At 71.2% G+C, this 51,099-nt stretch carries 52 protein-coding genes (1 of these 52 cut by a window edge); 17 read left to right on the forward strand and 35 right to left on the reverse strand.

All coding sequences use genetic code 11. From position 1 onward, the window contains the following. The 7 genes from ABD126_RS33905 to ABD126_RS33935 form a co-directional block, all read right to left on the reverse strand. Positions 1–687: the 5' portion of a TIGR03084 family metal-binding protein gene (locus ABD126_RS33905; RefSeq protein WP_343938799.1), read on the reverse strand. The gene continues 90 nt to the left of window position 1, outside the view; only the first 687 of its 777 coding nucleotides appear in the window; its start codon is at positions 685–687; the stop codon falls past the left edge of the window. After that, positions 687–1,289: a TetR/AcrR family transcriptional regulator gene (locus ABD126_RS33910; protein WP_343938801.1), complete on the reverse strand. Its 603-nt coding sequence runs from the start codon at positions 1,287–1,289 to the stop codon at positions 687–689. Before ABD126_RS33910 ends, ABD126_RS33905 begins: the two co-directional genes overlap by 1 nt. Positions 1,290–1,421: 132 nt before the next feature. Continuing rightward, positions 1,422–1,823, reverse strand: a complete 402-nt coding sequence (locus ABD126_RS33915; RefSeq protein WP_343938803.1) for a nuclear transport factor 2 family protein — start codon at positions 1,821–1,823, stop codon at positions 1,422–1,424. 45 nt (positions 1,824–1,868) lie between these two features. Further along, positions 1,869–3,323: an adenosylhomocysteinase gene (gene ahcY / locus ABD126_RS33920; protein WP_343938805.1), complete on the reverse strand. Its 1,455-nt coding sequence runs from the start codon at positions 3,321–3,323 to the stop codon at positions 1,869–1,871. Between the two features lie 289 nt (positions 3,324–3,612). Then, positions 3,613–4,281, reverse strand: coding sequence for a TetR family transcriptional regulator (locus tag ABD126_RS33925; RefSeq protein ID WP_343938807.1), 669 nt, complete (start codon positions 4,279–4,281; stop codon positions 3,613–3,615). Beyond that, positions 4,259–4,633 carry a thiol-disulfide oxidoreductase DCC family protein gene (locus ABD126_RS33930; protein ID WP_343938809.1) on the reverse strand — a complete coding sequence of 125 codons (375 nt, stop codon included), beginning with the start codon at positions 4,631–4,633 and terminating at the stop codon, positions 4,259–4,261. The genes ABD126_RS33925 and ABD126_RS33930 overlap by 23 nt, the downstream gene beginning before the upstream one ends. Next, positions 4,630–5,028, reverse strand: coding sequence for a hypothetical protein (locus tag ABD126_RS33935; RefSeq protein ID WP_343938812.1), 399 nt, complete (start codon positions 5,026–5,028; stop codon positions 4,630–4,632). The genes ABD126_RS33930 and ABD126_RS33935 overlap by 4 nt, the downstream gene beginning before the upstream one ends. 132 nt (positions 5,029–5,160) lie before the next feature. Between ABD126_RS33935 and ABD126_RS33940 the strand changes: the two genes are divergently transcribed. Further along, complete coding sequence (locus ABD126_RS33940; protein ID WP_343938814.1) at positions 5,161–5,916, forward strand: SGNH/GDSL hydrolase family protein; 756 nt, start codon at positions 5,161–5,163, stop codon at positions 5,914–5,916. A gap of 16 nt (positions 5,917–5,932) precedes the next feature. Here ABD126_RS33940 and ABD126_RS33945 read toward each other — a convergent pair whose 3' ends face one another. Both ABD126_RS33945 and ABD126_RS33950 read right to left on the reverse strand, forming a co-directional pair. Further along, positions 5,933–6,706 carry a hypothetical protein gene (locus ABD126_RS33945; protein ID WP_343938816.1) on the reverse strand — a complete coding sequence of 258 codons (774 nt, stop codon included), beginning with the start codon at positions 6,704–6,706 and terminating at the stop codon, positions 5,933–5,935. Positions 6,707–6,878: 172 nt separating this feature from the next. Then, entirely contained in the window at positions 6,879–8,786 is a 1,908-nt protein-coding gene (locus tag ABD126_RS33950; RefSeq protein WP_343938818.1) for an intein-containing Rv2578c family radical SAM protein, read from the reverse strand. Positions 8,787–8,832: 46 nt separating this feature from the next. Between ABD126_RS33950 and pnuC the strand changes: the two genes are divergently transcribed. Both pnuC and ABD126_RS33960 read left to right on the forward strand, forming a co-directional pair. Beyond that, positions 8,833–9,471: a nicotinamide riboside transporter PnuC gene (gene pnuC, locus ABD126_RS33955; RefSeq protein WP_343938820.1), complete on the forward strand. Its 639-nt coding sequence runs from the start codon at positions 8,833–8,835 to the stop codon at positions 9,469–9,471. Then, positions 9,468–10,538 (forward strand): AAA family ATPase, encoded by a 1,071-nt coding sequence (locus tag ABD126_RS33960; protein WP_343938822.1) that lies wholly within the window; start codon positions 9,468–9,470, stop codon positions 10,536–10,538. The genes pnuC and ABD126_RS33960 overlap by 4 nt, the downstream gene beginning before the upstream one ends. Here the strand turns inward: ABD126_RS33960 and ABD126_RS33965 are convergent. Next, entirely contained in the window at positions 10,535–11,161 is a 627-nt protein-coding gene (locus tag ABD126_RS33965; protein WP_343938899.1) for a nitroreductase family protein, read from the reverse strand. The genes ABD126_RS33960 and ABD126_RS33965 overlap by 4 nt on opposite strands. Before the next feature lie 312 nt (positions 11,162–11,473). On the opposite strand from ABD126_RS33965, the gene ABD126_RS33970 reads away from it, so the two are divergent. Then, positions 11,474–12,109 carry a hypothetical protein gene (locus ABD126_RS33970; protein ID WP_343938824.1) on the forward strand — a complete coding sequence of 212 codons (636 nt, stop codon included), beginning with the start codon at positions 11,474–11,476 and terminating at the stop codon, positions 12,107–12,109. 474 nt (positions 12,110–12,583) lie between these two features. Then, on the forward strand, positions 12,584–13,933 hold the full coding sequence (locus ABD126_RS33975; RefSeq protein WP_343938827.1) for a YibE/F family protein: 1,350 nt from the start codon (positions 12,584–12,586) through the stop codon (positions 13,931–13,933). A gap of 2 nt (positions 13,934–13,935) precedes the next feature. Here the strand turns inward: ABD126_RS33975 and ABD126_RS33980 are convergent, their stop codons facing one another. The 3 genes from ABD126_RS33980 to ABD126_RS33990 form a co-directional block, all read right to left on the reverse strand. Next, the gene (locus ABD126_RS33980) at positions 13,936–14,601 is read right to left on the reverse strand and encodes a Vgb family protein (RefSeq protein WP_425542927.1); all 666 of its coding nucleotides are present in this window, start codon (positions 14,599–14,601) and stop codon (positions 13,936–13,938) included. Beyond that, positions 14,516–15,070, reverse strand: a complete 555-nt coding sequence (locus ABD126_RS33985) for an NHL repeat-containing protein (protein WP_343938831.1) — start codon at positions 15,068–15,070, stop codon at positions 14,516–14,518. The genes ABD126_RS33980 and ABD126_RS33985 overlap by 86 nt, the downstream gene beginning before the upstream one ends. Before the next feature lie 118 nt (positions 15,071–15,188). Beyond that, positions 15,189–15,551, reverse strand: a complete 363-nt coding sequence (locus tag ABD126_RS33990; protein WP_343938833.1) for a DUF1304 domain-containing protein — start codon at positions 15,549–15,551, stop codon at positions 15,189–15,191. Positions 15,552–15,568: 17 nt separating this feature from the next. Here ABD126_RS33990 and ABD126_RS33995 point away from each other — a divergent pair, with 17 nt between their 5' ends. Then, positions 15,569–15,976, forward strand: coding sequence for a hypothetical protein (locus ABD126_RS33995; RefSeq protein WP_343938834.1), 408 nt, complete (start codon positions 15,569–15,571; stop codon positions 15,974–15,976). Between the two features lie 8 nt (positions 15,977–15,984). Beyond that, positions 15,985–16,848, forward strand: coding sequence for a spermidine synthase (locus tag ABD126_RS34000; RefSeq protein WP_343938835.1), 864 nt, complete (start codon positions 15,985–15,987; stop codon positions 16,846–16,848). Positions 16,849–16,856: 8 nt separating this feature from the next. On the opposite strand, the gene ABD126_RS34005 is transcribed toward ABD126_RS34000, so the two are convergent. Genes ABD126_RS34005 through ABD126_RS34015 form a run of 3 tightly spaced genes read right to left on the reverse strand, consistent with a single transcriptional unit; the run spans position 16,857 to position 19,449 of the window. Beyond that, a complete protein-coding gene (locus ABD126_RS34005) occupies positions 16,857–17,486 on the reverse strand; it encodes a hypothetical protein (protein WP_343938836.1) in 630 nt (209 codons plus the stop codon). Next, positions 17,483–18,745, reverse strand: coding sequence for a histidine--tRNA ligase (hisS, locus tag ABD126_RS34010; protein WP_343938838.1), 1,263 nt, complete (start codon positions 18,743–18,745; stop codon positions 17,483–17,485). The genes ABD126_RS34005 and hisS overlap by 4 nt, the downstream gene beginning before the upstream one ends. A 5-nt stretch (positions 18,746–18,750) precedes the next feature. Beyond that, a complete protein-coding gene (locus ABD126_RS34015; protein WP_343938839.1) occupies positions 18,751–19,449 on the reverse strand; it encodes an MBL fold metallo-hydrolase in 699 nt (232 codons plus the stop codon). Between the two features lie 154 nt (positions 19,450–19,603). Between ABD126_RS34015 and ABD126_RS34020 the strand changes: the two genes are divergently transcribed. Continuing rightward, positions 19,604–20,464 carry a peptidylprolyl isomerase gene (locus tag ABD126_RS34020; protein WP_343938841.1) on the forward strand — a complete coding sequence of 287 codons (861 nt, stop codon included), beginning with the start codon at positions 19,604–19,606 and terminating at the stop codon, positions 20,462–20,464. A gap of 893 nt (positions 20,465–21,357) precedes the next feature. Here ABD126_RS34020 and ABD126_RS34025 read toward each other — a convergent pair. From ABD126_RS34025 to ruvC, 8 genes are all read right to left on the reverse strand, one after another. Continuing rightward, a complete protein-coding gene (locus ABD126_RS34025; protein ID WP_121220321.1) occupies positions 21,358–23,658 on the reverse strand; it encodes a RelA/SpoT family protein in 2,301 nt (766 codons plus the stop codon). Between the two features lie 134 nt (positions 23,659–23,792). Continuing rightward, positions 23,793–24,311 (reverse strand): adenine phosphoribosyltransferase, encoded by a 519-nt coding sequence (locus ABD126_RS34030; protein WP_343938844.1) that lies wholly within the window; start codon positions 24,309–24,311, stop codon positions 23,793–23,795. Beyond that, entirely contained in the window at positions 24,308–25,480 is a 1,173-nt protein-coding gene (gene secF / locus ABD126_RS34035) for a protein translocase subunit SecF (protein ID WP_343938846.1), read from the reverse strand. Before secF ends, ABD126_RS34030 begins: the two co-directional genes overlap by 4 nt. A 6-nt stretch (positions 25,481–25,486) precedes the next feature. After that, positions 25,487–27,298: a protein translocase subunit SecD gene (gene secD, locus ABD126_RS34040; RefSeq protein ID WP_343938848.1), complete on the reverse strand. Its 1,812-nt coding sequence runs from the start codon at positions 27,296–27,298 to the stop codon at positions 25,487–25,489. A 328-nt stretch (positions 27,299–27,626) separates the two neighbouring features. Continuing rightward, the gene (yajC, locus tag ABD126_RS34045; RefSeq protein ID WP_425542928.1) at positions 27,627–27,968 is read right to left on the reverse strand and encodes a preprotein translocase subunit YajC; all 342 of its coding nucleotides are present in this window, start codon (positions 27,966–27,968) and stop codon (positions 27,627–27,629) included. Positions 27,969–28,086: 118 nt separating this feature from the next. Next, positions 28,087–29,148 carry a Holliday junction branch migration DNA helicase RuvB gene (gene ruvB / locus ABD126_RS34050; RefSeq protein ID WP_343938850.1) on the reverse strand — a complete coding sequence of 354 codons (1,062 nt, stop codon included), beginning with the start codon at positions 29,146–29,148 and terminating at the stop codon, positions 28,087–28,089. Continuing rightward, positions 29,145–29,735 carry a Holliday junction branch migration protein RuvA gene (gene ruvA, locus ABD126_RS34055; RefSeq protein WP_343938852.1) on the reverse strand — a complete coding sequence of 197 codons (591 nt, stop codon included), beginning with the start codon at positions 29,733–29,735 and terminating at the stop codon, positions 29,145–29,147. The genes ruvB and ruvA overlap by 4 nt, the downstream gene beginning before the upstream one ends. After that, the gene (gene ruvC, locus ABD126_RS34060) at positions 29,732–30,313 is read right to left on the reverse strand and encodes a crossover junction endodeoxyribonuclease RuvC (protein WP_343938854.1); all 582 of its coding nucleotides are present in this window, start codon (positions 30,311–30,313) and stop codon (positions 29,732–29,734) included. Before ruvC ends, ruvA begins: the two co-directional genes overlap by 4 nt. Before the next feature lie 183 nt (positions 30,314–30,496). Between ruvC and ABD126_RS34065 the strand changes: the two genes are divergently transcribed. From ABD126_RS34065 to ABD126_RS34080, 4 genes are read left to right on the forward strand one after another with little or no spacing between them, the layout of a single operon-like run. After that, positions 30,497–32,020 (forward strand): diguanylate cyclase domain-containing protein, encoded by a 1,524-nt coding sequence (locus ABD126_RS34065; protein WP_343938856.1) that lies wholly within the window; start codon positions 30,497–30,499, stop codon positions 32,018–32,020. Continuing rightward, positions 32,017–32,463, forward strand: a complete 447-nt coding sequence (locus ABD126_RS34070) for a cupin domain-containing protein (RefSeq protein ID WP_343938858.1) — start codon at positions 32,017–32,019, stop codon at positions 32,461–32,463. Before ABD126_RS34065 ends, ABD126_RS34070 begins: the two co-directional genes overlap by 4 nt. A gap of 42 nt (positions 32,464–32,505) precedes the next feature. Further along, positions 32,506–33,441, forward strand: coding sequence for an LLM class F420-dependent oxidoreductase (locus tag ABD126_RS34075; RefSeq protein WP_343938860.1), 936 nt, complete (start codon positions 32,506–32,508; stop codon positions 33,439–33,441). Further along, positions 33,438–34,406, forward strand: coding sequence for an RNA polymerase subunit sigma-70 (locus ABD126_RS34080; RefSeq protein ID WP_343938862.1), 969 nt, complete (start codon positions 33,438–33,440; stop codon positions 34,404–34,406). Before ABD126_RS34075 ends, ABD126_RS34080 begins: the two co-directional genes overlap by 4 nt. Here ABD126_RS34080 and fgd read toward each other — a convergent pair. After that, the gene (fgd, locus tag ABD126_RS34085) at positions 34,357–35,361 is read right to left on the reverse strand and encodes a glucose-6-phosphate dehydrogenase (coenzyme-F420) (protein WP_343938864.1); all 1,005 of its coding nucleotides are present in this window, start codon (positions 35,359–35,361) and stop codon (positions 34,357–34,359) included. The genes ABD126_RS34080 and fgd overlap by 50 nt on opposite strands. Positions 35,362–35,556: 195 nt before the next feature. Then, positions 35,557–36,054, reverse strand: coding sequence for a DinB family protein (locus ABD126_RS34090; protein ID WP_343938866.1), 498 nt, complete (start codon positions 36,052–36,054; stop codon positions 35,557–35,559). A gap of 143 nt (positions 36,055–36,197) precedes the next feature. Between ABD126_RS34090 and ABD126_RS34095 the strand changes: the two genes are divergently transcribed. Genes ABD126_RS34095 through ABD126_RS34110 form a run of 4 tightly spaced genes read left to right on the forward strand, consistent with a single transcriptional unit; the run spans position 36,198 to position 39,978 of the window. After that, complete coding sequence (locus tag ABD126_RS34095) at positions 36,198–37,247, forward strand: ATP-dependent DNA ligase (RefSeq protein ID WP_343938868.1); 1,050 nt, start codon at positions 36,198–36,200, stop codon at positions 37,245–37,247. Further along, positions 37,244–38,212 carry a non-homologous end-joining DNA ligase gene (ligD, locus tag ABD126_RS34100; RefSeq protein WP_343938870.1) on the forward strand — a complete coding sequence of 323 codons (969 nt, stop codon included), beginning with the start codon at positions 37,244–37,246 and terminating at the stop codon, positions 38,210–38,212. Before ABD126_RS34095 ends, ligD begins: the two co-directional genes overlap by 4 nt. Positions 38,213–38,261: 49 nt before the next feature. After that, positions 38,262–39,002, forward strand: coding sequence for an NAD(P)H-binding protein (locus ABD126_RS34105; protein WP_343938872.1), 741 nt, complete (start codon positions 38,262–38,264; stop codon positions 39,000–39,002). A 22-nt stretch (positions 39,003–39,024) separates the two neighbouring features. Then, the gene (locus tag ABD126_RS34110; protein ID WP_343938874.1) at positions 39,025–39,978 is read left to right on the forward strand and encodes a helix-turn-helix transcriptional regulator; all 954 of its coding nucleotides are present in this window, start codon (positions 39,025–39,027) and stop codon (positions 39,976–39,978) included. On the opposite strand, the gene ABD126_RS34115 is transcribed toward ABD126_RS34110, so the two are convergent. From ABD126_RS34115 to ABD126_RS34155, 9 genes are all read right to left on the reverse strand, one after another. Beyond that, positions 39,975–40,205, reverse strand: coding sequence for a hypothetical protein (locus ABD126_RS34115; protein WP_343938876.1), 231 nt, complete (start codon positions 40,203–40,205; stop codon positions 39,975–39,977). The two genes, ABD126_RS34110 and ABD126_RS34115, sit on opposite strands and share 4 nt — an antisense overlap. A gap of 155 nt (positions 40,206–40,360) precedes the next feature. Beyond that, positions 40,361–40,978: a uracil-DNA glycosylase gene (locus ABD126_RS34120; RefSeq protein ID WP_343938878.1), complete on the reverse strand. Its 618-nt coding sequence runs from the start codon at positions 40,976–40,978 to the stop codon at positions 40,361–40,363. Positions 40,979–41,729: 751 nt separating this feature from the next. After that, positions 41,730–42,476 carry a DUF427 domain-containing protein gene (locus tag ABD126_RS34125; RefSeq protein ID WP_343938880.1) on the reverse strand — a complete coding sequence of 249 codons (747 nt, stop codon included), beginning with the start codon at positions 42,474–42,476 and terminating at the stop codon, positions 41,730–41,732. Between the two features lie 63 nt (positions 42,477–42,539). After that, entirely contained in the window at positions 42,540–43,937 is a 1,398-nt protein-coding gene (locus tag ABD126_RS34130; protein ID WP_343938882.1) for a GH1 family beta-glucosidase, read from the reverse strand. A gap of 15 nt (positions 43,938–43,952) precedes the next feature. Next, the gene (locus ABD126_RS34135) at positions 43,953–44,954 is read right to left on the reverse strand and encodes an ABC transporter ATP-binding protein (RefSeq protein WP_343938884.1); all 1,002 of its coding nucleotides are present in this window, start codon (positions 44,952–44,954) and stop codon (positions 43,953–43,955) included. After that, on the reverse strand, positions 44,951–45,910 hold the full coding sequence (locus ABD126_RS34140) for an ABC transporter permease (RefSeq protein WP_343938887.1): 960 nt from the start codon (positions 45,908–45,910) through the stop codon (positions 44,951–44,953). Before ABD126_RS34140 ends, ABD126_RS34135 begins: the two co-directional genes overlap by 4 nt. After that, entirely contained in the window at positions 45,910–46,890 is a 981-nt protein-coding gene (locus ABD126_RS34145) for an ABC transporter permease (protein WP_343938889.1), read from the reverse strand. The genes ABD126_RS34140 and ABD126_RS34145 overlap by 1 nt, the downstream gene beginning before the upstream one ends. Then, positions 46,887–47,918, reverse strand: a complete 1,032-nt coding sequence (locus ABD126_RS34150; RefSeq protein WP_343938891.1) for an ABC transporter ATP-binding protein — start codon at positions 47,916–47,918, stop codon at positions 46,887–46,889. Before ABD126_RS34150 ends, ABD126_RS34145 begins: the two co-directional genes overlap by 4 nt. Then, positions 47,915–49,573, reverse strand: coding sequence for an ABC transporter substrate-binding protein (locus ABD126_RS34155; protein WP_343938893.1), 1,659 nt, complete (start codon positions 49,571–49,573; stop codon positions 47,915–47,917). The genes ABD126_RS34150 and ABD126_RS34155 overlap by 4 nt, the downstream gene beginning before the upstream one ends. Before the next feature lie 191 nt (positions 49,574–49,764). Between ABD126_RS34155 and ABD126_RS34160 the strand changes: the two genes are divergently transcribed. Next, the gene (locus ABD126_RS34160; protein ID WP_343938895.1) at positions 49,765–50,985 is read left to right on the forward strand and encodes an ROK family transcriptional regulator; all 1,221 of its coding nucleotides are present in this window, start codon (positions 49,765–49,767) and stop codon (positions 50,983–50,985) included. Positions 50,986–51,099 lie beyond the last annotated feature (114 nt).

A 51,099-nucleotide genomic window follows, 5' to 3' on the forward strand; every position in this document is an offset into this window, starting at 1 on the left:
CCAGGCGGTCGCCACCTCGCCCGCCGCCCGCACGTCGAGGTCGTCGCGGTGCCGCCGCCGGGTCGCCAGCAGGCAGAAGTCCAGCGCCGGCCCCGTGATCCGGTCCGGCGCGTCCTCCGGCCCCCACGTCCACCGCTCGCCGCCCGGCCCGACCAGCTCGACCCGCACCGGCGCGGTGGGCACCGGCAGGCCGTTGACCAGGAACGCGTAGCCCATCGCCCGCACCGCGATGTGCGCCACGTGCTTGAGCCGATGGGTCGGCTCACGCGTCACGCCCAGCGCGTCGGCCACGTCCTGGCCGTGCGCCCACGTCTCCATCAGCCGCGCGGTCGCCATCGACGCCGGGCTCATCGGCGGGCCGAACCACGGCACCTTCACCCCGGCCGGCACCGCCAGCAACGCCCGTTCCAGCTCCGCCCGGCCTGCCCGCCACTGCGCCAGGGTCACCGGCTCCTCAGCGCCCCGGTCCACCAGGTCCGGGGTGGCGGTCCGCAGCGCCTCCGCGAACGCCTCGGGGTCGGTCGCCGCCAGCGTCGCGATGCGGTCGGTCCAGCGCAGGTGGCTGATCTGGTGCGCGATCGTCCAGCCCGGCGCGGGCGTGGGGATCGTCCAGTCGTCCAACGATCCGACAAGGTCGTCCAGGACCTGGCTCTCGGCCCGCAGGTCGTTCAGCACAGCAGTGATCATCAGAGCGCGTCCTCCAGCATCGTCGCCCAGTGCCGGACGATCCGCGCGCGCCGCTTCCGGTCGTCGGTGAGCTGGTTGGCCAAGGCCAAGCCGCGCACCAGGTCCAGGGTGATCTGCACGGCTTCGCGGACGCCCGGCTTCGCCTCGTCGGCACCCAGCAGCTCCACGGCCAGACGGTGGGTCTCCCGCCCCAGCCGGACCTCCAGCGGGACCACGACCGTCTTCAACTCGGGGTCGGTGCGCGCCGCGACCCACAGCTCCAGCGCCGCGGTGAACAGGTCGCTTGCGTAGAAGTCGGCGATCAGCTCCACGACCGCGCGGATGCGCTCCCCCGCCGCGACGCCGTCCAGCCCGGCGGCGCGCTCCTTCAACACCTGCACGCTCTCCGCGCCGAGGTGCTCCACCGCGGCGGCCACCAGCTCGCCGCGGGTCCTGAAGTGGTGCAGCTGCGCGCCCCGGGACACGCCCGCGCGCTCCGCCACCACCGTCGTCGTCGTGCCCGACCAGCCCAGCTCCACCAGGCACTCGACGGTCGCCGCCATCAGCTTGCGCCGGGTCTCGCGGCTGCGGTCGGCCTGCCGCTGCCTGGTCTCGGTACCCATGCAGCGCAGTGTTCCGCGCCACTAACAAACAGTCAAGACTGATTGTTAGTGGCGCGGAAGCGAGGCCGCCTCGGCCTGTCGCCTTTCAGGCGGCCTCGCCCGCGACGCCAGGGGCGGCGCGCTCCAACACCGTCACCAACCGCCCTGGGCCATCGTTTGGAACAGCCACTTCCCGTCGGTCTTCACCAGCAGGTCGCCGTACCGCACGACCTGCGAGTGCCCACCCACGGTGATCGTCGCGTCCGTGATCACGAAGACCAGGTTGGCGTTGATGAACACCGGGGTGCGCACGGACTCCATCCGCACGTCCCCCTCCCCCAGGCCGGCGGCCATGTCGCGCAGGAACCGCGCGCGGTCCCACTGCTCCGCCGACCCGTCGGTGACCGCGTTGACCGGGAACAACGACATGTCGGCCATCGCCTCGACGTCCTTGGCCACGGCCAACGCGTCCCACCGCTCGAACCAGTCGAGGACGCCCTTCACGTCCTCGTCCGACGCCACGAACCCAGCACCACTACCCGCGACAACGCTCATGCCGTACACAGTACGGTACGATGTACGGCAACCGCATGACTACTTTCAGTAGCGGTAGTGGTCGGGCTTGTACGGGCCCTCGACGTCCACGCCGACGTACTCCGCCTGCTTCTTGGTCAGCTCGGTCAGGTGCACGTCCAGCGCGTCCAGGTGCAGCCGCGCGACCTTCTCGTCCAGCAGCTTCGGCAGCCGGTAGACCGCCCGCCCGTAGTGGCCCGGCTTGGTGAACAGCTCCACCTGCGCCAGCACCTGGTTGGTGAACGAGTTGGACATGACGAAGCTCGGGTGCCCGGTCGCATTGCCCAGGTTCATCAGCCGGCCCTCGGACAGCACCAGGATCGAGTGCCCGTCCGGGAACACCCACTCGTGCACCTGCGGCTTGATCTCGATCCGGCGGATGCCCGGCACCTTCGCCAACCCGGCCATGTCGATCTCGTGGTCGAAGTGGCCCACGTTGCCGACGATCGCGTTGTGCTTCATCCGGGCCATGTGCTCGACGCCGATCACGTCGACGTTGCCGGTCGTGGTGATGAAGATGTCGCCGCGCTCCACCACCTCGTCCAGCCGCCGCACCTCCAGCCCGTCCATCGACGCCTGCAACGCGCAGATCGGGTCGATCTCGGTCACCACGACCCGCGCGCCCTGGCCGCGCAGCGAGTCCGCCGCGCCCTTGCCGACGTCGCCGTACCCGCACACGACGGCGAGCTTGCCGCCCAGCATCACGTCGGTGGCCCGGTTCAGGCCGTCGGCCAGCGAGTGCCGGATGCCGTAGCGGTTGTCGAACTTCGACTTGGTCACCGAGTCGTTCACGTTGAACCCGGGGAACAGCAGCTCACCGGCCTCGGCCAGCTTGTAGAGCCGGTTCACGCCGTTGGTGGTCTCCTCCGACACGCCCCGGATGCCCGCCGCGATCCGGGTGAACCGCTTCGGGTCCTCGGCGAGGCCGGCCGCCAGCGTCGCGAGGATGATCCGATACTCCTCGCCGTCCTCCTCGGTCGCGCTGGGCACCGCGCCGGCGGCCTCGAACTCGACCCCCTTGTGCACCAACAGGGTCGCGTCGCCGCCGTCGTCCACCATGAGGTTCGGACCCTCCGGGAACCCGAAGATCTTCTCCGAGCACCACCAGTACTCCTCCAGCGTCTCGCCCTTCCAGGCGAACACCGGCGTGCCCTTCGGCTCGTCGACCGTGCCGTCCGGGCCGACGACGACCGCCGCGGCGGCCTCGTCCTGGGTGGAGAAGATGTTGCACGACGCCCAGCGCACCTCCGCGCCCAGCGCGACCAGGGTCTCGATCAGCACGGCGGTCTGCACGGTCATGTGCAGGGAGCCCGCGATGCGCGCCCCGCGCAGCGGCTGGGCCGCCGCGTACTCCCGGCGCAACGCCATCAGGCCGGGCATCTCGTGCTCGGCGAGCCGGATCTGGTGCCGGCCCGCCTCGGCCAGGGTGAGGTCCGCCACCGCGAACTCGATGCCGCCGACCGTCCTCAGCTTGTCGCTCATGTGTCCCTCAGTCCAATGTGGAGGGTCTGTCCGGGCACGCCGAACCCCACCCACGAGCGGGCGCGGGCGGTGGAGTGTGACGGGACGAGCCGTCAGTTCGGGAGCTTGCCCAAAACAGAACCTCCTGTGGTCAGGAGGCGCCCTTGGGTCGGGTGATCGCGGACCGAGCGTGGCGGACCGTCCCGGTCCGTCGCAGCGCCTCTCGGCCGCGACTCCAGGATGGCGAGAACCGCCCGGATCGTCAACCCGCTCGATCGTCGGTCCAGGCGATCACCAACCCGGGCGATGGTCAGCCCAGGCGGCTCAACCCGATGTCGCGGAACAGTTGCACGGCCTCGCGGGTCAGCGACCGCAGACCGGGCACGCGGGACATCGTGAGCAGCTTGCCGATCAGGGGCGCGCTGCGCTTGATCAACGTCCGCGTGTTGCGCTGCCCCTCGGACTTGTCGTGCACCCAGTACAGCACCACGCCCATCTGGAACAGCCACAGCAGTTCGGGCAGGTCCTCGCGCAGCTGCGGGTCCACCTTCACCCCGTCCAGCAGCCGGCGGTGGATCGCGATCGCGGCCTCGCGGGCGTTGCCGGACTCGGTGGAGAACGGGCTGAGCGGGCTGTTCGGGTCGATCGCGTTCTTGAAGAACTGCACCGCGAACTCGTGGTAGGGCGCGGACACGTCCAGCCACGCCAGCAGCAACGCCGTCAGCCGGGAGGTGAAGTCGGCGTCGGCGTCGAACACGGCCGCACAGGCCCGCCGGTGAGCCTCCGCCATCTGGTCGTAGAACCCCTGGACCAGGTGTTCCTTGGACGGGAAGTAGTAGTAGGCGTTGCCGACCGACACCCCCGCTTCCTTCGCGATGGCCCGCATCGTGGTGCGGTCGTAGCCCAGCTCGCGGAACAACCGCAGCGCCGTCTCCACGATGAGGGCCCGCGTCTGCTCACCCTTGGCAGGTTTCTCCACAGTCCTCGTCCTTGGTCAGCGCCCGCAGCCGGTCGGCCAGTTCCGTCGCCGCGCGCAGGAACACCCGGTGCCCGGACCGGCTCACCCGGCCGGCCAACGGCCGCCACGCGCGCAACGCCCACAGGCATACCAGCCACGCCCGCTCCCCGCGGTACACCTCCCCCCGATCGCCGATGACCGTGATCACGTTCAGCGTGTCGGCGTGGTCGAGGGCGGGGAACCGCCGCCGCGCCGGCTCGGAGCCCGCCGGGACGAACTCCAGCCGCACTAGCTGCTCCTGCCGGGCGAGCCAGCCCTTGGCCCGGCGGCAGAAAGCGCAGTTCGCGTCGTAGAGGACGGTCAAGGTGGTCATGCGACGCTCGTGTAGGCGTCCGGGCCGACCGGCGGCAGGTCCCGGGCCTGGTGCAGGCTCCGGCGGCGCATGCGGCTCAGGACGAAGACGTTCCCCAGGTGCAGGACGCCCAGCACGATGAGCACGGTGCCGACCTTGACCGACAGCGTCTCGAACACCTGCCGGGTCTCCCCGACCGCGTCGGCGGTGCGCAGGTACCAGGCGACGAACCCGAAGTTGACCAGGTAGAAGCCGACCACCAGCAGGTGGTTGACGGTCCGGGCCAGCTCCTGGTCACCGCCGAAGACGTCGACCAGGAAGACCTTGCCGTTGCGGCTGAGGGTGTGCCCGACCCAGACGGTCAGACCGATGCTGATCAGCAGGTACAGGACGTAGGTGACGACCAGGGCGTCCACGCTTCCCCCTTTTGAACGCGTTCAACTCGTGTGCGGGCCGAGCCTACGCCTGGTTTTTGAACATGTTCAAGAGCGAGTTCGGCAGTATGCAACTCGTTGCACAGCAACTGGGCGCATATTACGGTTCCGGGCGTGACGTACTCCCGTTTCGTCGCCCTGGGCGACAGCCAGACCGAGGGCCTCGGCGACGGCGACGACGTGACCGGCCTGCGCGGCTGGGCGGACCGGTTGGCCGAACGGCTGGCCGTGCTGAACCCCGACCTGACCTACGCGAACCTGGCCGTGCGCGGGAAGCTCGCCGCCGACGTGCGGCGGGAGCAGTTGGCGCCGGCGGTGGCGCTGCGGCCGGACCTGGCGAGCGTCGTGGCGGGGATGAACGACATGCTGCGCCCGAAGTTCTCCGCCGCCACCGTGGTGGGCGACCTGGAGGCGATGTTCGCGGCGCTGACCGGGGTGGGCGCGCACGTGGTCACGGTGACCTTCCCGGACGTCGGCGCGGTGACCCCGCTGGCCCGACCGCTGCGGCCCCGCGTGCTGGCGCTCAACGCCGCGATCCGCGCGGCGGCGGCCCGGCACGGCGTGACGGTGGTGGACACCCACCCGTACCCGGCGGTGTGCGACGGCCGACTGTGGAGCGCGGACCGCCTGCACGCCAACGCCCGGGGCCACGCCCTGATCGCCGACGCCGTGGCGCACGCCCTGGGGCTGCCGGACGCCGACGACGGCTGGCGACGGCCGTTCCCGGACCCGGCGGCCGGGACGACCGTGCTCACCGAGGCGCGCTGGCTGGCCGGTTTCCTGGCCCCGTGGCTGCTGCGCCGCCTGCGCGGCCGGTCCTCCGGCGACGGCCGGACCGCGAAGCGCCCGGACCCCCTCCCCTGGGCCTAGGCGCTCCGCTCGCGACTCAGCGCTGGAAGCGGCGCCGCCTGGCCAGGGCGACACCCGTCCCGCCGAGCAGGACCAGCAGGGTGCCGATCGGCACCAGCCAGGCCGTGCGGGAACCGGTGGACGCCAGCGGTTTCTGCCGGTCCACGGCCAGTGGAGCGGTGGTCGTCGCGGTGGTCTGGGCCGGCGTGGTGGTCGTCGTGGTGGTCTGGGCCGGCGCGGTGGTCGTCGTGGTCGAGGCCGGGGCCGTGGTCGTGGTCGTGGTGGTCGTCGTGGTGGTCGCCGTCGTGCCGGACGTGGTGGTGCCGGTCGTGGTCGTCGTGCTGTCGGTGGTCGTGGTGGTGGTCGTCGTGCTGTCGGTGGTCGTGGTGGTGGTCGTGGTCGTGGTCACGGACTTCGTGCCGCAGGCGTACCAGTGGCTGATCCCGGCCGGCTTGCCCGAACTGGCCAGCGGGGCGTGCAGGTCCAGCCACGGCAGGTCGCCCAGACCGGTGTAGACGTTGTAGGCGTTGGAGCCCTTCACCACCACGCCGGTCAGCGTGTAGCCATCCGGGATGGCCGTGACGTCGAGGTACGTGCCGTCGTCGTTCGATGTGACGCTGATGATCTCGCCGGGCAGCTTGGCGTCCGGGCACGTCGTGGCGTTGCCGGGGTAGGCCGTGGCGCGGGGGTCGCCGGAGACCGGGGGCGGGTCGCCCGCGGGCGGGGTCGCGCCGGCGGTGCCGAACCACACCACACCGGCGGCGAACAGGCAGGCCGCCAACTGGAAGGCCCGGGTGATGGTCGTGCGCACGTCGTCCTCCAAGGTCGGCTCCGGCCCGCCGCGCACGGGGCGCGCGGCGGGCTGCCGGTGGGGACGGCGGCCGAAGAATGCGGACCCTGCAGCTTGGCCACAATTCCGCCTGGTCAGCGACGCGCGGTCCGGAAGAACCACCCGAACCGGTGACGACTTCCCATCGATCGAGTCAGAGGAGGGTGAGCTGCTCCTGGTCGACGCCGCGCGGGGACCCGACGGTGCCGGGCAGGCTGCCTTCCGGCCACACGCCGTCGTCGTCGCCGGGCACGCCCACCGCGTCGCGACCGCCCTTCACGTCCAGGCCGTGCCGGCGCAGCAGGGGCTGGATGCGGTCGGCCAGCCACTTCCGGTACCGGGCGTCCACATAGGACCCGCGCGCGTAGAGCCGCCGGTAGGTGTCGGCCAGGTCCGGGCGCTGCGCCACCAGCCACCGCGCGAACCACTCGCGCGCGCCGGGACGCAGGTGCAGCGGCAGCACGGTCACGCCGCTCGCGCCCGCCGCGGCGATCTCCGCCAGCAGGCCGTCCAACTGCTCCTCGGAGTCGGTGAGTCCGGGCAGCACGGGGGCCACGAACACCCCGCACGGCAACCCCGCCTCCCGCACCCTGCGCACCAGCTCCAGCCGCGCCTGCGGGGTGGGCGTGCCCGGTTCGAGGCCGGCCTGTAGGTCGCGGTCCAGCAGGGCGATCGACACGCCGAGACCCACCGGCACGTCGGCGGCCACGTCGGCCAGCAGCGGGATGTCCCGGGACAGCACGGTGCCCTTGGTCAGGACCGAGAACGGCGTCCCCGAGCGCGCGAGCGCCTTGATGATCCCCGGCATCAAGGCGTACCGGCCCTCGGCCCGCTGGTACGGGTCGGTGTTGGTGCCCATCGCCACGTGCTCCCGCCGCCACCGCTTGGACCGCAGCTGCGCGGTCAGCACCTCCACCGCGTTGACCTTGACCACGACCTGCGAGTCGAAGTCGTGCCCGGCGTCCAGGTCGAGGTAGGTGTGGGTGTTGCGGGCGAAGCAGTTGTGGCTGACCAGGCCGTTGGCCACGAAGTCCCCGGTGCCGGTGCTGATGTCGTACAGCGTGCGGCTCACGCCCAGCGCCTCCACCGACACCACGCCCAGCCGCGCGGACGCCGGCACCGCCATGCCCTCCACGGCGTTGCCGCGCGCCACCGCCGGGCCGACCAGGTGCAGGAACCGCAGCCGTTCGGCCAACCCGCCGGTGATGCGCACCCCGCGCACCTCCACCGCGTGCGCGACCTTCAGGCGCATCAACGCCAACACGGCCGCCTCGAACACCGCACTGTCCGAAGAGGACAGCACCAGTTCGCCGCCGGTCGCCGTGCCGCGCGCGTCGAACAGCCCGGCCAGGAACCCCTTGGACCACTCGTCGTCCGGCGTGGTCGGCCACTCCACGAACTCGCTCTCGCGGGGGATCCGCCCGCCGGCGTACTCCTGCGCCCGCGCCAGCACGTCCGGGTCGGCGGGCAGGCCGCCGCGCACCACGCCCCACAAGTAGCCGTGCCGGTACTCCCCGGTGCGCGCGGGCGGCGTGGCGAACCGTCCGGTGCCGACCAGCCGGGTGCCCTTGGTCAGGAACGGCCGCTCCTCGAAGTCCGCGCACCGACCCGGGGTGACGTGCTTCCAGCCCTCCTCGGACAGGAACCGGTGGTCGCCGCTGGAGACCACCCGGGTGCCGTCCTCCAGGGTGACGCGGTAGGCCGGTTTCACCGTGGTCCAGTGCGCCTGGACACGGGTTGTGACGAAACGGCCCTCGCGCGTGCCGAACACCTCCTCCCCCAGCGACAGCTCGGCGATGGGCTTGGTGCGGCCGTCGGCGAGCAGGACGGGGGTGTCGCCGGCCAGGCAGTAGGTGCAGCCGTGCGTGCAGCCGCGGTACGGGTTGACCGTCCAGGAGAACGGGAGCCGCCCGCCGGGCACCTTGTTCAGCACGGACTTGGCGCGCACCTCGTGGAACACGACGTCGGCGAAGTCGGGAGTTCGTACGCTGCGAACCAGTCCCGGCAACCCCGGCAGAGCCTGCTGCCGGTCCGCCCCGTCCTTCTGACCGTCCCATCGCATGCCCACATTCGAACACGTGTTCGAACAAGCGTCAAACGGAGTACTGGTGTCGCTACTGGACGTCATCCTGGTGCCCTTCAACACCCCCGCGGTCACCGTCGGCGGGGTCTCGACCAGTTGGGGGGAGGTGGCGGGTTTCGTCACGGGCGCGCTGTGCGTGTGGCTCGTCGCCCGCCAGAACCCGCTGAACTGGCCCATCGGCATCCTCAACAACCTGGCCTTCCTCGTGCTGTTCGCGACCGGTGGCCTGTACGCGGACTCGGGGTTGCAGGTCGTCTACATCGCACTGGCGCTGTACGGCTGGTGGGCGTGGCTGCGCGGCGGCACGGAGCACACACCGCTGCCGGTCAGCCGCACCACCGCCGCGCAGTGGTGGTGGCTGCTGGCCGCCGGTGTGGCGGGGACGCTGCTGATCGCCTGGGTCCTGATGACGTTCACCACCTCGACGGTGCCGTGGGCGGACTCGGTCACGACGGTGCTGTCCCTGCTCGCCACCTGGGGCCAGACCCGCAAGAAGGTCGAGTGCTGGTGGCTGTGGATCGCCGCCGACGTGATCTACGTTCCGTTGTACGCCTACAAGGACCTCTGGCTCACGGCGATCCTGTACGTGGGTTTCATGGCGTTGTGCGTGCTGGGGTTGCGCAACTGGTCACGTGCGCTGCGCGCGGACGCGGTCGCGGCATGAGTGAGTTCGACCACGCCCTGGTCCTCGGCAAGTTCTACCCGCCCCACCGCGGTCACCACCACCTCATCCGGACGGCCGCCGCGCGCAGCGCCCGGGTGACCGTGGCGGTGCTGGCGTCGAGCGTCGAGTCGATCCCCGTGGAGTCGCGGGTGGCGTGGCTGCGGGCCGAGCACGCCGACACGCCGGGGGTCGTGGTGCTCGGCGACCTCGACGACCACCCCATGGACTTCCACAGCGACACCGTGTGGGAACTGCACATGGGCGTGGCGCGGGCCGTGCTGGCGCGGCGGGCGATCATGGACGGCTCGCCCGCGTCGGCGGTGGTGGACGCGGTGTTCACCAGCGAGGCGTACGGCGACGAGATGGCCAAGCGGCTGGGCGCGCGGCACGTGTCGGTGGACCCCGACCGGGTGGCGTTCCCGGTGTCCGGGACGGCCGTGCGGGCGTCGGTGGCCGACCACTGGGACCTGTTGGCCCCGGCGGTGCGGGCGGGGTTGTGCGCGCGGGTCGTCGTGGTGGGGGCGGAGAGCACCGGCACGACGACGTTGTCCCGTGCGCTGGCCTCGGCGTTGGACGCGGCGTGGATCCCCGAGTACGGGCGCGAGCACACCGAGCACAAGCTGGCCGCCGCACGGGCTTTCTCGGCTGTGGCGACGCTCGACAGTCTCGTGTGGACGGTCGGCGACTTCCACGACGTGGCGCGGCGGCAGCGGGAGATGGCCGACGCGGCGGCCGTGTCGCGCCCGGTCCTGGTGTGCGACAACGACTCCTGGGCGGCGTCGGTGTGGGGTCACCGGTACCTCGGGCACCCGGTCGAGGTCGATGCGCGCCGCCCCGCCGTGTACGTCCTGACCGACCACGAGGGCGTGCCGTTCGAGCAGGACGGGTGGCGGGACGGCGAGCACCTCCGGGCGTGGATGACCGGGCTGTTCGAGCAGCGGTTGGCGGCGCGGGGCGTGCCGTGGGTGAAGGTGACCGGGTCGCCGGAGGCGCGGTTGCGCCGGGCGCTGGCGGCGTGCGCCCCCGTGCTCGCCGACCACTTCACCTTCGCCGACCCGTTGGGCTAGACGGTGACCAGGACCTGGTCCAGCGACTTGCGGACCAGGTTCGGCACCACGCAGTCGTCCGCCGGGTAGCCGACCGGGATCACCGCGAACGCCTTCTCGTTGCGCGGCCGGTTCAGGACCTCGCCGAGGAACTTCATCGGTGACGGCGTGTGGGTGAGCGCGGCGAGGCCGGCCAGGTGCAGGGCGGTGAGCAGCATGCCGACCGCGATGCCCACCGACTCGTCCACGTAGTAGTGCTTGCGGCTCTCGCCGTTCTCGTCCAGGTAGTAGCGCTGCTGGAAGACGACGATCAGCTCGGGGGCGTCGGTCAGGTGCGGCTTGACGTCGTCGGTGCCCAGGGGGCGCAGGGCGTCGAGCCACTCGTCGCCCAGCCGGCCGGAGTAGGAGATGCGCTCCTCGTTCTCGGCGGCCTCGCGGATCGCCTTGCGCACCTCGGGGTCCACGACGCGCACGAACGTCCAGGGCTGCTGGTGCGCGCCGCTGGGCGCGGTGGAGGCGACGGCGATCGCGTCGAGCACCACCTGCGTGGGCACGGGGTCGGTGGAGAACATGCGCACGGTGCGGCGCTCGTCCATGCGTCGGCGCAGGTCGGCGGCGGTCGCAAGGGACTGCTCGACCGGCATCCGCGCGGGCCGGTAGGGGACGGGCTCGAACGGCCGGCCGTGGATGGGTGTCCAGTTCGTCACGGGCTCGACTGTGGCACCGGCGTGGGACGGGTTGAAGGGGTTGGCCCGAAATTCGGTGCGAAGTGTCCGCTGTGCGGACGGTTGGCCCGTGATCGATCCGTTACGCACGGTTTCGCAACCCGTTGTCGGGGTCACGCATCCCTTCTTCCGTGAGCGGCCGGTGTGGCCGACACAGGGGGAGCAACCGGGAAGTTGACCGTCCTAAGTGGACGGTTATTCGGGTTGCCCGGAAAGCCAGGGGGCAGACAGATGAAGGCGATTCGACCGGTGCTGGTGGCGGCGGTCCTGGGGGCGGGCCTGGTGGCGTGCACGTCCACCCCGCAGCAGGCGGCACCCACCACCACCTCGACCACCACCGCTACCACGACGACCACCTCGACCACTACGGCTTCGCCGACCGCGCCACCTTCGGCCGAACCGACCGTGCCGCCTTCAGCCGCGCCGACCGTCGCGCCCGATCGGGAACCGGCGACGGGCAAGGTGGCGGACCCGACGCCCGTGCTGGACCACGGCGGTTTCGGCGTGATCCGGCTGGGGATGTCGGAAGAGGACCTGCTGGCCACTGGCTTGGTCACGAACGACGGCACCGAGCAGCCGGGGGACTGCGGGTTCTACCGGTTGGCGTCGGACACCGGTGCGGTGTTCGTCCGGCGCGATCGTGGCCTGGGCGTGGTGTCCATCATCGTGAACGGGAACGTGCGGACAACGGAGGGCATCCGGCCCGGGTCCACGACCGAGGAGGCACGCGCCACGTACCCGGGTTTCGTGGACGGCCCACCCTGGGAAAGCGCGGACCTCGGCGGCGGTATCCGGTACGGGTTCGGCGGCCGTCCGATCATCTCTCAGCTGTTGCTCTTCAGGCACATGGAGAATTGCCACAACTGAGTGCCTTTTCGGCCCGTCGCTGCGCGACCGCGATGCGTCGAGGGGCACGCATCGAGGCACACCGGGCTCCGGCATGGGGACAGCGGCATCTGCGGCGAGGGCGGTGCAGCGGCGGTAGCAGGAGCGATGGCTCGGCCGCTGCAGGGCGCGGCAGGAGGCGCGCAGAGGGCGCGGCAGAGGGCGCGGCAGGGGGCCGCGCAGGGGGCCGCCGCGCAGGGGCGCGGCAGGAGGCGCGCGCCGGGGTGGGGCGCGGCGGGGGTGCGGGGGGAGCGCGGCAGCAGCGGCGGCAGCGGCGGCGGCGGCAGTGGCGGGGGCGCATCAGCAGTGGTGGTGGCGGGGGCGCATCAGCAGTGGTGGTGGTGGTGGGGGGCGCATCAGCGGTGGTGGTGGTGAAGCGGGCTGAGGGGTGGCCTCCGGCCCCCGGTTCGATCATCTCACGCGGTACCGACAAGTCCCGTCGGGCAGGATGTGACCGTGCACGCCAAGGACCTCCTCGCAGCTCACGGCCACGGGCACGGCCGTCACGCCGAACCCGCCTCCGCGCCCGTCCGCAGACTGCTGCTGGTCCTGCTGCTGCCGCTGGTCCTCGCGACCGTCGTCGGCGCGTTCCTGCTCTACCCGTTCGGCCGCGACCAACCCACCGGGGCCGAGGTCGGCATCGTCCAGACGCCCGTCAGGGGCGAGGTCACCGCCGTCACCAAGGGCGGGTGCGGGCCCGAAGGGGACCAGCCCGGCGCGAGCGGGTGCGTGCTGGTCGCCGTCAAGATGTCCGACGGGGCCGCCGCCGGGCGCGAGGTGCGGATCCCCGTGCCCGAGCAGCCGTCCTCGCCGACGTTCGCCGTCGGGGACGAGGTGGTGCTGGCCTTCGGCGGCGGGGACCCGACGTCGGACACGTCCTACCAGCTCGCCGACTTCCAGCGGGGCACGCCGATGGTGCTGCTGGCGGTCGTGTTCGCGGCGGCGGTGCTGCTGCTCGGGCGGTGGCAGGGGTTGGCGGCGCTGGGCGCGTTGGCGCTCAGCTTCGTCGTGCTGGTGCTGTTCGTGCTGCCCGCGCTGCTGGCCGGCGAGAACCCGGTGACGGTCGCGGTCGTCGGGGCCGGGCTGATCATGTTCATCGTCCTGTACCTGACCCACGGCGTCTCCGCGAGAACGTCCACCGCCGTGCTCGGCACCCTGGTCAGCCTCGCGCTGATCTGCCTGCTGGGCGTGCTGTTCACGGCGTTCGGCAAGCTCACCGGCCTCGACCAGGACACCGCCAACCTGGTGTCCCTGCTCGGCCACGGCATCGACACGCGCGGCCTGCTGCTCGCGGGCACCATCATCGGCGCGTTGGGCGTGCTGGACGACGTCACCGTCACCCAGACCAGCGCCGTGTGGGAACTGCGCCGCGCCAACCCCGCCCTCGGGTTCCGCGAGCTGTACGCGGCGGGCTCGCGGATCGGCCGCGACCACCTGTCCTCCGTGGTGAACACCCTGGTCATGGCCTACGCCGGCGCGGCCCTGCCGCTGCTGCTCGCGTTCTCGCTGTCCGGGCGGAACCTCGGCGAGATCCTCACCGCCCAGCAGGTCGCGCAGGAGGTCGTGCGGACGCTGGTCGGCAGCATCGGCCTGGTCGCGGCGGTGCCGATCACCACCGCGCTGGCCGCGTTCGTCGCCGGGCGCGAGGACGTCCCGGTGGACGACGCTACCGAGGACGAGCCCGACGAGGAGTGGGAAGAGGAGTTCGAGGAGGAGGAAGACGTGCCGCCTTCGCGGTTCGAGCGGGTCACGGGCGACCTGCGTACCGGGTACGACCCGGCCAAGGGGCCCTGGCGGCGCGTCTGACCTCACGCGGCGGCGATGTCGAGCCTCCCGACCCTGTTCGTGGTCAACAGGCCGAACCACACCGCGCCCGGCTGGTGGACGTTGATGTCGCACGGGTAGGACGCCGACGACGGCGTGGCCCACATGCGGACCTCGCGCGTGGCGGGGTTGAACCGGGCCACCTGGTTGCCCAGGCCGAACGCCGCCGGGAAGCTGACCGAGAAGTAGATGTTGCCGTCACCCGCCTCCGCGATGGGCCCGGCCATCGGCAGCGGGTTGCCGACGCTGCCCACCAACAGGCCACCCGGGACGCTGGTGAGCAGGCCGTTGACGCCCAGCAGCGGGTACTCGGCGATCGCGCCGGTCACCGGGTCGATGCGGGCGATCTTCATGCCCAGCGACTCGCCCACCCAGATCGAGCCGTCCGCCGCCGTGCGCACGCCCACCGGGAACGAGTTCGGCGTCGGCATCGTGTACTGGGTGAACACGTGGGTGTCCACGTGCAGGGTGGCGACCTTGTTCAGCTGTGGCAGGTCGAACACGACGGTCCGGCCCGGACCGGGCTTGATGATCCCGAACAGCGCGCCGACCTGGCCCAGGATCTCACCCGGCACGCGGAACTTGCTCCACGCGCCGGTGACAGGGTCGTAGCGGCCGATCGAGTCGAGGCCGCCGAGGGTGAACCACAGCGCGCCGTCCGCGCCGCGCGAGGTCGTTGGCCAGCCCGAGACCGCTGTGCAGCGGGATGTCCAGCGCCCGCGTGCTGAACGCGTCGGCCCACGGCAGCGGGACCTCGGTCATGCCGCCGTCGTCGGTGTCCACGCGGAGCAGGCTGTTGCCGGTGACCTGCGGCAGCCACAGGTCGCCCGCCAGGTCGAGGTCCATGCCGCCGGGCACCGACAGCGGCATCGGCGTGGAGAAGTTCTCGAAGTGCCCGGTGGCCGGGTCGAACCGGGCGACCTGGCTGCTCAGGTACTGCTCGACCCACAGCTTGCCGTGGTGGTCGAACTCGACCTCGCACACGCCGCCGACCGGGAGCGAGGACGGCACCGGGCCGTACTCCGTGATCGGGGACGCGGCGGCGGCCGACGGCGGCTGCACGAGGCTCGTGGCGAGCAGGGACGCGGTGACGAACAGGCGGCGTAAGGCGGCATCCATGGCTTCAGCTCCCGAGGTCGGGACCGATGCTAGGACGCGCTCAGCCGCCCGTTCGTCACACGATCGAGTGGTTGCCGACGCTCACCCCGGCGCTCCCCCGACGCTCAGCCCCGAGCGCTCAGCTCGCGAGGAAGGCGAACAGCAGGGCGAGCGCCGCGGGCACCGACTGGACGAACAGGATCCGCCGGCTGACCGTCGCCGCCCCGTACACGCCCGCCACGAAGACGCAGAGCAGGAAGAACACGACGAACGCGTACCCGACCTCACCGCCCTTGACCAGGCCGAAGACCAACCCGGCGGCCAGGAACCCGTTGTAGAGGCCCTGGTTGGCGGCGAGCACCTTCGACTCGGCGGCGAACTCGGCCGTCGTCCCGAAGGCGGCCCGGCCGCGCGGGGTGGTCCACAGGAACATCTCCAGGACCAGGATGTAGACGTGGATGGCCGCGACCAGCGCGGTCAGGACGTTCGCGGCGACCTGCACGGCGGTACCGTACCGGCATGCTGCGGACCGTGCTGAACCTGACCACCCGGGTCGCCGGCGGGCTGGTGGCCGGCGTGGCGGCGCTGCCGCGCATCGCCGACGCCCTGGACCGGCTGACCCCGCTGGCGGACGCGTTGCCGCAGGTCGGTGAGCTGCGCGGCACGCTGGAACGGTTGGAGCGGCTCGCGACGTTCCTGGCCGAGGAGCTGCCCGAGGCGCTGCACCAGATGGAGGCCGTGCACGCCCAACTGGTGGAGCTGGCCCCGAAGATCACCGCCCTGGCGGGCACCACCGGGCAGCTCGACGAGTCGATCCGCGTGCTGGCCGCCGCGCTCGGCCCGTTGCAGGGCACGACCGAGCGCCTCGGCAGGCTGGTCGACCGACTGCCCGACCGGCGGCGGCGCAACCAGGCCCTGCCGGGATAATCACCCGCGTGGGACGGACGCGGAAGACCGACCAGACGATCACCCGGGAGGTCGACTCGGGCATCGCCGAACTCGTCCCCGACCACGACGTCCCCGGCGCGTGGACGCTGCGCCTCAACGGCACCCCGCAGTCGCACGTGGACCTGGACGACCCGTGCCACCTGGAGTTCGAGTACATCCGGCGGCTCGGCCACGTCGCCGACCTGCTCGCGCCGACCGCCGAACCGGTCCGCGCGCTGCACCTGGGCGGCGGCGCGCTGACCCTCCCCCGCTACATCGCGGCCACCCGGCCCCGCTCGACCCAGCAGGTCGTGGAGGTCGACGCGGCCCTGGTCGAGCTGGTCCGCGGCCTGTTGCCGCTGGACCGGACGTGGCGGGTGAAGATCCGCACCGGCGACGCGCGCGAGGTGCTGGCCAAGGCCCCGCCCGACACGTTCGACCTGGTGGTGACCGACGTGTTCGCCGGGGCCCGCACGCCCGCGCACCTGACGTCGGTGGAGTTCGTGGAGCTGGCGGAGCGGACGTTGCGCGGCGGGGGCGTGTACGCGGCGAACATCGGCGACGGCGGGAAGCTCGCGTTCGCGCGGGCGCAGGCGGCGACGGTGCGGTCGGTGTTCCGGCACGTGTGCGTGCTGGCCGAGCCGGCGGTGTTCCGGGGCAGGCGCTTCGGCAACTTCGTCATCCTGGGCTCGCACGTGGAGCTGCCGGTGGCCGACCTGGTCCGGCGCACGGCCGGCGACCCGTTCCCGGGGCGGGTGGAGCACGACGAGTCGCTGGTCCGCTTCATCGGCGGAGCGCAGGTGACGACGGACGAGACGGCCACCCAGTCCCCGTCCCCGCCGAAGGGCACGTGGGGCCTGCCCACCGACTGAGCCGTTCGTCAGTCCAGGGTCGAGACGAAGCGGGAGATCGCGTCCGGGTTCAGCTTCTGCGCCAAGCGGCCCGACGGAGCCAGGGAGCCCAGCTGGTAGAGCGGACGGTCCGCTGCCGCCAAGCCGCGGGCCTCCGCTCGCAGCTGCGCGACCAGCAGTTCCGAGAACACCAGGCCCGGGGCGTCGCCGCGACCCGCCAGCACGTCGGCCAGCTTGCGCAGCGCCAGCACGCCCTGCTCGCGCCCACCGGTGCCCGCGTAGATCGCCAGCGCCAGGTTGATCGCCTTGCCGCCGCCCCGCACGAACAACCCCACGGTGCGGCTGCCGCGCATGTCCGTCACCAGCAGGTCCAGCTGGTCCGCCGTGTGCAGGTCCACCGACCGCGCGCCGAACGCCCGCACCGTCAGCACGTGCCCCGACAGCCACACCCGCCGCCGTGCCTCCGACCACGCCAGCAGCAACAGCGGCAGCGCGAACACCGCCGCCGTCACCAGACCGGCCGTGCGACCGGCGAGCAGACCCAGCAGACCGCCGAACGCGGCGGCGACCAGCAGCGCGCCGATCGCCACCGTCCGGGCGCGCTTGCGCACCGCCGCGGGGTCCAGCAGGTCCAGCGGGATCCGCTCGTCGTCGCTCACCGGCCCAACGCCTCCCGCACCGCGATCACCACGTCCACCAGCGGCACCTCGCGCTGGTCGCCCGACGCCAGCTCCTTGAGCTGCACGACGCCCGCCTCGATGTCCCGCTCGCCCAGCACCAGCGCGAACCTGGCACCGGACCGGTCCGCGCCCTTCATGGCGCCCTTGAGACCCTTGCCGCCGTAGGCCAGGTCGAAGCGCACCCCGGCACCGCGCAGCGCCGCGGACAGCGCCACGAGCCGCGACTTCGCCGCGTCGCCCAGCGGCACGCCGTACACGTCGCACCGCGCCACGTCCCCCGGCTGCACGCCCTCAACCTGGCACGCCAGCAGCGACCGGTCCACCCCCAGGCCGAAACCGACCCCGGACAGCGGCTGCCCGCCCAACTGCTCCATCAGCCCGTCGTAGCGGCCACCGCCGCCGATCGCGGACTGCGCGCCCAGCCCGTCGTGCACGAACTCGAAGCACGTCTTGGTGTAGTAGTCCAGGCCGCGCACCATCCGCGGGTTCTCCACGAACTTCACGCCCAGCTCGTTCAGGGCGTCCTTGACCTGCTCGTAGTGCGCGCGGGAGGCGTCGGAGAGGTGGTCGCGCATCAGCGGCGCGTCCTCCACCAGCGCCCGCACCTCGGGCCGTTTGTCGTCCAGCACCCGCAACGGGTTGATCGTGGCGCGCCTGCGGGTCTCCTCGTCCAGCGGCAGCTTCGCCAGGAACGCCTGCAGCAGCTCCCGGTAGGCGGGCCGGTCCGACGAGTCGCCCAGCGAGGTCAGCTCCAGCCGGTAGCCGGTCAGGCCCATCCGCCGGAACGCCTCGTCGGCGATGGCGATGACCTCGGCGTCCAGCGCCGGGTCGTCCACGCCGATCGCCTCGACGCCCACCTGGTGGAACTGCCGGTACCGGCCGGCCTGCGGCTGCTCGGCGCGGAAGAACTGGCCCGCGTAGGCGAGCTTGACCGGCAGCTGGCCCTTGTCCAGGCCGTGCTCGATGACCGCGCGCATCACGCCGGCGGTGCCCTCGGGGCGCAGCGTGATGGACCGGCCGCCGCGGTCGGTGAAGGTGTACATCTCCTTGGTCACGACGTCGGTGGACTCGCCGACGCCGCGCGCGAACAGCGCCGTGTCCTCGAAGACGGGCAGCTCGATGTAGCCGTAGCCCGCCAGGCGGGCGGAGTTCAGCAGGGTGTCGCGGACCGCGGTGAAGGTCGCGGAGACCGGCGGGAAGTAGTCGGGCACGCCCTTGGGGGCGGAGAACGTCGACAAGGGGTTCACAGTCCTCGGTGCGGTGCGGCCGGCGCGTCGTCGCCCAATTCCAGCAGGAACGGGTTGCTCCCGCGCTCACGGCCGATGGTGGTCGTCGGGCCGTGGCCGGGCAGGACCACCGTGTCGTCGTGCAGCGTCAGCACCTTGGTGCGCAGTGACGCCAGCATGGCGCGGTGGTCGCCGCCCGGCAGGTCGGTGCGTCCGATGGAGCCGGCGAAGAGGGTGTCGCCGGACAGCACGAGCCGTCCGCCCTCCTCGGTGCCGGCGCGGAACATCACCGACCCGCCGGTATGGCCCGGGGTGTGGTCGACGGTCAGCCGCAGACCCGCCAGGTCCAGCTCGGCCCCGTCGGACAGCTCGCGCACCTCGCGCGGCTCGCGCATCTCCAGGTTCCCGCCGAAGAACGCGCGCGACTCGGCGCTGATGCCCTTGAGCGGGTCGGACAGCAGGGCCCGGTCGTCGGGGTGCACCCACGCCGGGATGTCGTTGCCGTCGCACACGGGCGCGACGGAGAAGCAGTGGTCGAAGTGGCCGTGCGTGAGCAGGGCGGCGACCGGGGTCAGCCGGTGCTCGCGCAGCGCCTGCGCCAACGGCTCGGCGGCGTCCTGGCCGGGGTCGACCACCACGCACGGCCCGCCGGCCTCCGCGGCCAGCACGAAGCAGTTGGCCTGGAGGGCGCCGGTGGGGAACCCGATCACCAGCACGCGGACACTCCTCGACGGCTATCGACGGCAACAGAACGGCAACGGATCGCTGTGGACCGCGCTACCAGCCTATCCGGCACACACCAGCCATATGCGTGCCCCCTAGACTGCACACCGATCGTCGCCGGTCGACGCGAGAACAGGGAGGTTGCAGGTGCCGACCAACGTGCAGCGCCGCGAGCAGGCCAAGCGGAAGCTGGAACGACAGCTCGCCCGCCGGGCGGAGCGCGCGAAGCGGCGCCGGATCGTCTCGGTGGTGGTGACCGTCATCGCGGTCGTCGCCGTCGCCGGTGGTGTCTACTTCATCTCCACGGCCGACTTCGGCGGCTCGGACGACGCGGCGGCCACCTCGACCACCCCGAAGCCGATCGAGATCCCGACCGAGGTCAAGGCGCTGCCCAAGCGGCCGACCCCGATCGCAGACCCGGCGACCTGCGAGTACCGGCAGTCGAAGGAGCCGTCGTCCAAGGAGGGCACCAAGGCCCCCGAGGCGACGGGCGTCTCCGCCACCGGCACCGCGACGGCCACCATCAAGGCCAACATCGGCGAGCTGAAGCTGACCCTGGACAAGGCGCTCGCGCCGTGCGCGGTGAACAGCTTCGTGAGCCTGGCCAAGCAGGGCTACTTCAACGGCAGCACGTGCCACCGCATCGGCACCGAGGGCCTGCAGATGCTCCAGTGCGGCGACCCGACCGGCACCGGCCGCGGCGGCCCCGGCTACGCGTTCGACAACGAGACCTGGCCCGAACTGACCTACGGCCGCGGCTACCTGGCGATGGCCAACGCGGGCATCGACCAGGAGACGCAGAAGGGCACGAACGGCAGCCAGTTCTTCATCGTCTACGGCGACGCCCAGCTCTCGCCGGACTACACGGTCTTCGGCAGCCTCGACGAGGCAGGCCTGAAGCTGGTCGACGAGGTGGCCCGCGCCGGCCACGACGGCTCCTTCGACCCGTCCCCGGGCGGCGGCAAGCCGAACAAGGAAGTGAAGTTCGAGACCGTCACGGTCGAGTAGCGGACCACACGAAGGGGCCGGCTCACGCACTCGGGAGAGGAGTGCTGGAGCCGGCCCCTTCGTCTTCCCCGCCGGCCGTGAGGTGACCGGCAGTCGCGATGATCGCAGCGCCACCTGACGTTTCGCTGACGCCCCACGCGCCAAGCGCTCTCCGCCCCCCTCCGCGCCCCTCTCCGCGCCCCTCTCCGCGCCCCTCTCCGCGCCCCTCTCCGCGCCCCTCTCCGCGCCCCTCTCCGCGCCCTCTCCGCGCGAAGCGCGACAGCGCCAGCCGGGCTGCCAGCCCACAGGAAGGGCCTCGGTTCGTTCCCCGTACGGCCTGGGCGCAGCCCAACCACAGGTTTCCGGTGCTGTCCACAAAAGTTTTGCGAGGCACGAGCAAAAGTTTTCTGGACAGCACCGGAAACCTGTGGTTGCCTCCGGCAGGCCGTGCGGGGAACGAACCGACGCCCTTCCCCCCGGGGGCCTGCCGCGCGGCGAGCGCTCTCTTGAGAGCGCGAAGCGCGTCTTCTTGAAGAGCGAAGCGCGTCTTCTTCAAAGCGCGAAGCGCGTCGTCTTGAAGATCTTGAAAAGCTTAAAGAGCCTCGCCGGCGGGCAGACCACCAAGGATGACGGAAGAGCAAAAGAAGGGGCTTTTCCGTCATCCCCGTATGGCCTGGCGGAGCCGACCACAGATTCGGTCGGGTGCCGCTAAAAACTTTTGCTCGTCCCTCGCAAAACTTTTCGGCTGCACCCGACCGAATCTGTGGTAGCCCTTCGGGCAGGCCATACGGGGATGACGGAAAAGCCCAAAAGCAGGCGCGCTGCGCGCGCCCCGAAGCAAAGCACGCGCGCCCCGAAGCACCGCGCTACGCGCGCTCAAAAGCACGCGCTGCGCGCGAGGGCGCCGGCACCGGTCAGGACGCCGACGTCACGCGGTACACGTCGTACACGCCCTCCACGCTGCGCACGGCCTTCAGCACGTGACCCAAGTGCTTCGGGTCGCCCATCTCGAAGGAGAAGCGGCTCACGGCCACCCGGTCGCGCGATGTCGTCACCGACGCGGACAGGATGTTCACCTTCTCGTCGGCCAGCACCTTCGTCACGTCCGACAGCAACCGGTGCCGGTCCAACGCCTCGACCTGGATCGCCACCAGGAACACCGACGAGGACGACGGGGCCCACTCGACGTCCAGCAACCGTTCGGGCGTCTTGAGCAGCTCGTCGGCGTTGGTGCAGTCCGTCCGGTGCACCGACACGCCGCCGCCGCGCGTCACGAAGCCCAGGATGTCGTCACCCGGCACGGGCGTGCAGCAGCGGGCCAGCTTGACCCACACGTCGGCCGCGTCCTTGACGATCACGCCCGCGTCGCCGGTCACCCGCCGTCGGGCCACCGTGGACGGGGTGGAGCGCTCGGCCAGCTCGTCCTCGGCGTGCTCCACGCCGCCGAGCTGCGCCACCAGGCGCTGGACGACGTGCCGAGCGGAGGTGTGGCCCTCGCCGACCGCCGCGTACAGCGCCGACACGTCCGGGTAGTGCAGTTCCTTGGACAGCGCGCCCATCGAGTCCGCCGACACCAGGCGCTGGAGCGGCAGGCCGACCCGCCGGACCTCCTTCGCGATGGCGTCCTTGCCGACCTCGATGGCCTCTTCCTTGCGCTCCTTCGCGAACCACTGCTTGATCTTGGCCTTGGCGCGCGGGGACGCGGCGAAGGACAGCCAGTCGCGCGACGGACCCGCGCCCTCCGCCTTGGAGGTGAAGATCTCGACGACCTCGCCGTTTTCGAGCTTGCGCTCCAGGGCGACGAGCCGGCCGTTGACGCGGGCGCCGATGCACCGGTGGCCGACCTCGGTGTGCACGGCGTAGGCGAAGTCGACGGGCGTGGAGCCGGTCGGCAGGGTCACCACGTCGCCCTTGGGCGTGAAGACGAAGATCTCCCGCGCCGCCAGGTCGAAGCGCAGCGACTCCAGGAACTCGCCCGGGTCCGCCGCCTCGCGCTGCCAGTCGAGCAGTTGGCGCATCCACGCCATCTCGTCGACCTCGACGCCCTTGCCGCTGTGCGTGCCCCGGGTCTCCTTGTACCGCCAGTGCGCCGCGATGCCGTACTCGGCGGTGCGGTGCATGTCGTAGGTCCGGATCTGCACTTCCAGCGGTTTGCCGTCCGGGCCGATGACCGTGGTGTGCAGCGACTGGTACACGCCGAACCGGGGCTGGGCGATGTAGTCCTTGAACCGGCCGGGCATGGGCTGCCACAGCGCGTGGACCACGCCCATCGCGGCGTAGCAGTCGCGGACCTCGTCCACCTGGATGCGCACGCCGACCAGGTCGTGGATGTCGTCGAAGTCCCGACCGCGCACGATCATCTTCTGGTGGATCGAGTAGTAGTGCTTGGGCCGGCCCTCGACCTTGGCCGTGATCCGCGCCGACTCCAGCTGCGTGGACAGCTCGTTGATCACGCCGCTGAGGTAGGTGTCGCGCGAGGGCGCGCGGTTGGCGACCAGGCGCACGATCTCGTCGTACTTCTTGGGCTGGAGGATGGCGAACGCCAGGTCCTCCAGCTCCCACTTGACCGTGGCCATGCCCAGGCGGTGCGCGAGCGGGGCGAGCACTTCGAGGGTCTCGCGGGCCTTGCGGGCCTGCTTCTCCGGCGGCAGGAACCGCATGGTGCGCATGTTGTGCAGCCGGTCGGCCAGCTTGATGACCAGGACGCGCGGGTCCTTGGCCATGGCGATGACCATCTTGCGGATGGTCTCCGCCTCGGCCGCCGCGCCCAGCTTGACCTTGTCCAGCTTGGTGACGCCGTCGACCAGCAGGGCGACCTCGTTGCCGAAGTCGTCGCGCAGCTGGTCCAGGGAGTAGTCGGTGTCCTCCACCGTGTCGTGCAGGAGGGCGGCGACCAGGGTCGTGGTGTCCATGCCCAGCTCGGCGAGGATGGTCGCCACGGCCAGCGGGTGGGTGATGTAGGGGTCGCCGGACTTGCGCCGCTGCGGCCGGTGCTTCTCCTCGGCCACGTCGTAGGCGTGCTGGAGCAGGGCGAGGTCCGCCTTGGGGTGCAGGTCGCGGTGCACGGCCGCGAGCGGCTCCAGCACCTGCTTGACCGGCGCGGCCCGCTGCGCGGTGATGCGCCGGGCGAGGCGCGCCCGAACGCGCCTGGTGGCCGACGGAGGCCGTGCGGGCACGGGCTGCGTCGTCTGGGCGGGCTCGATGTCCTGGCTCAACCACGCTCCTCGGGTCTAGGAACCGAGGATAACTCCGCAGCCGACCACACTCCGGCGCCGACCCGATGAGCGGCGAACTTCACACGACGAACAGCACCCGCCGCTTAGCCCCGACCGGTCGCCCGAACCCGGGTTCAGAGGGCCAGCAGGGCGTTGACGGAACGGCCGGCCAGGCGTTCACGCCCGCCCAGACCGGGGATCTCCAGCACCACCGACACGCCGGTCACGACGCCACCGGCGCGCTCGACCAGCGCGCAGGCAGCCGCCGCGGTGCCGCCGGTGGCCAGCACGTCATCGACCACCACGACCTGTTGACCAGGCGAAACGGACCCCGTAGGCAACTCCAGGGTCGCCGTCCCGTACTCCAGGTCGTAGGAGATCCGGTGCGCCACCGCCGGCAGCTTGCCCGGCTTGCGCAGGGGCACGACCCCGTACCGCCACCCGTACCCCAGCGCCGCGCCCAGCAGGAAGCCGCGCGACTCGATGGCCGCCACCACCTCCGTGTCCGGGTGGATCTTGTCCTGCAGGGCGTCGACCACCGCCCGCAGCGCGTCGGGGTCGGCCAGGACGGGCGTGAGGTCCCGGAAGACGACCCCCGGTTGGGGGAAGTCCGGGACCTCACGCAGCAGCCCTAGGGCTTTGTCCAGCTTCAACGGTGCTTCTTGCCGGTCGGGCGACGGCGCGTGTCGCCCGCCTTCGCCGTGCGGGACGGGGCGCCGGCGGCGGCGGCCAGGGCCTTCTCGTGCCGCAGCTCGGCCTTCAGGGTCTCGTCGTCGGTCGACTCGACCACGTCGCCGCCGGCCACGACCTCGCCGGAGGCCTTGCGGGCCAGGTTGTCCCGACGCGCCCGGACGCGGGCCGCCTGCGCCTTGTACTTCGGGTCGCGCATCTTCAGGTCGACCGCGACCGGGGTGGCGATGTAGATCGACGACAGCGCGCCGATCGCCATACCGGTCAGCTGCACCAGCGCCAGGTCCTTGAGCGTGCCGACGCCGAGCAGGCCCACGCCGATCGCCAGCAGGCCCAGCACGGGCAGCAGCGCGATGAGCGAGGTGTTGATCGACCGCATCAGGGTCTGGTTGACCGCCAGGTTGGCCGCCTCGCCGTACGTGCGCCGCGTCAGGCCGAGCAGGCCGCGGGTGTTCTCCTTGACCTTGTCGAACACGACGACCGTGTCGTAGAGCGAGAAGCCCAGGATGGTGAGCAGACCGATCACGGTCGCGGGCGAGACCTCGAAGCCGACCAGCGAGTACACGCCGGCCGTGATCAGCACGTCGTGCACCACCGCGACCAGCGCGGCCACGGCCATCTGCCACTCGAAGTACAGCGCCAGGAAGATCGCCACGGCCAGGAAGAACACGCCGAGCGCGATCAGCGCCTTGGTGGTGATCTCACCGCCCCACGACCCCGACACGGCGCTGTCGCTGATGGCCTCGACCCCGCCGTTGGGCTTGAGGTCGTTGTTCAGGCCCTCCTTCAGCGCGGCGACCTTGGCCGCGTCCAGCGGCTCGGACCGGATCTGGATGGTCGCCGACCCACCCGTGCCGACGGTCTGCACCGCGGCGGGCTCGTTGCCGACGGCCTTGGTGAAGCTCTCCTTGGCCGCCTCGACGCTGATCGTGCCGGACGCGCTCTGCGCCGGCAGCTGGACGCGGGTGCCGCCGGTGAAGTCGATCCCGGCGTTGAAGCCGCGGAAGATGATCGACGCCAGGCACACCAGCAGGACCACGCCGAACAGGATGTACCAGCGCTTGCGCTTGCCGACGATGTCGAAGGCGCCGTTGCCGACGTACAGGCGCTGGAAGACGTTCCCCTTGGACATGAGGGCTCAGACCTCCTTCGCGGCGGTCTTGCCCGCCGGAACGGCGGTCCGCGAGCCGGCGCCAGCCGCAGCCGCACCGCCCAGGCCGGACAGCTTCGGGTTGGACAGGGACTTCGACTTGGAGACCATCGCGACCAGCGGGTGCGTGACCAGGAAGACCACGACCAGGTCGAGCACGGTCGACATGCCGAGGGTGAACGCGAAGCCCTTCACCTGGCCCACGGCGATCACGTACAGGATGGCCGAGGCGAGGAAGCTGACCGCGTCCGCCGACAGGATCGTACGACGGGACCGGACCCAGGCGCGCGGGGTCGCCGACCGGAACGACCGGCCCTCGCGCATCTCGTCCTTCAAGCGTTCGAAGAACACCACGAACGAGTCCGCGGTGATACCGATCGCCACGATGAAACCGGCGATGCCGGCCAGGTCGAGGGTGAACCCGATCCAGCGGCCCAGCAGCACCAGCACCGCGTAGACCACCACGCCGGACAGCGCCAGCGACAGGATCGTCAGCACGCCCAGCAGGCGGTAGTAGAACAGGCAGTACACGAACACCAGCGCCAGGCCGATGCCGCCGGCGATCAGACCGGCCTTGAGCGAGGCCAGGCCCAGCGTCGCGGACACCGTCTCGGCCTCGGAGGCCTCGAACGACAGCGGCAGCGAGCCGTACTTGAGCACGTTGGCCAGGCCCTCGGCGTCCTTCTGGCTGAACTGGCCGGAGATCTGGGTGTTGCCGCCCAGGATGGGCTCGTTGATGTTCGGCGCGGACACGACCTGGGTGTCCAGGACGACCGCGACCTGCTGGGACACGTTCGCCGAGGTGAACTTGCCCCACTTGTCGCCGCCCTCGCCCTTGAAGGTGAGGTCCACGACGAAGCCCGCGCCCTGCGGGTCGGTGCCGGAGATCGCGTTGGCGACGTCCTCACCGGTCAGCCGCGAGTACAGGCTGAAGTCGTCGTCCTTGACCTGCGCGTCCTTGGCCGGGAAGACCGGCGCGAGGACGTACTTGAACTCGTTCTTCTGGTCGCAGGTCAGCAGCGGCAGCGCCGGGTCGTCGTTGCCGAGCAGCGGGTCCTTCTTCGGGCAGGTGAAGGCCGCGAGCGCCTGGGACACCGTCTGCGCGTCCAGCGTGGTCAGCGCGGGGTCCTGGCGGCAGGTCCGGGACTCCTTGATGGCGTCCTCGGGCTTCTCGGAGTACTCGCCGTTGAACACCTTGCGGCAGTCCACCTGCGGCTCGGTCGGAGCCGACGGGGTGGTCGTCGCGGGCGGCGTCGCCGTGTCGGTCGGCTGCTGCTCGAACGCGGGCGCCGGGCGGCCCTGGGCGGTCGTGGTCGGCGCGGCGGACGCGGTCTCCGAGCCCGACGGCGGGGCCGTCGTGGTCGGCGCGGCCGAGCCCGAGGTGCTCGGGGTGCTCGTCGGCGCGGGCTCGGGCGCGTTGGGCTGCGGCGAGCCGACGACCTTGCGGAAGTTCAGCTTCGCGGTCTGGCCCAGGCGCTTGGCGCCCTCGCTGTCCGTGCCGGGGACCGTGATCACCAGGTTGGTGCCGTCGCGGACCACCTCCGCGCCGGACACACCGAGACCGTTCACCCGGGTCTCGATCAACTCCCTGGCCTGGTTCAGGGCCTGGTCGGTCGGCGTTTGGCCGTCGGGGGCGCGCGCGGTCAGCGTTACCCGCGTGCCGCCCTGGAGATCGATGCCGAGCTTGGGGGTCGCTTTCCGGTCCCCGGTGAAGAACACCAAGGAGTACAGCGCGACCACGATGAGGACAAACGCGCCCAGGTACTTCGCGGGGCGGATTTGCCCGGCCGGGGGTGCCACGGTCCGTCCGTCTCCTGCAACTGTCGTTGAGATGTCGACGCCGCCGCGACCGTGGGAACGGACCAGGGCAGCGCTTGTCCACCCGGCACTGCCCTGCCGGGTGATTGCGCAGCGTACCCCGCACCGTGTGAGTTGTCTGTCACCGGTTCCGAACCGGTTCCGCACCGCCGGCCGGCATTCACGACCGGCCATAACGCGCCGACCGGACCAACGGCATGGGCCGGACGGCGTTCACACTTGACCCGGATTCCCCCGGGTGGGCCCGCAATGGTGCGCGACGGCGAAAGGATTGTGCCGCGGGTGCGGCACAACCCCTTTCGCTTTCGCCTTACTTCTTGCTGTCCTGCTGGGCCGGCTCGGCGTCCGCGGCGGGCGCGTCCTCGACGTCGTCGACGACCGCGTCGGTCTCGTCCACGTCGGTGGTGGGGTTGACCTTCTCGCGGATCGCGGGCCGCAGCCACGTGGTGACCACGCCGTCGGCGATTTCGAGGTCGATCGTCTCGTCGTCGCTCGCGTCGGCGACCGTGGCGTAGAGACCCGAGGTCGTCATCACCCGGTCACCGGGTACGAGGGACTTGAGGAGCGCCTGCTGCTCGGCCGCCGCCTTCTTCTGCTTGCGCGCGCTGAGGAACAGCGGCACGGCCAGCAGCACGAGCAGCAGCGGGAACATCAAGGAAGACAGGTTGCCCATCATTCTCCGTTCAACCGGGCGCGGCGGGACTGGTCTGCCCGGAACGTCCGGATTTCCTGGGGTGCCGTCGCCGATTGTGCCAGGTGAGCGAACCCGCTCAGTCGCCGGCGTCGTCGAACAGGGTCCGGGCGGCGTCGCCGGGGGCCTTCGCCGGTGGCTGGAGGCCCAGGTGCAGCCAGGCGGCGGCGGTCGCGACCCGGCCGCGCGGCGTGCGGGCCAGCATGCCCGCGCGCACCAGGTAGGGCTCGCACACCTCCTCGACGGTCGTGGGCTCCTCCCCCACCGCGACGGCCAGCGTGGACACGCCCACCGGCCCGCCGCCGAACGAGCGCACCAGCGCGCCCAGCACGGCCCGGTCCAGCCGGTCCAGGCCCAGTTCGTCCACGTCGTAGACGGCCAGCGCGTCCCGGGCGACCTCGCGGGTCACCGCGCCGTCCGCGCGCACCTCGGCGAAGTCGCGGACCCGGCGCAGCAGCCGGTTGGCGATGCGGGGCGTGCCGCGGGAGCGGCCCGCGATCTCCTGGCCGCCGTCCTCGCGCAGGTCCACCCCGAGGATCTTGGCCGACCGGCGGATGATCAGCTCCAGCTCGTCGGCGCTGTAGAACTCCATGTGCCCGGTGAAGCCGAACCGGTCGCGCAGCGGGCCGGTCAGCGCGCCGGACCGGGTGGTGGCCCCGACCAGCGTGAACGGGGCGATGTCCAGCGGGATGCTGGTCGCGCCCGGCCCCTTGCCGACCACGACGTCCACCCGGAAGTCCTCCATCGCGAGGTAGAGCATCTCCTCGGCGGGGCGGGCCATCCGGTGGATCTCGTCGATGAACAGCACGTCGCCCTCGACCAGGTTGGACAGCATCGCGGCGAGGTCGCCGGCGCGTTCCAGGGCCGGGCCGGAGGTGATCCGCAGGGACGCGCCCAGCTCGGCCGCGATGATCATGGCGAGGGAGGTCTTGCCCAGGCCGGGCGGCCCGGACAGCAGGACGTGGTCCGGCGGCGCGCCGCGCCGCATGGCCCCGCGCAGGACCAGTTCGAGCTGCTCGCGCACCTTGGGCTGGCCGACGAACTCGTGCAGGTCGCGCGGGCGCAGGGTGGACTCGACGTCCCGCTCGGTCGGGTCGGGCAACGGGTCGAGCATGTCGTCGCCGTTCTCGAAGGACGTCATCGCTTGCGACCCAGCAGCGCCAGCGCCTTGCGGAGGACCTCGGAGGTACCCTGGGCGGAGTCGTCGGCCAGCACGGTGTCCACGGCCTGCTCGGCCTGCTTGGCCGGGAAACCGAGGCCGAGGAGGGCTTCGGCGACCTGTGCGCGCACTTGGCCTGCGTTGGACGTGGTGGGCGTCGTGGACGGCAGCTGGCCGACCTTGTCGCGCAGCTCGATGCACAGCCGCTCCGCGCCCTTGCGGCCGATGCCGGGGACCTGAGTGAGCACGGTGATGTTGCCCTCGGCGAGCGCGGCGCGCAGCTTGTCCGGCTCCAGCACGGCCAGCGTGGCCAGCGCGAGCCGCGGCCCGATGCCGGACACGGTCTGCAGCAGGCCGAACAGCTCGCGCGCCTCGGCGTCGGCGAACCCGAACAGGGTCAGCGAGTCCTCGCGCACGACCAGGGCGGTGGCCAGGGTCGTCTCCTCGCCGCGGCGCAGCGTCGCCAGCGTGGCGGGCGTGGCCTGCACGGCGAACCCGACGCCCCCCACCTCGACGACCGCGTGATCGAGTCCGATGGACAGCACCTGTCCACGAAGCGACGAAATCACTGGGTCTTCCCTCCGGTCGTGCGGGCGGCGGCCTGGGCAAGTCTCGCGCGGTGCGTCCGGGCGAGTTCAGCCGCCCTGGCTTGGGCCTCCTCCAGGCGCGACCGCATGGGGGCGCGCCACAGGTGGCAGATGGCCAGCGCGAGCGCGTCGGCGGCGTCGGCGGGCTTGGGCGCGGTCTTAAGGCCGAGCAGTTTCGTCACCATCGCGGTGACCTGCTTCTTGTCCGCGCGACCGGACCCGGTGACGGCGGCCTTGACCTCGCTGGGCGTGTGGAAGGTGACCGGCAGGTTCCGGCGCGCGGCGGCCAGCGCCACCACCCCGCCGGCCTGGGCGGTGCCCATCGCGGTGCGGACGTTGTACTGGCTGAAGACCCGTTCGACGGCGACGACGTCGGGTTCGTACCGGTCGAGCCACCGCTCGACCGAGTCGGACAGCTCCAGCAGCCGGATGGCCAGGTCGGCGTCCACGGGCGTGCGGACGACGTCCACGGCGACCGGCCGCACCGTGCGCCCCGGACCACCGTCGACCACCCCGAAACCACACCGGGTCAGGCCGGGATCGACACCGAACACCCGCACGCTGGTCCTCTCGAAAGCGCCGCCACGAACACCAGTTCGAACCGTACCGGGTGGGGCTCGCGCATCCCCTGTTCGACACGCGTTCGGTCACACCGGGACACCCCGCTGTCCACGGAGCGTTACGGTGTCACTACAGTGGCTCGGTCACCTGATCGACTCCAGTCGCGGCATAGGCGGGGTGCCATGACCCTGAGACGGTTCGGCCTCATCACCGCTGCCGTCTGCCTGCTCGTGGTCATCGTGGTCTCCCTGGTGATCTCCGGAGCCCTGGACCGCTCGACCTCGGTCGCCGTCGACAAGTTCGCGCAACTCACGGGCGCGGTAGCCGCGATGGTCTGCTACTGGCGGGCCGGTCTGCGCAGGCAGGGGACGGCGCGGCGGTGGCGGTTGTGGATGGCCGCGGCCATGGCGAGCCTCTCGGTCGGCCTGTGCGCGTGGATCTGGGGGCAGGTGTTCCTGGGCGTCTCACTGCCCTCGACCACCGTGGCCCCGCTCGGGTTCATCCTCGTCCCGGTCCTCGTCCTGTTCGCCGTGCTGGTGCTCGGCCACGGCGGCTCCGGGTCGCTGCCCAACCACCGCAGCAAGGTCGTCATCGTGCTGGACGGCCTGATCGTCGTCGGCTCGCTGTTCGTCCTCACCTGGGTGTCGCTGCTGGAGTCGATGGTCCGGGCGTGGGCCACCTCCGGCCCCGGGTTCGCGACCGTCGTGGCGCACCCGGCCGCGTACCTGGTGATGCTGGTCGTGCTGCTGGTGTCCTCCTGGTCGCACCGGTCGGTGCGGCAGCTGCCGATGCTGTTCGTGGCGATCGCCGGGCTGGCGCAGTCGTCGTCGGGGTGGGTGTTCGCGTTCCTGGTGAGCAAGGGCGCGACCGCGATCCCCACGGCCGCGGACATCGGGTTCATGGTGTGCCCGGCGATGTTCTTCCTGTCCTCGATCGCGCCGAGCAGCCCGCGCCGCGAGCGGTCCGGGACCGGGCGGCTGCGGGCGGGCGAGATGCTGCACATCCTCGTGCCGTACCTGCCGATGCTGGTCACCGGCCTGTTCATCGTGGTCGGGACGGCCACCGGCGTGCGGCTCAACCCGTTCGAGATCTACGTGGGCCTCGGGGTGGTGCTGCTGGTGATCGCGCGGCAGCTGTTCACCCTGATCGACAACGTCAAGCTGCTCGAACAGCTCCGCGACAGCCGCGAGCGCCTGCGCCACCAGGCCTACCACGACCCGTTGACCGGGGTGGCCAACCGCGTCCTGTTCCGCGAACGCCTCAACGCCGCCCTCGACCGGCCGGACCCGCTGGTCGTGCTGTTCATCGACGTGGACGGGTTCAAGGACGTCAACGACAACTACGGCCACGCCGAGGGCGACGAGGTGCTGCGGATCGTCGCCGAACGGCTCCAGCACTGCGTGCGCCCGCAGGACACGGTGGCGCGGCTGGGCGGCGACGAGTTCGGCATCCTGGTCGACGGCTACCCGGCGCGGCCGGAGGAGATCGGCGACCGGGTGCTGGCGGCGATGGCGTCCCCGCACCGCACGGCCGGCGGGGAGCACCTGATCAGGGCCAGCATCGGCATCTCGCACCGGGAGACCCACGACCCGGCGCTCACCGCGGACGACCTGCTGGGCAGCGCGGACGCGGCCATGTACACGGCGAAACGACTGGGCAAGGGCATGGTCGTGGTGCACGGATCGGTGGAGGCGGAGCTGACATGACGCCCGACGAGGCGATCTCCCTGCTGGGCCTGGAGGAGCTGCCGGTGGAGGGCGGGCACTTCGGCCAGTCCTGGCGCTCGGCGGAGGCGTCGGCGATCTACTACCTGCTGCGCGCGCCCGAGTTCTCCGGGTTGCACGTCCTGACCCACCTGGAGATCTACGCCCACCACGCGGGCGCGCCGCTGCGGATGCTGCTGCTGCACCCGGACGGCCGGGTCGAGGAGCCGGTGCTCGGGCCGGACCTGGCGGCGGGCCAGCGGCCCCAGGTGGTCGTGCCCGCCGGGGTGTGGCAGGCCAGCGAGCCCGCGGGCGAGTGGTCGCTGGTGGGGACGGTCGTGGTGCCGCCCTACACCGACGACGTGGTCAGCTTCGCCAAGGCGGACGAGGTGGCCGCGCGGTACCCGTCGCACGCCGACCGGATCCGGCGGTTCTGCCGCTTCTAGGGACACCGACCCCTTTCGGGCGCGGGCGAGGTCTGCACGTCCATGGAGTTCTCCGTTTTCCTGCCCACCGGCTTCGGCCGCGACTTCGCCGGCCACACCGACCCCGTGGCCGCGTTCGACTCGATCACCCGGCTCGCGCGGGCGGCCGACGAGTGCGGCTACGCGGCGCTGTGGGCCGCCGACCACTTCCACACCGTCCCGTCCTCGCAGGACTACCTGTTCGAGTCGTGGACCACGCTCACCGCGCTGGCCCGCGAGACCTCCCGCATCCGGCTGGGCCACCTGGTCACCGGCGGCGGCTACCGCAACCCGGCGTTGCAGGCCAAGATGGCGTCCACGGTGGACGTGCTGTCGCGTGGCCGGTTCACCTTCGGCATCGGCGCGGGCTGGTACGAGCCGGACTACACCGGTTACGGCTACGAGTTCCCGCCGCCCGGCGAGCGGCTGCGGCGGCTGGAGGAGGCCGTTCAGGTGGTCCGTGCGCTGTGGACGGAGGAGGAGGCCACGTTCGAGGGCCGGTTCCACTCGGTGCGCGGCGCGGTGAACCAGCCGAAGGGCGTGCAGCCGCGCATCCCGATGATGATCGCGGGCGGGGGCGAGCGGGTGACGCTGCGGATCGTGGCTCGGCACGCCGACGCCTGCAACGTCATCGAGTCGCCCGAGGGCCTGGAGCACAAGTACGAGGTGCTGCGGAAGCACTGCGCGGACCTGGGCACCGACTACGACCGCATCAAGCGCACCACGACCACCATGTGCGTCATCGCCGACACCGACGAGGAGGCGAAGGCGTCGATCCCGCCGGGCGCGGACTTCGCCTACCCCGGTGACCTGGCGTCCTACGGCCTGATCGGGACACCCGAGACGATCCGCCGGCGGATCGACCGGTACGCGGCGGCGGGGGTGCAGGAGCTGGTGGTCGGGTTCCTCGGCACGGACCCCGGGCCGCTGCGGCGGTTCGCGGCGGAGTTCCTCCGGTGAGGGAGGACTTCCAGCGGGAGGCGGAGCGCCACCGGCGGGAGCTGGTGGCGCACTGCTACCGCATGCTCGGGTCGGTCGACGACGCCGAGGACGTGGTGCAGGAGACGTACCTGCGGGCGTGGCGCGCACTGGACGACTTCGAGGGGCGGTCGTCACTGCGCGTGTGGCTCTACCGGATCGCGACCAACGCCTGCCTGACCGCGTTGACCCACCACAGCCGCCGGGTGCTGCCGTCCGGCCTGGTGGAACCGACCACCGACCCCCACCGCCCGGTGGTGTTCGCCGGGCCGGGGGTCCGCTGGCTGCAACCGCTGCCCGACGCCCTGGTCACCAGCGACGAGGACGACCCGGCCACGGTGGCGGCGATGCGCGACAGCATCCGGCTGGCCCTCATCGCGAGCCTGCAACACCTGCCGCCGCGGCAGCGGGCCGTCCTCCTGCTCCGGGACGTCCTGGCGTTCACCGCCCCGGAGACCGCCGAGGTGCTGGACATGACGGTGGACGCGGTGAAGAGCGCCCTGCGCCGGGCCCGCACGCGCCTGGCGGAGGTCAACCCGGCGACCCGGCCCGAGGAACCCACCGGGGACCGGGCGCGGGAGCTGCTGCGCCGCTACCTGGACGCGTTCGAGCACAGCGACGCGGCGGCGCTGCGAGACCTGCTGCGCGCCGACGCGGCGCTGGAGATGATCCCCGCCACGACGTGGTTTTCCGGCAAGGCGACCTGCGCGCCCTACCTGGCGGCCCACGCCGTGGAGTCGCCCGGCGACTGGGAGATGCGCCCGATCCGCGTCAACGGCGGCCACGGCGCGGTGTCCCACCTGCGCGGGGAACCGTTCGCGGTGGTGGTGCTCACCCTGGCCGAGGACGGGATCGCGCGGATCACGCTGTTCGGCGACCCCGTCCTGGACGCGTCGGTCAGGCGAGCTTGCGCAGCGACGGCAGCACGTCCTCGGAGAACTGGGTGAGGAAGCGCTCCTGGTCGTGGCCGGGGCCGTGGAAGACGAGGTGGTTGAGGCCGGCGTCGACGTAGGGCTTGATCTGCGCGACGGCGTCCTCGGGGTCGGAGGCGACGATCCAGCGCTTGGCCACCTGCTCGATGGGCAGCTCGTCGGCCAAGCGCTCCATCTCCTCCGCGCTGCCCACGCTGTGCTTCTGCTCGGGCGTCAACGACAGCGGGGCCCAGAACCGGGTGTTCGCCAGCGCCCGCTCGGGGTCGCGGTCGTAGGACAGCTTGACCTCGATCATCCGGTCGACGTCGCCGAACTCCCGCCCGGCCGCCTCCGCACCCGCCGCCACCGCGGGCAGCAACTGCTCGGTGTAGAGCTCCATGCCCTTGCCCGAGGTGCAGATGAACCCGTCCCCGGCGCGCCCGGCGTACTTGGCCACGGTCGGCCCACCGGCCGCGATGTAGATGGGCACGGGCTGCTCGGGCCGGTCGTAGATGTTGGCGTTGACGAGCTTGTAGTACTCGCCGTCGAAGTCGACGCTGTCCTGCGTCCACAACTCGCGGATGAGCCGCACGGCCTCCCGCAACCGCGCGAACCGCTCCTTGAACTCGGGCCACTCCCGCCCGGACACGGCGATCTCGTTCAACGCCTCCCCGGACCCGACGCCGAGGAAGACGCGCCCCGGGTAGAGCAGGCCGAGCGTGGCGAACGCCTGCGCGACGACGGCGGGGTTGTACCGGAAGGTGGGCGTCAACACGCTGGTGCCGAGCGTCACCCGAGAGGTCCGCTCACCGACGGCGGACAGCCAGGACAGGGCGAACGGCGCGTGCCCGCCCTCGTGCCGCCAGGGCAGGAAGTGGTCGGACACGGTGACGCTGTCCAACCCGACCTCTTCGGCCCGCACGGCGTACTCGACCAGTTCCCGAGGCCCGAACTGCTCGGCGGACGCCTTGTACCCGACCTTCAACCCCATACCCACTCCGCTCCCCGACGCCGACCACGCGGTCAGCACTCTAACCAGACCAACCCCACCCCCAACTCGATCATTCCGCCACTCGGCGGCCTCCGCCGCGGGAACCGGCCACCCAGGCCGCGGGGGCCGGCCGCCGCGCGGTGCATCGGCACGGGGGCTTGTGTTCGGCTTTGCGGCTGGAAGCGCGTGAAGAGGTCAGCCCATCGTCTTCTGACCGTCCAAAGTCTCCCGGATGATGTCGGCGTGACCCGAGTGCTGCGAAGTCTCGGCGATCAGGTGCAGCAGCACGCGCCGCGCCGTCCACGACTCCTTCGCGAACCACGGCGCCTCCGGCAGCGGGTGGGCGGCGTCCAGGTCCAGCCCCGCCACGATCTCCTCCGTCTTGCGCGCCGTCTCCTCGTACGCCGCCAGCGCCTCGGCCAACGACTCCTCCGGCAGCAACCGGTGGCCGTTCTCCCAGTCCCCGGCCACGCTCTCCATCAGCTCCGCGCCGCCCACCGCGAAGCGCATCCAGCTCTCCTCCACGTCCCGGACGTGCTTGATCAGCCCGCCCAGGGACAGGGCGCTCGCCGTGGGCGTCGCGCGGGCCTGCTCCTCGGTGATGCCCCGGACCGTGAACTTCAGGAAGCCGCGGTGCTTGGCCAGGGTGCTGAGCAGGTCGGTCTTCTCGGCGGAGAGCGTCGTGGTGGTCATGGGCCCGTCCCTCGTCTTCGTCGTCGCGCAGTCCTCGTCGTGTTGCCCTGAACACTAAACCGAATCGCGGTCAACTTCGGTCCTCGATTGACCGTCAAGGACGAAGTCGAGTGGAAATCGGCTTCCCGGCTTACGCTCGCCGCGTGGACCTGCCCGTGATGCCACCGGTGCGCCCGATGCTGGCCAAGGCCGTGCGCGAGGTGCCGCGCGAGCCCGGTCTGGTGTACGAACCCAAGTGGGACGGGTTCCGGTGCGTGGTGTTCCGCGACGGCGACGAGATCGAGCTCGGCTCGCGCAACGACCGGCCGCTGACCCGCTACTTCCCCGAGGTGGTCGAACTCCTGCGCGCCGGCCTGCCCGAGCGGTGCGTGGTGGACGGGGAGATCGTCATCGTCACCCCCGGCGGCCTGGACTTCGGGCTGCTCCAGCTCCGGCTGCACCCGGCGGCCTCCCGCGTGCGCAAGCTCGCCGCCGAGACGCCCGCCGACTTCGTGGCGTTCGACCTGCTCGCCCTGGGCGACCGCGACCTCACCACCACCCCTTTCAAGGAACGCCGCGCCCTGCTTGAGCAGGCCCTCCGACCGGCACAAGGCCTCCACCTCACCCCGGCGACCGACGACCCGGACATCGCCCAGGACTGGTTCACCCGCTTCGAGGGCGCTGGCTTCGACGGCGTGGTCGCCAAGCGCACCGACCTGCCCTACGAGCAGGACAAGCGCGTGATGTGGAAGGTCAAGCACGAACGCACCGCGGACTGCGTGGTCGCGGGCTTCCGCTGGCACAAGGACGGCGAGGGCGTCGGCTCGCTCATGCTCGGCCTCTACGACGGCGGCCGGCTGCACAACGTGGGCGTGGCCAGCAGCTTCACCGCCGCTCGCCGCCGCGAACTCGTGGCCGAGCTGGCCCCCTACCGCGAGAACGCGCTCGACGGCCACCCGTGGGGCGAGTGGGCCGACGCCGACGCCAAGACCCAGGGCGCGCCCAGCCGGTGGGCGCCGACCAAGGACATGGCCTGGCAACCGGTGCGCCCGGAACTGGTCGCCGAGGTCCGGTACGAGCACGTGGAGGGCCGCCGGTTCCGGCACACCGCGCGCCTGGTCCGCTTCCGGCCCGACCGGACCCCGGCGTCGTGCACCTACGAGCAGCTCGACGAAGCGCCGCCCGCCGAACTGGCGGAGGTGTTCGGGCTGTGACCGAGGTCGAGGGCGTCGAGATCACGAGCCCGGACAAGGTGTTCTTCCCCCAGCGGGGCGAGACCAAGCTCGACCTGGCCCGCTACTACGCGTCCGTCGCCGAGCCGCTCATGCGCACCATGCGCGGCCGTCCGCTGCTGATGGAGCGCTACCCCGAGGGCGCCGGCGGGAAGTCGTTCTTCCAGAAGCGGGTGCCGAAGTCCGCGCCGGACTGGCTCCGGACCACCACCGTGTCCACACCGAACGGGACCACCAGCGAAGCCCTGGTCGCGGCCGACATCCGGCACGTCCTGTGGGCGGTGAACCTGGGTTGCCCGGGCTTCCACGTGTGGCCGATCCGCGCCGAGCGCCCCGAGGTGACCGACGAGCTGCGCGTCGACCTCGACCCGTCCCCCGGCGTCGCCTTCCCGCAGCTGCGCGAGGCCGCGCGGCTGACCCGGTCGTTGCTGACCGAACTGGGCATCGAGGCGTTCGTCAAGACGACCGGGTCGCGCGGGCTGCACCTCTACGTCCCGCTGCGCCCCGAGTGGGACGGGTACCAGGTGCGCGCGGCGGCCGTGGCGTTGGCGCGCGAGCTGGAGCGCCGGCACCCCGAGCGGATCACCGCTCAGTGGTGGAAGGAGGAACGCGGGTCCCGCGTGTTCGTCGACTTCAACCAGAACGCTCCCCACAAGACGGTCTTCGGCGCGTGGTGCGTCCGGCCGCGGGTCGGGGCGCAGGTCTCGACGCCGGTCTCCTGGGAAGAACTGGGTTCCGTCGACCCGGACCGGCTCACCATCGCCACCGTCCCGGGCCGGCCGGACCCGTGGGAGGCCATGCCGGAGCGTCCGCAGTCGATCGAGCCGTTGCTGGAGATGTCCCGCCGGGACATGGAGAACGGCCTCATGGACGCGCCCTGGCCGCCGGTGTACCCGAAGATGCCCAACGAGCCGCCCCGGGTCGCGCCCAGCCGCGCGAAGAAGTAGTGCCGGTTCTTCCAATCGCTCCCGGGCGGTGGGCGGCGATCGTGGTGGCATGTTCCTGATCACCGGCGTCACCGGCACCACCGGCAGCCTCGTCCGACAGCTCCTGCTCGACCGCGGTCTGCCCGTGCGCGGCATGACCCGCAACCCGTCCCGGCCCGACGACGTCCACGGCGACTTCACCGACCCCGAGTCCCTCCGGAACGCCCTTCGGGACGTGACGGCGGCCTACCTCGTGACCGCGTCCCCCACCCCTGACCACGACCTCGCGTTCCTGGCGGCGGCGCGGGCGGCCGGGGTGCGGCGGGTCGTGCGGCTGTCGGCGATCGGCACCGGGGAGGTGTTCGACGGGTCCGTGCTGGCGCCCCACCACCTCGCCGCCGACCAGGCGCTGGCGGCGGGCGGTCCGGCGTGGACGGTCCTGCGGCCGGCCATGTTCGCCACCAACGTGCTGCACACGCCGGTGGTCAACCTGACCGGCGACGCCAAGCACGGCGTCATCGACCCCGCCGACATCGCGGCCGTCGCGGTCGAGGCGCTGCTGGGCGGCCACGACGGGCGGACCTACGAGCTGACCGGGCCGGAGGCGTTGAGCGTGCCCGAGCAGGCGGCGATCCTGGGTCGGCGCGAGGTGGTGGACGTGGACCCGGCCGACATCGACCCGGCGTGGCGCAGCGGGGTGCTGTGGGCGCGGGCCGGGCACGGCGCGCGGCTCACCGACGACGTGGCGCGGGTGCTGGGCCGGCCGGCGACCCGGTTCGAGCAGTGGGCACTAGGACACACCCTGGCCTAGTTCGTGCGGCATGCTGGGCGGCATGACCTCCGGCCGCCTGCTCGCCCTGCTGTCCCTGTTGCAGACCCCGCGCGAGTGGCCGGGCAGCGAGTTGGCGCAGCGGCTGGAGGTCAGCCCCCGCACGATCCGCCGGGACGTGGAGCGGCTGCGCGACCTCGGCTACCCGGTTCGGGCGACCATGGGCGCGGAGGGCGGGTACCGGCTGGCGGCGGGCACCGCGATGCCGCCGCTGCTGCTGGACGACGAGGAGGCCGTGGCCATCGCGGTCGGGCTGCGCACGGCGACGCGCCAGCCCGTGACCGGGATCGGCGAGGCGTCGGTGCGGGCGTTGGCGAAGCTGGAGCAGGTGCTGCCGTCCCGGCTGCGGCGGCGGGTGGCGGCGCTGGGCGCGGCGACCGTGCCGGTGGACCTGGCGGGGGACGGGCCCGGCGTCGATCCGGAGCACCTGGCGTCGATCGCCGGCGCCATCGCCAACCGCGAGCGGCTGCGGTTCCACTACCGGGCGGCGGACGGGTCGCAGTCGCGGCGGCACGTCGAGCCCACGGCGCTCGTGCCGTCGGGGCGGCGGTGGTACCTGCTGGCGTTCGACGTCGAGCGGGACGACTGGCGGGTGTTCCGCGTGGACCGGGTGGAGCGGGTGCTGGCGACCGGGGCGCGGGCGGCGGTCCGCGAGCTGCCGGCGGTCGACGCCGCCACCTACATGCGGGAGAGGATGCTGAGCGGGCCGCCGGTCTACCAGGCGGAGGTGACCGTGGACCTGCCCCTGCGGGCGGTGCGCGAGCGGCTCGGCGACACGCCCGAGGAGTTGCGGGAGGTGGGCGAGGGGCGGACGTGGCTCCGCACGCACGCCGACACGTTGGAGTACGTCGCGTTCCGGATCGTGTTGCTGGGGTGCGACTTCGAGGTCCACACGCCGGTGGAGCTGGTGGCGTACCTGCGGGACCTGCGTTCGCGGATCGACCGCGCGGTCGGCTAGGCGGCGGTCGGGAGCGCGGCGTCCAGCGCTGAGCGGCCCGCCGGCGTCAGCCGCGCCGGGCCGCCCGACCGGGGTGCGATCAGGCCGGCGAGGACCAGGCGGGGTCCGAGGAACTGGTCGCAGCAGGCCAGCCCGTCGACCAGGAGGGTGCCGGCGGTGTAGCGGCAGCGGCCGGCCGCGACGGCGCGGAGGACGGCGCGGTCGCGGTGGGTGATGGTGGCGTTCATGGCGGTGACTCCTTCCGGGTCGGCCGGGTGGTCCCTCTACCCGTTCGACGAAGCAGCCTGCCGGGTTTCGACATGCCTGGGGGAATTCTCGGGTGTACCGATTCCGACTCCGTGAACTCCTGCTCGCAGGCTGGTCGAACCGCTTGTGAAAAGCGCTACGCGATCGCCGCCGCCGCTTGCCGGAACGCCTCGACCAGCTGCGGCCACCGCGTGGCCCGGTCCCGGTTGATGGACTGCGGCGACGGGTGCGGCGCGTTGAACACCTTGAGCCCGTACCCCTTGCCGGACAGGTTCCAGCCGGTGCCCGCCGGGGTGCCGAGCACGACCACGGCCTTCAGGCTCTTGAGCATGCGCAGCAGCTCGACCAGGTACGGGATCGCGGCGCGGAGGTCGGCCGGCGTGGGCGCGTGGCCGCTGAGGTACCAGGGGACGACGTTCCAGTTCAGGCATACCTGGCGCGACAGCCCCGCCTCGGCCATCGCGGTGAACCCGTTGACGGCGGTCTGGTCGTCGTTGTCCAACGAGATGAGCCCGGACCCGGACCCGGCCACCGACTTCGGCCCGGGCGATTCGAGCAGCAACAACACCTTGGCGTTGATCCCACCACTGGCCGGGTCGAACAGCGGCACCTCCGCCTTGCGCTCCTCGGCGATCTTCTTGGCGAACTCGGTCAACGGCTTCATGTGCGGCGCGTTGAGCAGCGCCATCTTGCGCACGACGATCCGGGGGTCGCGGTGACCTTTGGGCGAGGCGGGAAACACGTTGGTCGGCACCCGCCGACTGTCCACCGGACCAGAGGGCGACGACCATCCGCCGACCGGGCGGAACCCCCACCACGCACCGCGACTTCCGCACCCATGCGGAAACCCGCCACCCACAGCCCTCCGCCACGCAGGCCCCAGCCCAAGCCAACTTGTCGCGCAAAGCGCGGCCCCGCCGCGCAGCGGCGGTTTCGGTTGGGCTCCCAGCCACAAGGGGCCTCCGTGTTCCCCACCGTATGACCTGCCCGAAGGGCTACCACAGATTTCCCCGGGTGACGCCGAAAGTTTTGCGAGGAACGAGCAAAAGTTTTAGCGGCACCCGGGGAAATCTGTGGTCGGCTCCGCCAGGTCATGCGGTGGGGAACACGCAGGCCCTTCCCCCCACTGGAGGCCTCCCCAGCCGCTTTTGAGCTTTTGATCTTGAGAGCGCGCCAGCGCGTGGCTTGAGAGCGCGGAGCGCGCCTGTTCGAAGAGCTTGAAAAGATGAAAAGAGCCTCGCCGGCGGGCGAGCCACCGAAGATTGACACAACTACCAAAGCGGGGGCTTCTTGCTTGTGCCATCTCCGCATGACCCGGCAAAGCCAACCACATTTTCCCGGGGTTGGTCGAAAAACTTTTGCTCGTTCCTCACAAAACTTTTTGGCCCAACCCCGGGAAAATGTGGTAGCCCTTCGGGCGGGCCATACGGAGATGACACAAGCAAGAAGCCCGGCTTGGGTTGTGTCCCCTCCGGTGGACTGCCCGCTTGCGGCTTCGCCGCAGGCTAACTGAACGGGGTGCGTGGGCGTTCTTCGCGGACGCCGTCGACGTAGATGTCCACCTTCTCGTTGTAGAAGGCGACCAGCCCGGCGACCCGCCGGCTCTCCTCCAGAGGCGTCCGGTAGCCCCAGACGACGTTCTCGTGCACCTCGTCCCCCACCACCACCGACCAGTACTCCGCCGTCCCCTTGTACGGGCAACTGGTACGAAGGTCCGTGGCACGGAGCAGGTCCAACCGCACGTCGGTCATCGGCAGGTAGTACCGCGCCGGCAACCCCGTCTCGAAGAGGATCACCGGACGACGAGACTCGGCAACCGTCACGCCGCCCACCTCCACCCTGATGTGCCGAGAGCTGGGCAGAGCATCAACGCGCGTGTACGGGTCGCGCGGATGAACGTAAACAGGTTCGTCTTCCTCGAACCATTCGTCCATCGCGTCCCACTCAAGGCGCACCAGCGGCCGCAACTCCTCGAAAGGAGAATCCGGGTACCGCAAAGCGGCCCCCTCGGCAACGGCGTTGCCCGCCTTCACGTCGTACACCGCGCCGTCGCCCCGGCTCGGCGAGCGCTTCACCTCACCGGTCTCGACCAGGGCAGCTCGAACATCCTCGACCGGCAGGTAATAAGTCGGGTAGTACGGCTTTTCCCACACCAAGTGCGGCCGGACGGTGTCCACCACCAGTTCCCCCGCCAGGTACGCCCTGACCCGCTTGTGCCCCTGCTCGACCCGCACCCGCCCTCGCTCGCTCATGTCCTCGAAGCTACGCCCGAACGGGACGCCCCCGCCGCCCACCGACGGGGGCGTCCCGCGACGTCACCTCCCGCGCACCCGGCGGATCGTGTCCCGGTACCAAAGAGCGCTGCTCTTGGGCGTCCGCACCTGCGTGTCGTAGTCGACGTGGACCAAGCCGAACCGCTTCGCGTACCCGTAGGACCACTCGAAGTTGTCCATCAGCGACCACGCGAAGTAGCCCCGGACGTCCGCGCCGCGCGAGCGGGCCGCGGCCACCGCCGCGATGTGCGACGCGAGGTACTCGATCCGGTCGTCGTCCTGGACGACCCCTCCGGTCAGGGTGTCGTCGAAGGCCGCCCCGTTCTCCGTGATCACCATCGGGACGCCGGGGTACTCGTCGCTGATCTGCACCAACAGCTTCGTGAACCCCTCGGGCACGATCTCCCAGTCCATCGCCGTCACCGGCCGGCCGAAGCGGACGGTGCGGTCCACCGGGTGGCCGTCGGCGTCGGTGGTCCGGCCCTGCTCGTCCACGCCCGAGAACAGGTGGCTGGAGTAGTAGTTCACGCCCAGCACGTCGATCGGCTGCCTGATGATCTCCAGGTCGCCGTCGTTCACCGGAAGCTTCACGCTGCGCGCCGCCAGGTCCTCCACCACGTCCACCGGGTAGTGGCCGCGCAGCAGCGGGTCGAGGTAGATGCGGCGGGACAGGCCGTCGGCGCGGCGGGCGGCCTCGCGGTCGGCTTCCGAGTCGGTGGCGGGGGACGCGTGGGCCATGTTCAGGGTGATGCCGAACTCCGTGGGGGCCGGGGCCGCCGCGCGCATCCGCTGCGTGGCCAGGCCGTGGCCCAGCAGCAGGTGGTGCACGGCGTGGATGGCCGCCTCGAAGTCCTGGCGGCCCGGGGCCTGCCTGCCCTCGTAGTAGCCGAGCATCGCCGAGCACCAGGGCTCGTTCAACGTGGTCCACGTGCGGACGCGGTCGGACAGGGCGTCGAACACCAGCATCGAGTAGTCGGCGAACCGGTACGCGGTGTCGCGCTCGGGCCAGCCGCCCGCGTCCTCCAGCTCCTGCGGCAGGTCCCAGTGGTAGAGCGTCACCCACGGGTCCACGCCCCTGCCCAGCAGCTCGTCCACCAGGCGGTCGTAGAACGCGAGGCCCGCCGGGTTCGCCGGGCCCTTCCCGCCCGGCTGCACCCGCGGCCACGCCACGGAGAACCGGTAGGTGTCCACGCCGAGCGAGCCGATGAGGGCGACGTCCTCGGGCATCCGGTGGTAGTGGTCGCACGCGACGTCCCCGTTGTCGCCCTCGTGCACCATGCCGGGCGTCCGGCAGTAGGTGTCCCAGATGGACGGTCCGCGACCGTCCTCGTGCACCGCGCCCTCGATCTGGTACGCGGAAGTCGCCACACCCCAGCGGAAGGTGGCGGGCAAGGTGTCGATCGCGGGGTTGCTCCCGACGGTCGGCGCCGTGGTGTCCATGGATCTCCTCTGGAGTCAGAACCCGTTGTCGTGAACGGGATGCAGCAAGCAGGCCACGGTGCGGTCCCGGCGGTCACCGGGCACGCCGAGCACCGGGACCTCCACACCGCAGCGCTCCGTCGCGCGCGGGCAGCGTGGGTGGAACGCGCAGCCGGACGGCATGGCGCGCAGGTCGGGCGGTGAGCCGGGGATGCCGGTCAGCTCGCGCTTCGGCCCGCGCAGCGCGGGGAACGAGTTGAGCAAGCCGTGGCTGTAGGGGTGCAACGGGTCGCGGTACAGCTGGGTGGACGCCGCCTCCTCGACGATCCGCCCGCCGTACATGATCGCGATCCGGTCGGAGAACTCGACCAGCAGCGACAGGTCGTGGGTGATGAACACGACGGAGAACCCGAGCCGTTCGCGCAGCTCCACGAGCTGGCGCAGGATCTGGCGCTGCACCACCACGTCCAACGCGGTGGTCGGCTCGTCCATGATGACGACCTTGGGCTCCAGCGCGAGCGCCATGCCGATCATCACGCGCTGCCGCATGCCGCCGGAGAGCTGGTGCGGGTAGCTGTCGAGCCGGTCGGCGGAGATGCCCACCAGGCCGAGCAGCTCCCGCGCCCGGTCCAGCCGGGACGCGCGGGTGCTGCGCGGGTCGTGCGCCTTGATCACGTCGGTGAGCTGGGTGGCGATCCGGTGCACCGGGTTGAGCGAGTTCATCGCGCCCTGGAACACGATCGCGGTCTCCGCCCAGCGGAACCGGCGCAGCTCGGCGTGGCTCATCCGCAGCACGTCGACCGGGTCGCCGCCGTCGCGGTGGTAGAACACCTCGCCCGAGCGCACCACCCCGGGCGGCGGGAGCAGCCGGGTCAGGCCGTAGGCCAGGGTGGACTTGCCGCTGCCGCTCTCCCCCGCCAGCCCCAGCACCTCGCCGCGGTGCAGGGTGAGGTTCACGTCCCGCAGGGCGCGCACGGCGTCGTCGCCCAGCCCGTAGTCCACGTTGAGGTCGCGGACCTCCAAGACGGCGTCGCTCACTTGGCCTCCTCGCCCAGCACCGGGGTGAACCCGACGCGCATCCGGACCGTGCGCCCGGCCGCGGTCTTCACGCGGGTCTTCCCGCCGCCGCGCAGGCGGGGGCTGACGAACTCGTCGATGCCGAAGTTCACCAGCGACAACGCCGTGCCCAGCAACGCGATCGCGAGGCCGGCGGGCACGAACCACCACCACGCGCCCTGCGCGAGGGCCTGCTGGCTCTGCGCCCAGAACAGCACGGTGCCCCAGTTCCAGCCGCCCGCGTCGGACACGCCGATGAACGCGAGCGTGATCTCCGAGATCACCGCGAAGATCACCGTGCCGACGAACCCGGACGCGATGACCGCGGTCAGGTTGGGCATGATCTCGAACAGGATGATCCGCCACGTGGACTCGCCCGTCGCCCGCGCCGCCTCGACGTAGTCCCTGCGCCGCAACGACAACGTCTGCGCCCGCAGCACCCGAGCGCCCCAGGCCCACGACGTGAAGCCGATGACCAGGGCGATGGTGATGTTGCCGGTGTCGGGCAGCGTGGACGTGATGATGATGATCAACGGCAGCGCCGGGATCACCAGGAACACGTTGGACAACGCGGAAAGCCCTTCCGCTCCCGCGCCGCTCAAATACCCCGAGGTCACGCCGACGAGCACCGCCAGCACGGTGGCCACGACCCCGGCGACCAGCCCGACGAGCATGACGCTGCGCGTGCCGACCAGGACCTGGCTGAAGATGTCCTGCCCGAGGTGCGTGGTGCCGAACCAGTGCTTGCCCGACGGCGGTCGCAGCAGGTCGGAGCTGCGCTCGGACGGGTCGAACGGCGCGATCCACGGCCCGATGACGGCCATCAGCACGAAGAACCCCATGAGCACCAGGCCCGTGGTGGCCTTGGGGTTGGCGACGAACCGCAGCTTGCGCCGCTTCACCGGCGCGCTCACCACCGTGGTGGGTACGACGGCCATCAGCCCTCCCTCCGGGTCCGCGGGTCCAGCACGAGGTAGGCGACGTCGGCCAGGAAGTTGGCCAGCAGCACCGACAGCGTGATGATCAGGAAGATGCCCTGCATCAACGGGTAGTCCTTCGCCCCGACCGCCTGGAACAGCTGCAACCCCAGCCCCGGGTAGGAGAACACGATCTCCACCAGCAGCGTGCCGCCGACGATGAAGCCCAGCGAGAGCGCGAACCCGGACACGTTGGGCAGCAACGCGTTGCGCGCCGCGTACCCCACCATGACCCGCCGCTCGCTCAACCCCTTGGCGTGCGCGACGGTCACGTAGTCCTCGGAGGCGACCGTGACCATCATGTTGCGCATACTGAGGATCCAGCCGCTCATGGACGAGATGAGGATGGTGGCGGCGGGCAGCACGCCGTAGCGCAGGGTGCTGCCGATGAACTCCCAGTCCCAGCCCGGCACCAGGCCGGTGTCGTAGGCGCCCGACGCGGGGAAGAAGCTGCCCGGCCCGGTGAGCAGGGTGATCGCGATCAGGCCCAGCCAGAAGTACGGGATGGACGAGACGAACGTGGTCACCGGGATGAGCAGGTCCGCCCACGACCCGCGCCGCCAGCCGACGACCGTGCCCGCGGCGGTGCCGAGCACGAAGCCGACGACGGTGGTGATGCCGACCAGTCCCACGGTCCACGGCAGGCCGTCGCCGATCACGTCGGCCACCGGGGAGGGGAAGAACGTGAACGACAGGCCGAGGTCGCCGCGGAAGAGCTGGCCCCAGTACCGGAAGTACTGCTCGACGACGCTCTCGTCCTTGTCCAGCCCGAACAGCACGTAGAGGGACTGGACGGCCTCGGTGGTCATCTGGCCGCGCGACTTGGTGATCAGCGCCTGCACCGGGTCGCCGGGGATCAGGCGCGGCACGAAGAAGTTGATCGTGATCGCGGCCCACGCGGTGAACAGGTAGAACGCGATCCGCTTGAGGAGGTAGCTCACCGCTCCTCCCCGTAGAGCCAGCAGGCCGCGAAGTGGCCCTCGCCCACGTCGAAGCGCGGCGGGACCTGTTCCGAGCACACCTTCATCGCGTGCGGGCAACGCGGGTGGAACCGGCAGCCCGGCGGCGGGTCGATCAGCGACGGCGGCTCGCCGGTGCCGCCGTCCTTCTCCTCCGCCGCCGGCCGGTCGGGGTCGGGCGCGGAGTCGATGAGCAGCTGCGTGTACGGGTGGGCGGGCCGCTGGGTGACCGACTCGCTGTCCCCGCCCTCGACCACCCGGCCCGCGTACATCACGTAGGTCTCGTCGGCGAAGTAGCGCGCCGACGCGATGTCGTGGGTGATGTAGAGGATCGCCAGCCGCAGCCGGTCCTTGAGGTCGCTCAGCAGGTTGAGCACGCCCAGCCGGATCGACACGTCGAGCATGGACACCGGTTCGTCGGCCAGCAGCGCCTCCGGGTCCGCGCCCAGGGCGCGCGCGATGGCCACGCGTTGCCGCTGCCCGCCGGACAGCTCGTGCGGGAACTTGTCGACGTACCGCTCGGGCGGGGTGAGCTGCACCCGCGTGAGCAGGTCGTGCAGCGCCTCTTCCAGCTCCTGCGGCGTCTTCCCGGGGCGGCCGTGGATCTTCAGCGCGCGGGTGAGGTGGTAGCGCACGGTGTGCACGGGGTTCAGCGACGCGAACGGGTCCTGGAAGATCATCTGCACGCGCTTGCTGTACGCGCGGAACTTCCGGCCGCCCTTGGCGTCCACCTCCCGTCCGTACAGCTTGACGCTGCCGGAGGTCTGGAGGTGCAGTTGGGCGAGCAGCCGCGCGACGCTGGACTTGCCCGAGCCGGACTCGCCGACCAGCGCGGTCACCCGGCCGCGGTGCAGCCGCAGCGACACGTCCTCCACCGCGCGCACGCTGCGCACGGTCCGCGACAGCAGCTCGCGTCCCCGTTTGCGGACGGGGAAGTGCTTGGTCAGGCCTTCGGCCTCCAGGACCACGTCGGTGGTCCCGGAGGCCGTCGGCGGTGTGCCCGTCGTCATGCGGCCGGCTTCAGGTGCATCACGACGTCGAGCGCGTTCTCCAGCGTGGGCTGGACCGGGCCGTAGGGGTTGGCCTCGTCCGGCCAGCCGACCCAGTTCTTCGTGCTGTACTGGCCGCCGCCGTTGGCCGCGGACGTGATCACCACCGGCATGTCCTTGACGTGCAGCCGCTGGAGCACGTACAGCGCCTCGGTGCGCGTCTTCTCGTCCGGCGCGGTGGCGTAGTCCTGCAACGCCTTGGTGGCCTCGGCGCTCTCGTAACGGCCGTAGTTGCCGTTGATGCCGCCGGTGCCGATCGGCTTGTAGAGCGCCCCGTCCATGATGGACTGGTAGATGTCGTACAGCGTCGGGCCGTTGTTGGTCCAGTGCATCGCGGCCTGGAAGTCGCCGACGTCCAGCGCCTTGGTCCACGAGTCGGCGTTCTGCAGGTCCACGGTGGCCTCGATGCCGATCTTGGCCACGTTGTCCTTGATGATCTCCAGGTCGGTCACGTAGTCCGACCAGCCCGACGGCACGGTCATCTTCAGCGTGACCTGCTCGCCCTCGGGCGTCTTGAGCTTGTCACCCTCGAACTTGAACCCGTTCTCGGTCAACAGCTTCTTGGCCGCGTCCACGTCCACGGTGACGGTCTTGCCCTTGAACTCGGGCGCGATGAAGGACTCGCCGGCGGGCGTCGGGATGCCGGTGATGTTGTCCACCTTCGGGTAGAAGTACCCGGCTTCACCTTGGAGGAAGATGTCGTCGCGGTTGACGACCTGGTTGACCGCGCGGCGCAGGACGGGGTTGTCCCACGGCTTGCTCTTGGTGTTGAACCACAGGCCGTGCACGCCCAGCACGGGCGGGAACCACAGTTTGTAGTGCTGCGGGTCCTTGCTGGTGTAGACGGCCTGGTAGTTCGGGATGAACACGAAGCTCCACTCGCTGGCGCCGGTGGCCAAGGCGGTGGTCTGCGCGTTGTTGTCGCTGTAGGAGGTGTAGCGGACCTCCTTGACCTGCGGCAGGTCCTGCCAGTACTGGTCGCGGACGGTCAGCGTGACGGTCTGCGGGGTGAACGACTTGAGCACGTACGGGCCGGAGCCGACCGGGTTCTTCAGCGTCTCGGTGGACGGGTTCGAGAACGTCGACCAGACGTGCTTGGGCACGACGAACTGCTCGAAGATCTTCTTCTGGTTCACGAACTGCGACTTGGCGAAGCCCAGGGTGACCTCGTTGCCGGCGAACGCCACGTCCCCGTACTGCACGCCCTCGATGTTCAGGCCGGGGTTCTTCTTGAGCAGCTCGAAGGTGAAGGCGACGTCCTCGGCGGTCAGGGGCTTGCCGTCGGACCACGTCGCGCCGTCGCGGATGGTCAGCTTGAGCTTGCTGTAGTTGTCCGACCACTCCCACTTGGTGGCGAGCCACGGCTTGAACGGCTCGGTCACCTTGACCTCGTTGACCATCGCCAGCGGCTCGAAGATGAGCCTGCGGTAGCCCAGCGAGCTGGCCGCCGACGAGTTGAGGAACGGGTTGTTGTTCTCGGTCTGGGGACCGTTGGGCATGCCCACGTTGAGCACGCCGTTGCCACCGCTCTTGGCGCCTTCGTTGCTCGCGGAGCAGGCGGCCGAGAACAGCAGTGCTGCCGCGACGGCGAGGGCGGACGTTCGCCTGAGTCGCATGGGTTCTCCTTGTCGGGACCGGGGGGCGGAGCGAGCGCAGGGTGGGGGCGGACCGCGCGTGCCATCGCGGCTCGGGGACCCGTCGGGGCGTCCCCTGTCGGAGCAGACTCAACCCGGTGAGCCAGGTCACGTCAATAACGAACAAGTAACGAACTTAGCCTAATTTTAAGTCGCAAACTAACTTGTGAACCATGCCGCCCAAGCGCACCACCGTCCGCGACCTGCGCCGACAGAACCGCTCCACCCTGCTGTCGACGCTGTTCTTCGACGGCCCGCTGAGCCGGCACGAGCTGGGGGCGAGGTCGGGCCTGTCCGCCGCGACGGTGTCCAACGTGACCGGCGAGCTGGTCGAGGACGGGTTGGTGGTGGAGGCGGGCTCGGTCGACTCCGACGGCGGACGGCCCAGGGTGCTGCTCCGGGTGAACCCGGCGTACGGGCACGTGGTCGGCGTGGACGTCGGGGAGACCGGGATCAAGGTCGAGCTGTTCGACTTGGGCATGACCCAGTTGGCGGCGGTGGAGCACAACCTGTCCCCCGCCGACCCGGTTTCCGTCGCCGAGTTGATCGCGTCCGGCTTGGCGGAGGTGGTCGCGGGTGTGCCGGCGTCCACGGTCCTGGGCGTGGGGATCGCCGTGCCCGGCACGGTGGAACAGGGACCTGCGGCGATCGTCCACGCGCAGACCCTGGGCTGGGACGGCGTTCCGCTGGAGGAGATGATCCGGTCGGCGGGCGTGGCCCTGCCGCTGTACGTGGAGAACGGCGCGAAGACCCAGGGCCAGGCCGAGATGTGGTTCGGCGCCGGGCGCGGGGCCAGGCACGTGGTGGTCGCCCTGGTGGGTTCGGGCGTGGGTGCCGCCGTGGTGACCGATGGCGCGGTCTACCGAGGAACCACGTCGTCGGCCGGCGAATGGGGCCACACGACGATCGTGTACGGCGGACGCCCGTGCCGCTGCGGCTCGTCGGGCTGCCTGGAGGCCTACGTCGGCGCCGAGGGAATCCTCGACCGTTACCAACGGGCACGCGGCAGCCGACACACGCCCGCTTCGGATGAACAGTCCGGTGTGGACAGTCTCATCCAAGCTGCCGCGACATCGAAAACAGCCGCCCGGGTGCTGGAAGAGACGGCCGGTTACCTGGGCGCAGGCATCGCGAACCTGGTGAACCTGTTCAACCCGGAACGCATAGTGCTGGGCGGCTGGGCGGGTTTGGCCCTGGGAGAGCACTACTTCGACCGCATCGTCACCGCCACCCGGTCACACTCACTCCGCCACCCGTACGAGCAGACCTCCATAGCGCTCGGACAACTGGGACCGGACGCGGTGGCGGTCGGCGCGGCAACCCTCCCGGTAGCAGCCCTACTGGACCGCGGCACCGACCCCCGAAAGCCCCTCTCACACCCCCACATCGCCTGACCACCCACCGATCTCAACGGCGAAGCCGCAAGCGGGCAGTCCACCGGAGGGGACACAACCCAAGCCGGGCTTCTTGCTTGTGTCATCTCCGTATGGCCCGCCCGAAGGGCTACC

The organism is Saccharothrix mutabilis subsp. mutabilis, from assembly GCF_039521145.1.
GTDB classification, from domain to species: Bacteria; Actinomycetota; Actinomycetes; order Mycobacteriales; family Pseudonocardiaceae; genus Actinosynnema; species Actinosynnema mutabilis.

Excerpts from the sequence above, each read along its gene's own strand:
- ABD126_RS33970 (WP_343938824.1), top strand. The coding sequence starts at position 11,474 with ATGAAGGCGATTCGACCGGTGCTGGTGGCGGCGGTCCTGGGGGCGGGC.
- ABD126_RS33950 (WP_343938818.1), bottom strand. The coding sequence starts at position 8,786 with ATGCGATGGGACGGTCAGAAGGACGGGGCGGACCGGCAGCAGGCTCTG.
- ABD126_RS34130 (WP_343938882.1), bottom strand. The coding sequence starts at position 43,937 with ATGGACACCACGGCGCCGACCGTCGGGAGCAACCCCGCGATCGACACC.
- ABD126_RS33910 (WP_343938801.1), bottom strand. The coding sequence starts at position 1,289 with ATGGGTACCGAGACCAGGCAGCGGCAGGCCGACCGCAGCCGCGAGACC.
- ABD126_RS34150 (WP_343938891.1), bottom strand. The coding sequence starts at position 47,918 with ATGACGACGGGCACACCGCCGACGGCCTCCGGGACCACCGACGTGGTC.
- ABD126_RS33915 (WP_343938803.1), bottom strand. The coding sequence starts at position 1,823 with ATGAGCGTTGTCGCGGGTAGTGGTGCTGGGTTCGTGGCGTCGGACGAG.
- ABD126_RS34140 (WP_343938887.1), bottom strand. The coding sequence starts at position 45,910 with ATGGCCGTCGTACCCACCACGGTGGTGAGCGCGCCGGTGAAGCGGCGC.
- ahcY (WP_343938805.1), bottom strand. The coding sequence starts at position 3,323 with ATGAGCGACAAGCTGAGGACGGTCGGCGGCATCGAGTTCGCGGTGGCG.
- ABD126_RS33965 (WP_343938899.1), bottom strand. The coding sequence starts at position 11,161 with ATGCCGGTCGAGCAGTCCCTTGCGACCGCCGCCGACCTGCGCCGACGC.
- ABD126_RS34155 (WP_343938893.1), bottom strand. The coding sequence starts at position 49,573 with ATGCGACTCAGGCGAACGTCCGCCCTCGCCGTCGCGGCAGCACTGCTG.
- ABD126_RS34105 (WP_343938872.1), top strand. The coding sequence starts at position 38,262 with ATGTTCCTGATCACCGGCGTCACCGGCACCACCGGCAGCCTCGTCCGA.
- ABD126_RS34065 (WP_343938856.1), top strand. The coding sequence starts at position 30,497 with ATGACCCTGAGACGGTTCGGCCTCATCACCGCTGCCGTCTGCCTGCTC.
- ABD126_RS33985 (WP_343938831.1), bottom strand. The coding sequence starts at position 15,070 with ATGGATGCCGCCTTACGCCGCCTGTTCGTCACCGCGTCCCTGCTCGCC.
- fgd (WP_343938864.1), bottom strand. The coding sequence starts at position 35,361 with ATGGGGTTGAAGGTCGGGTACAAGGCGTCCGCCGAGCAGTTCGGGCCT.
- ABD126_RS34075 (WP_343938860.1), top strand. The coding sequence starts at position 32,506 with ATGGAGTTCTCCGTTTTCCTGCCCACCGGCTTCGGCCGCGACTTCGCC.
- ABD126_RS34070 (WP_343938858.1), top strand. The coding sequence starts at position 32,017 with ATGACGCCCGACGAGGCGATCTCCCTGCTGGGCCTGGAGGAGCTGCCG.
- secF (WP_343938846.1), bottom strand. The coding sequence starts at position 25,480 with ATGTCCAAGGGGAACGTCTTCCAGCGCCTGTACGTCGGCAACGGCGCC.
- ABD126_RS33930 (WP_343938809.1), bottom strand. The coding sequence starts at position 4,633 with ATGACCACCTTGACCGTCCTCTACGACGCGAACTGCGCTTTCTGCCGC.
- ABD126_RS34115 (WP_343938876.1), bottom strand. The coding sequence starts at position 40,205 with ATGAACGCCACCATCACCCACCGCGACCGCGCCGTCCTCCGCGCCGTC.
- ABD126_RS34125 (WP_343938880.1), bottom strand. The coding sequence starts at position 42,476 with ATGAGCGAGCGAGGGCGGGTGCGGGTCGAGCAGGGGCACAAGCGGGTC.
- ruvB (WP_343938850.1), bottom strand. The coding sequence starts at position 29,148 with ATGACGTCCTTCGAGAACGGCGACGACATGCTCGACCCGTTGCCCGAC.
- ABD126_RS34090 (WP_343938866.1), bottom strand. The coding sequence starts at position 36,054 with ATGACCACCACGACGCTCTCCGCCGAGAAGACCGACCTGCTCAGCACC.
- yajC (WP_425542928.1), bottom strand. The coding sequence starts at position 27,968 with ATGTTCCCGCTGCTGCTCGTGCTGCTGGCCGTGCCGCTGTTCCTCAGC.
- ABD126_RS33960 (WP_343938822.1), top strand. The coding sequence starts at position 9,468 with ATGAGTGAGTTCGACCACGCCCTGGTCCTCGGCAAGTTCTACCCGCCC.
- ABD126_RS33995 (WP_343938834.1), top strand. The coding sequence starts at position 15,569 with ATGCTGCGGACCGTGCTGAACCTGACCACCCGGGTCGCCGGCGGGCTG.
- ABD126_RS34160 (WP_343938895.1), top strand. The coding sequence starts at position 49,765 with ATGCCGCCCAAGCGCACCACCGTCCGCGACCTGCGCCGACAGAACCGC.
- ABD126_RS34110 (WP_343938874.1), top strand. The coding sequence starts at position 39,025 with ATGACCTCCGGCCGCCTGCTCGCCCTGCTGTCCCTGTTGCAGACCCCG.